This is a genomic window from Clostridium mediterraneense, assembly GCF_900091705.1.
GTDB classification, from domain to species: Bacteria; Bacillota; Clostridia; order Clostridiales; family Clostridiaceae; genus Sarcina; species Sarcina mediterraneense.
The window spans coordinates 1,991,501-2,049,171 of the sequence record NZ_LT594785.1 but is presented as its reverse complement, the minus strand read 5'-3'; the positions used below and the strand labels follow the sequence as shown (position 1 = coordinate 2,049,171).

The following is a 57,671-nucleotide window of genomic DNA, read 5'->3' as shown; positions in this document are numbered from 1 at the left end:
TTATGATATAAGGAATTTAGTTATGAAACAATATTTAGAAATCGTTGACGTTAAAGGAAGACAAGTTTTAGATTCAAGAAGTTTCCCAACAGTAGAAGTTGAAATCTACTTAGAAGATGGGACAATGGAAAGAGCTATAGTACCATCAGGTGCATCAACAGGTATATTCGAAGCTGTTGAATTAAGAGATGGGGATAAGAGTAAATTCAATGGTAAAGGTGTTTCTAAGGCAGTTGGATTCGTTAATACAGTTATAGCAGACGCTCTTGTAGGAATGAATGTATACAACCAACCAGAAATCGATAAAAAGCTTATTGAATTAGATGGTACACCAAACAAAGGTAACTTTGGAGCAAATGCTATCTTAGGAGTTTCATTAGCAGTAGCTAGAGCAGCTGCAAGCTCATTAGATATGCCATTATACCAATACATTGGAGGAGTTAATGCTAAGGTATTACCAGTTCCAATGATGAACATAATCAATGGAGGAAGCCACGCTGATAACTCAGTTGATTTACAAGAATTCATGGTTATGCCAGCAGGTATGACAGATTTCATGGAAGCTATAAGAGCATGTTCAGAAGTTTACCATGCATTAAAAGCTATCCTTAATGAAAAAGGATATTCAACAGGTGTCGGTGACGAAGGTGGATTTGCACCAAACCTTAAGTCAAACGAAGAAGCTATCGAAGTTATCTTAGAAGCTATCGCTAAAGCTGGATACAAAGCAGGAGAAGAAATGTTTATCGCTCTTGACCCAGCTTCATCAGAATTCTATGATGAAAAGACAGGTAAGTATGTATTAGAACATGAAGGTAAAACATTATCAGCAGAAGAAATGGTTGCATTCTATGAAGATTGGGTAAACAAATATCCAATTATCTCAATCGAAGACGGTATGGCTGAAGAAGATTGGGAAGGATGGAAGATCATTACTGAAAGACTTGGAAACAAGATTCAATTAGTTGGTGATGATTTATTCGTTACAAATACAGAAAGATTAGAAAGAGGAATCAACAAGGGTGTTGCTAACTCAATCTTAATCAAGTTAAACCAAATCGGAACATTAACAGAAACTCTTAATGCTATCGAAATGGCTAACAGAGCTGGTTACACAGCAGTTATCTCACACAGATCAGGAGAAACAGAAGATACAACAATCGCTGATTTAGTTGTAGCTGTTAATGCTGGTCAAATTAAGACAGGAGCACCTGCTAGAAGTGAAAGAGTTGCTAAGTACAACCAATTAATCAGAATTAATGAAGAATTAGGTGAAATTGCAGAATACAGAGGAAAGAAATCATTCTTCAACATTAAGTAATTTCTATCAAATATTATATTGAAGGGGTGTCTCAATATTGAGGCATCCTTTTAATTTAGATGTATAATCTTATAAAATATTGTAAATAAATAGGCTATATGATATTATTAGTTTATAAATTAAATAGGAAAAAAATTTGGAGGTGCTGTAATGAGAACAGCTCTTATAGTAATAGAACTCATACTTGCTATTATTATAGTTGGTTCAATTTTACTTCAACCAAGTAAAGCGGATGCTTTAAGTGGATTAATACAAGGTAAAAGTGAGACTTTCTATTCAAAAAATAAAGGTAAAACAAAAGATGCGATGCTTATTAAGATTACAGTTGTATCAATTATTTTATTTGCTATAACAACTATAGTTTTAAATATGATCAAATAAATTTAGAGCATTGTAAATAAGGAGGTGTCTCAAAATATCTTGAGATACCTCCTTATTTATAATATCTAGAATAATTAAGATAAATATTATAGAAAATTAATATTTATATATAGATATTTTGTTTCCAGAAATAGATATTAAAGACTACATTAATTAAAAGATTTTTACATAAAATATACTGTAAAATAAATTGATTAAAAATTGTGACTATATATAAATATAGATAAATGTGGTAGTATATAAGTAGTATTTAACGAGAAAATTATGTAAATAATTATAAATAAACTAGACTGAAAATTGGAGGAGTAACATGGGATTAAAACAAATTATCTTAAAGTTTATGGAAGATGATTCCTATAAGCCAATGGATATACAAAAATTAGCTGAAGTTTTTGATATAAGTAAACAAGAATATAAGACATTTAAAAAAGCAATAAATACAATGATTAAAGAAGGCATTATTACAAGGGATGAGAAAGAAAGACTTGCAGTAACTGCAAAGATGGGTCTTGTTGTTGGAAAATTACAATTACATCAAAAGGGATATGGATTTGTTCTTCCTGAAGAAGAAGGAAGAAAGGATGTATTTATTCCTAAAAACTATATGGGAACAGCTATGAACGGAGATAGAGTAGTTGCTAAGATAGTTAAAGAAGATGTTGAAGGAAAAAAATGTGAAGGTGAAATAGTACAAATTTTAGAAAGAGCTATCAATGTTATTATCGGAGAATATGAAGATAGTAGAAATTTCGGATTTGTTGTACCAGATGATAAGAGAATGCTTCAAGATATATTTATTTCTAAGAAAGATAGACATAAAGCTAAAACAGGAGATATTGTTAAGGTAGAAATCACAAAATGGCCTGATGGAAAGAAAAAGCCAGAAGGTAAAATTGTCGAAATTCTAGGACAAAAGGGTGATATAGGAATTGATATACTTTCTGTAATTAAGAGATATGCACTTCCTGAAGAATTCCCAGATGAAGTACTTTCATTTGCAAATCAAATAGAAGAAGAAATTCCAAGTAAAGAAATAAAGAGAAGAACAGACTATAGAGATTTAAGAATGGTAACAATAGATGGAGAAGATGCAAAGGATCTAGATGATGCTGTTTCTATTGAAAGATTAGAAGGTGGATTATATAGATTAGGAGTTCATATAGCAGATGTAACTCATTATGTAAGAGAAAATAATCCTTTAGACAAAGAAGCATTAAAGAGAGCTACATCAGTTTATTTAGTTGATAGAGTTATACCAATGCTTCCTAAGAAATTATCTAATGGTATCTGTTCATTAAATCCACAAGTAGATAGACTTGCTTTAAGTTGTTTAATGACAATCAATTCTAAAGGTAAAGTTATAGAACATGAAATTCATGAAAGTGTTATAAAAACAAATGAAAGAATGACATATACAGATGTAACTAAAATATTAGAAGGTGATGAAGAATTAAGTGCTAAGTATGATTATCTTCTAGATGATTTTAAAGCTATGGAAGAACTTTGTAGAATTTTAAATAATGCAAGAATGAAAAGAGGAGCTATAGACTTTGAATTTGCAGAAAGTAAGATAATACTTGATGAAAAAGGTAAGCCTATAGATATTAAGCCTTATGAAAGAGCTATAGCAAACAGAATTATAGAAGAATTTATGCTTATTTGTAATGAAACTATATCAGAACATTTCTACTGGGTAGGAGTTCCATTTATATATAGAATACATGAAGAGCCTGATTCAGAGAAATTAGAAAAGTTTAAAGAATTTATATTTAATCTAGGATATCAAATAAATTGGGGAAAAGAAATAAATCCTAAGAGTCTTGCATCAGTTATAGAGCTTGTTAAAGGTAAAGATGAAGAAACTGTTGTAAATACACTTCTTTTAAGAAGTATGATGCAAGCTAAATACTCAGCAGAACATGAAGGACATTTTGGACTTGCAGCTGAATATTATAGTCATTTTACTTCACCAATTAGAAGATACCCTGATTTACAAATTCATAGAATAATTAAAGAAGTTTTAAATGGAAAAGTTGATGAAAAGAGAGCTAAGAAACTTTCTAAGATTGTTGCAGAGGCAGCAAAACAATCATCAGAAATGGAAAGAGTAGCACAAGAGGCTGAAAGAGAAGTTGATGATTTAAAGAAAGCTGAATATATGAAGGATAGAATAGGTCAAGAATTTGAAGGAATAATTGGCTCAGTTACTTCATTTGGTGCTTTTGTTGAGCTTCCAAACACTGTTGAAGGACTTATTCATATAACAGATTTTAAGGATGATTATTATGTATTTGATGAAGTTAGATTAAATCTTGTTGGAGAAAGAACTAAAAAGGTTTATAAGCTTGGAGATAGAATAAAAGTAGTATGTTCTAAAGTAGATATGGACAATAGAGAAGTTTATTTTGAAATTCTTGAAGATAAATATATGAAAGAAGAAAGAGAAAGAAAAGAAGCTTTAGAAAATGAAGAAATTTTACAAAATGAAGAAGCATTAATAAATAATGCTAACTCAGTAAATAAAGAAGCTTTAGAAAATCAGGAATAGTATTAGTAGGTGAGTATATGGGAAGAGTAAAATCAGATAAAACATTAGCTGAAAATAGAAAAGCTAGACATGATTATTTTGTTGAAGAATCACTTGAAGCAGGAATAGAGCTTGTTGGAACAGAAGTTAAATCAATAAGAGGAGGCAGAGCTAATTTAAAAGAAGCTTATGCTGATATAGATAATGAAGAAGTTTTTATAAGAGGAATGCATGTAAGCCCATATGAGCAAGGTAATATATTTAATGTTGATCCTTTAAGAGCTAGAAGACTTTTACTTCATAAATCTGAAATAAGAAGACTTATAGGGGTTATTCAGCAACAGGGTCTAACATTAATACCTCTAAAACTTTATTTAAAAGAAGGTAGAGTTAAAGTACAACTTGGTGTATGTAGAGGTAAAAAGAATTATGATAAGAGAGATTCAATGTTAGAAAAGGCAGCTAAAAGAGATATAGCAAGACAACTTAAAGAAAGAAATAGATATTAATTTATATTAGAAAAAGAGGTGTTTATAGAAATATAAACGCTTTTTTTTATAAAATAAAATTACAAATTGGTAAGATTAGAGATAAAAATTTAAAAATGTTGTAAACTAAGTTAAGGGATAAAAAATTATATTAACATTAGTGAAAAAATTTAGAGAGGGGAGAATCATATGAAGTTAAAGATAAATAAAAAGGTACAGATGATTTTAAAAATAATATTTGTATCGATAGTAATAACTTTTGTCATAAAAGAATTTGCCCATGTATTAAAAGGCGTAAAATTAAAATATCTTTTAATGTATAAAGATAGCTTAACAGTGCGTAATATAGCCTTGATTGCTTTAATGGGAATAGTCTCTTTCGCTCCACTTTCTCTTTATGATTTTATTTTAAAGAAGAAAGTAGGAATAAAACTAAAAAATAGAGAAGTGTATAAATACTCTTGGATTGCGAGTTCTATCTCAAGTCTTTTAGGATTTGGAGGAGCTACTTCCCTTGGGATTAAACAACATTTTTATGGGGATTATGTAGAAGATAAAAAATTACTTTTAAAAGAAATTAGTAAAATAGTAGCCTTAAATCTTACAGGATTATCAGCTGTTTGTTTATTTTATTTAGCAGTACATACTAAAAGCTTTTTAAATCAAGGCTGGCTTGTAATACCTATGTTTATTATTGCAATGTATGTACCAGTTTTAATTTTATATTTTATTTATAGATACATAAGAAATAAAGATAGTAAAGATTTTTTTAGTAGTTTATTAATAATACTTATATCATCATTAGAATGGGCAACAACAGTAGCATTAATGTATTTAATTTTAGTACTTCTAGGAGTGAAGTTAGGATTTTATAAATTCTTACCAGTTTATATTGCATCAGCTGTAATAGGAATTTTAAGTATGATTCCTGGTGGAGTTGGTACATTTGACCTTACATTTATAACAGGACTTGAAGGACTTGGAGTACCAGTAACACAATCACTTATTATAATTTTACTTTATAGAATAAGTTATTATATAGTTCCAGCAGCTATAGGAATACTTTTATATATGCGTGATTTTGGTAAGAAAGTTAATTCTAAATATAATAATCTACCAGATCAAATTATTTCAAATATAGCATATCAATTCTTAAAACTTATTGTATTATTTACAGGTATAACAATGATGTTAACAAGTATAGACTCAAATCTTTTACTTAAGATTAGAGTTGTTGAGAAGCTATTTGGAAGCACAACACTTGGTTTTTCTAATGATTTAAATATATTAGTTGGATTTTTACTTATAATAGCATCATGTATGCTTAGATATAGAACTAAAACAATTTATAAGGCAACTATAATACTTATTTTAGTTGGAACAGCAGTTTTACTTTATATAGGATTATATATTGGTGAAGTACTTGTAGCTTTAATTGCTATATATACTTTATATAAGAGTAGAAAGATATTTTATAGAAAAAGTTTTATTATTACATGGAAAAATACATTAAGAGATATTGCTATACTTAGCTTATCATTTATAGGTTACCATGTAGTTTTACATTTCTATGTAAGATATACAAAAGATCATTTAGAAAGAATGTTATTTAGGGAACTTGGAAGAACAGCACTATTTATGTTTTTAATTGCTGTTGTTGTATATATAGTTATATTCTTTATAAATAAAGAAAAGAATTTCCCAACAAAGTCTTTTTATGATTATGAAGAGGATATAAATAGAATAGTTAATGAATATAAAGGAAGTTCACTTACTCACCTTGTTTATTTAAGAGATAAATTTATCTATATGAATGAAGATAAGGATGTTATGTTCCAATATCAAATTTATGCAGATAAAATATTTGTTCTTGGAAATCCTATAGGTAATAAGGAAAAAATATTTGATGAGATTGAGAATTTCTATAGTTTTGCAGATTTATATGGATATACTTTAGTATTCTATCAAATAGAAGAGGATATGATAACTTATCTTCATTCTCATGGATATGATTTTATGAAGATAGGTGAAGAAGCTATGATAGATGTTGCTAGCTTTGAAGTTGTGGGAAATAAGATGAAGAGCCTTAAAAAATCAAGAAATAGAATGATTAAAGAAGGATATACTTTCGATATGATATTCCCTCCATATTCTAAAGAAACTATAGAAAGATTAAGAGAAATCTCAGATAATTGGCTAGGTGGTAGAAAAGAAAAAGGATATTCAGTTGGATTCTTTGATGAATATTATTTATCAAAAGAAGCGATTGGAGTAATAAAAGATGCTGAAGGTGAAATAAAAGGTTTTGCTAATATAATGAATATGTATGATAATGGAAGAAGCTTCTCAGTAGATCTTATGAGATTCGAAGGAGATTCAGCAGCAGGACTTATGGACTTTATGTTTATAAACCTTATAGAAAAAGGAAAAGAGCAAGGTTATGAAAGATTTAATATGGGAATGGCTCCACTTGCTAATGTTGGTACTTCAAAGTATGCTTTCTTAAATGAAAAAGTTGCTCTTCAAATATATGAATACGGACAAATTTTCTATTCATTTAAGGGATTAAGAAGATTTAAGAATAAGTATACAAATAACTGGGAGTCTAGATATGTTGCCTACAGAAGAGAATCATCATTAATATTTACTATGATTCAAGCAGCCTTATTAGTAAGAAATAGAGGTGGAGAACCTGAAAGTATATTAGATAGAATTAAAAATATCTATTCTAATGATTAATCGTAATAATTTAGCTTATTATTTATTAAAAGTATAAATAAATCTTTTTTTCTAGGCAAAAGAAAGAATCTGTTATAAAATTAGTATAGAAAAAGATATAGTTAGAAAGGACTGAGCTATATGGAATTATTAAAACAAAAAATAAGAGAAGAAGGAAGAATCACAGAAGATAACATATTAATGGTTGATTCATTCTTAAATCATCAAATGGATGTTGATTTTATAGAAAAGATAGGTAAAGAGTTTAAAAATATATTTAAAGAAGAAAAAATAGATAAGATTCTAACTGTAGAATCAACAGGTATAGCAATAGGAGCTTTTGTTGCAAGAGAGTTTGGTAACTTACCTTTAGTATTTGGTAAAAAGGTAGAAAGACTTTCAAGAGAAAAGGCAGATAAGGTTTTCCATTCAGAAATTTACTCATTTACAAAGCAAACAGTTTATAATGTTGTTGTAGATAAAAAATTCATAAAACCTGGTGAAAAAATTCTTATAGTTGATGATTTCCTTGCAAATGCTTGTGGAATATTTGGTCTTTTAGATGTAGTAAAACAAGCTGGAGCTGAAGTTGTAGGTGCAGGAATTGTTATAGAAAAAGGATTCCAAGATGGTAGAAAGCACTTAGAAAATAAGGGAATAAGAGTAGAATCATTAGCTATTATCGATAAAATAGAGAATAATGAAGTAATCTTTAGATAAACCTTATAAAAATTAAGGATTTATAAAGAAAAGAGCGATTTTAATGACAAATCGCTCTTTTTATTATATAATTTAATTAAAAATAATAATAAGGGGGAAATTGATGAAAGTTCTTAGTAAATATGAACTACAACAAATAGAGGCAATAGAAGCATGGAAACATGAGGGGATTGACTTTTTTGATAAAACAATGGCAACGATTACAATGCCTTTAGGAAAAGTTATAGAAAAAGTTGCTACTGAAAAAATAGTAAGGGGACTTTTAAAATTTACTTGGAATATAGCTGACAATTCTTTAGATTATAGAAGAATTGAAAAAGAGGCAAAAATAGAATCAATAAATCAATTAAAATTTGTAGAGCTTGAATTTTGTGATAAACTTGCAAAAGATGCTAAAAAGAAAGCAATAGGAATTGCTACAGCTCAAGGAGTAGCTGTAGGAAGTGTTGGTATAGTAGGACTAGCTGTTGATATACCTTTTATACTTTCAATTGCTCTTAGAACAATAATGAGAATAGGAGCAGCATATGGATATAAATTAGATAATGTTTATGAAAAAGAATTTGCTCTAGCAGTTCTTGGAGCTGGTTCTGTAAGGACTTTAAAACAAAGGGAAGAGGCACTTTCAATATTAAATAAGATTGAACATGTTATTGATGAAAAGTCTATAAAAAAGCTTGCAAATAAAATGGTTAATAAAACAGTTTCAAAAGAATTGAGTATAATAAGTGTTCATGCAGTAGAGCAAGAACTTGAGATAGAAATATCAAGAGAAATACAAATACTTTTATTTCAGGATAGAATATTTGATTATTTACCTATAGTTGGAGGGGCAATAGGAGCTGCTATTAATGCTAAATATATAAATCATGTTTCTAAGGCAGCAATTAGGCTTTATCAACATAGGTGGTTACTTGATAATGGGAGATTAGATCTTATAGATGGGAGAGGTTCATTAGTATCTGATATAGAAGCTGAGGTAATGATAACATCTATAGAAGATGATTTGGATATGTATGAAGAAGCAGAATAAATATTAGTTGCTTATAAGATAAAGAAGTAAGAAAAGACTTTATAAATTATGATAAAAGATTATTTAATAGATTAATATTTTAAACTTTAAGAGTGTCTCATAATAATATTATTTGATATTATGGGGCACTTATTTTAGTTTAAATGATTTTTAAATCATTAAATGTTAAGTTATTTCTAGTTTAAGATACTCTGAGGGTTGAAAGGTATAAAACTTAGATTTATTTTACTCCTTAAAAAACAAATGTAAAATAAAGTTAATAATTAAGGGGGAGATATAGTTTAGAATAGTATATATGGTTTAAAAGAAGCGAAGAAAAGAAAATTTTATAGATAGTGAATTGTTGATAATATTTGATTCATTTATAGTAAAAAAAGTTTTTAATATAAGTAACTAATAATGGTACTTGTATTAAATTTAGATTGATTAGAATAATGTTTAAAATTAACAATATTACACTATTTTAAATGAATAATTAAATATAATAAGATTAATAATAGTAGATACAGTTAAATATGAAAATATACTTCACAAAAGAGTGGAGATAGTATATAATTAATTTCTGTAATAAATAAATATTTCGAAAAGTTTTCATTGGGTTAAGTCCGTTCCAATCTTCTTATTAACAAACATATACATAGCTGGAAACAGCAATAAACTTGACTTAACCCATAAATATTTATATAATTATAATATAATTAAAATTTAATAGAGTAATTGATTAGCGTTTAAATCTAATTACCAATCGTGGGGATGTTTTGGCTTCGACGGGGGTAAGATGGGTTTGATAAGCGAGTAGAGTGAAGCATGGAAACTCTTAAATCGACTATGCATTAAATATAAACGCAGAAGATAATTTTGCATTAGCAGCTTAATTTAGCGCTGCTCATCTGACCTAGGCTGCCCACGGTTTAGGACCCAGGTGTCATTTAAAGTGGGGAACCGAGCTTAGCAAAGCTTTGAGTTAAGAACGGAAGATATGAAGCTACCGAGAAAGAAGTTTGTCACTGGACGTCTTTTTAGGGAATTTTAAATCAGATGACTACACTCGTAGAAAGTCTTACTGGTCTGCTTTCGGACACGGGTTCGACACCCGTCATCTCCACCAGATAAAATAGAGTAATGGCAAGTACTTTTAAATAAGTACTTGTCATTATTTTTTTATATAGATAATTAATTTTAAAATATTAAAAAGGAGTTTATTTTAAGTTAATAATTAGAAGATATAATAGTAAAAATAATTGAGATTATATTTTTAGTGTTTAGAGTAATATAGCTTTTTAGGGGGAAAGTGAAAAATGATAAATATATTAGTAGTTGAGGATGATAAGAATGCAAGAAGGTTATTAGAAGCAGTATTAAAGAGAGAAAAGTACTTAGTTTTTACTGCTGAAGATGGGATAAAGGCATTAGAATTATTAGAAAGTCAGCATATAGATTTAATTATATTGGATATAATGATGCCTAATATGGATGGATACGAGTTTGTGAGAGAAATTAGAGCTTCGAATAGTATGATACCTATACTCATGGCTACAGCTAAACATTTGCCAGAAGATAAGAAAAGGGGTTTTATAGTAGGAACTGATGATTATATGACCAAGCCTATTGATACTGAAGAGATGTTACTTAGAATTCGTGCACTTCTTAGGAGAGCACAAATTGTAAATTCTAGAAGGCTTGTTTTAGGAAAAGTAATTCTTGATTATGATACTTTAACTGTAACTCGTGAAGATAATAAACAAACTCTTCCTCAAAAGGAGTTCTATTTATTATATAAGCTTTTATCATATCCAGATCGTATATTTACTAGAATTCAATTAATGGATGAGATATGGGGAATGGAAACTGAAAGTGGTGATACTACGGTTAATGTTCATATAAATAGGCTTAGAAAAAGATTTTCAACATATCCTGAGTTTGAAATAGTAGCTGTTAGAGGGATTGGATATAAGGTGGTTAAAAAACATGAATAAATGGAAAAAGAAAATAGGACTAACCTTATCATATGCTATTTCACTTTTTATCATATTATCAATTACTATGTTTTTAACATCAATATTAGTATATATTTTATTATCGATTGGTATATTAAATAAAAATAATATACAAAAAATTATGGTGCTTCCTGGAGTAACATTAGTAGTATGTTTGATTATTGGAACTATAGTATCATTGATATCAAGTAATATAGTTTTAAAGAATGTTAGAAAATTTGTTGAAGGAATTAATAAACTTGCAAGTGGAGATTTTAATGCGAGACTTGATATAAAACATCCACCAGAGTTTAATTTGCTTTCAGAAAATTTTAATCGTATGGCAGAGGAACTAGGTGGTATTGAAGTTCTACGTACAGATTTTATAAACAATTTTTCTCATGAGTTTAAAACACCTATTATTTCTATAAAGGGTTTTGCTGAGATATTAAAATATGATGATCTTACAAAAGAGGAGAGAGATGAATATTTAGATATTGTTATAGATGAATCAACAAGACTTGCAGCTTTAGCAGAAAATGTTTTAAGTCTTTCAAAAATAGAGACTCAAAGTATATTGAAAGAGGTACAAAGTTTTAATATTAGTGAACAATTAAGATGTTGTATAGCTATTTTAGAATCAAAATTTATAAATAAGAATATTTCCTTAGATGTTGATATTATTGATTTAAATTATATAGGAGATAAGGAAATGTTTAATCAGGTATGGATTAATTTAATTGATAATGCTATTAAGTTTACTGATGAGGGAGGAGTAATAAAGATTACTATTAATAAGGTAGAGGATAATATAGTAATAAATATTAGGGATAGTGGATGTGGAATTATTAAAGAAGCTCTTCCTAAGATATTTGATAAGTTTTATCAGCAAGATATATCCCATACTACAATGGGAAATGGATTAGGTTTAACTATAGTAAAGAAAATAATAAACCTACATAATGGAACAATTATATGTAATAGTGTTTTAAATCAGGGAACAGAATTTAAGATTACTTTACCCATAAAATAATTATTAAATGATGTATATAAGCATATTAGCTTATATACATCATTTTTTGTAGAAAATAATTGAAAATTTTTCTAAAAAGTTTATTTTCAGTTAATCTTTCATTTGTATTATATAAGGTATCTTAATAAAAGAGGGGAGTTTTAGATATGTTAAAGATATTTAAAAATTTTACAGGAAAGGAGTGGGGATTACTTGCTATAAGTCTTATCTTTATAGTTGCACAGGTATGGCTTGATTTAGAATTACCTGATCATATGAGTAAAATTACAATGTTAGTACAAACACCAGGTAGTGAGATGAGTGAAGTTTTATCTTCAGGTGGAGTAATGCTATTGTGTGCGCTTGGTAGTTTAATAGCTTCAGTTATTGTAGCAGCACTTGCAGCTAAGATTGCAGCTAATTTTTCTGCAAGATTAAGAGAAAGAATATTTGATAAAGTTCAATCTTTTTCAATGGAGGAAATCAATAATTTCTCAACTGCTAGTTTAATTACTCGTTCAACTAATGACGTTAACCAAGTGCAAATGTTTATAGTTATTGGATTACAATTAATAATAAAAGCTCCAATACTTGCAGTATGGGCGATATTAAAAATAACAGGAAAAAATTACACTTTTTCTATAGCTACTGCAGTTGCTATTGGTGTTTTAATGATTATGGTTGGAATATGTGTAGTTATAGCTCTTCCAAAGTTTAAGAAGATTCAGCAATTAACAGATAATTTAAATCGTGTTGCAAGAGAGAATCTTTCAGGAATTCCAGTAGTGCGTGCATATAATGCAGAAAAGTATCAAGAAGATAAATTTGAGGATGCTAATACTGAGCTTACAAATGTTAATTTATTTGCTAATCGTGTTATGGCAACTATGATGCCTAGTATAAACTTAATTATGAATGGATTAAATCTTTCAATTTACTGGCTTGGGGCAATATTAATTCAAGGAGCTGGTTTAAGAGAGAGAATGACTTTATTCTCAGAGATGATAGTATTCTCATCATATGCAATGCAAGTAGTAATGGCATTTATGATGTTAGTAATGATATTTATTTTATTACCTCGTGCTACAGTATCAGCTAAGAGAATTAATGAGATATTTGATACAGAATTAAGTATTAAAAAGGGTACTTGTACTGAAGTTCCAATAGGAATTAGTGGAGAGATAGAATTTAAAAATGTTAGCTTTAAATATCCTGATGCAGATGATTATGTAATAAAGGATATTAACTTTAGTGCAAAAAGAGGAGAAACTATTGCTTTTATTGGGGCAACTGGTAGTGGAAAGAGTACATTAATTAATCTTATTCCACGTTTTTATGATGTTACTAAGGGGGAAGTTTTAGTTAATGGATTAAATGTTAAAAAATATGATGAAAAAGTACTTAGAAATAAGTTAGGATATGTATCACAAAAGGCAACTTTATTTGAGGGAACAGTTAATTCAAATATAGCTTTTGGAGATAATGGAAGATCACATATTTCAAAGGATGATGTTGTTTATGGAGTTTATGCAGCTCAAGCTTCTGAGTTTGTTGAAAAATTAGAAGGTGAATATGATTCACATATAGCTCAAGGGGGAATTAATCTTTCTGGGGGACAAAAGCAACGTTTATCTATAGCTAGAGCAATAGCAAGATATCCAGAAGTATTGATTTTTGATGATTCTTTCTCTGCTTTAGATTATAAAACTGATAGTAAGTTACGTAAATTCTTAAAGAAAGAAATTAAAGGAACAACTATTCTTATAGTAGCTCAAAGAATTAGCACAATAAAAGATGCAGATAAAATTATTGTTCTAGATGAAGGGGTTGTAGTAGGTATGGGAACACATAGCGAATTAATGGAATCTTGTGGTGTTTATAAAGATATAGCATACTCACAGCTTTCAAAAGAGGAGCTAGATGAAGAGCAAGAAATAGTTTGTTCAGAAATTTCAGGAGAGGAGCTTGCATAATGAAGGAAAAGAAAAAATCAAAGCAACCAAAGCAATCAAAAGATTCATTAAAGAAATTAGTGAAATATTGTAAGAGTCATATGACAGTAATAATTATAGCTATTATAAGTGCAATTATTGGAACTATTTTAGCATTAATAGGTCCTGATAAACTTTCAGAACTTACAGATATTATTACAGCTGGACTAGCTAGTGATATTGATATAGATGCAATTACTTCAATAGGATTAACTTTAGTATTCATATATATAATAAGTACAGTATTGAATTTATTACAAGGATATATAATGGCATCAGTTACTCAAAGAGTATCTAAAAGTCTAAGACGTGAAATATCTATTAAGATAAATAAGCTACCTATGTCATATTATAATAATACTACAACTGGAGATGTATTATCTCGTATTACTAATGATGTAGATACAATTGGACAAACTCTGAATCAAAGTGTAGGTAACTTGGTAAGTGCTGTTTGTTTATTCCTTGGATCATTAATAATGATGATAAAGACAAATATATTACTTACAATCACAGCAGTAGTAGCAACAATTATTGGATTTGCATTAATGATGCTTATAATGGGAAAATCTCAAAAGTATTTCTCAGCTCAACAAAAATATCTTGGTAAAATTAATGGACATATTGAAGAAGCATTTACAGGTCATACTGTAATCAAGGCATATAATGCAGAAGAACAAATAGAGAATAAATTTGGTGATTTAAATACTAAGCTTAAAAATAGTGCATTCAAAGCACAATTTTTATCAGGGCTTATGATGCCTGTAATGACTTTTATAGGTAATTTAGGTTATGTAGCAGTTTGTGTAGCAGGAGCAATGCTTGCAATTAATGGAACTATTTCATTTGGAGTTATTGTAGCATTTATTATGTATATTCGTTATTTTACACAACCACTTGCACAAATTGCTCAAGCAGCACAAAGTATGCAGTCTGCTTCAGCAGCTAGTGAACGTGTATTTGAATTTTTAGAAGCAGAAGAAATGGAAGATGAAAGTACAAAGCAAACAAGTTTAACTGATACAAAAGGTAAAGTAGAATTTAAAAATGTTAAGTTTGGATATGAAGGTACTGATAGAATTATTATTAATGATTTTTCAGCTAGTGCAAAACCAGGTCAAAAAATTGCTATTGTTGGACCTACTGGTGCAGGAAAATCAACATTAGTTAATCTATTAATGAGATTTAATGAAATAAATGCAGGTGAAATTTTAATTGATGATACTCCTATTAGTAAATTAACTAGAGAGAATATTCATGATTTATTCTGTATGGTGTTACAAGATACTTGGTTATTTGAAGGAACTATTAAAGAAAATTTAGTATACAATCAAAAGGGAGTAAGTGATGATGTGATTATAGAAGCGTGTAAAGCTGTAGGAATACATCATTTTATTCAAACTTTACATGATGGATATAATACAATTTTAAATGATAAATTAAACTTATCAGTAGGACAAAAACAACAATTAACTATTGCACGTGCAATGATTAAAGATGCACCAATGTTAATATTAGATGAAGCCACAAGTTCAGTAGATACAAGAACAGAGATTATTATTCAAAATGCAATGGACAAGCTGATGGAAGGAAGAACTTCATTTGTAATTGCACATAGATTATCAACAATTAAAAATGCTGATGTAATACTTGTATTAAAAGATGGTGATATTTTAGAAAGTGGAAATCATGATGAATTACTTGCTAAAAAAGGTTTCTATGCAGAATTATATAATAGTCAATTTGAGCAAGTATCGTAAGGTAAGTTAAAGGAGATAACATTTTTAATGTTATTTTAATTCTAAAAATAGATATGTATATTTAAATTTATTGAATATATATATATTTTATAGTTTGAGAACTATCATATTAAATAACAGAGCTTTTTTATTTTATAAAGACAGAACAATGAATTTTTGTTTTTTATATCTAATTAATAAAACTTTGTTTAGAGCTAATATGATAGTTTTTTTAGTCAAATAAAAATATTAAAAGAATTTTAAGTTTATAAGAATTAGAGAGAAATAATAGTATTTAATAATGATATTTTAAACTATATAACTTGTAATAAATATTTAGTTAACATAATTATTAGTTAGTTAATATAATATATTATAGAAAAAATTTGAATAATAGGGAGGTAACTCAATATGTCAAGTAGTTGTTGCCCAAGTAATGATCCAAGAGAATTTAGATCATTAGTATTTAATGGTGGAAATATAAATGATGCTGATGAAACTACACCTGATACTATACCACTTGGAGCTGCTAATTCTAGTATTAGACTATTAGGATGGCTTTTACCACAAGGTGATACAGATGAGTATTCATTAACTTTTAGTGTACCAAGAGATGCTCGTAATGGAAGTCAAAGAGCTAAGGTATTTGTGCATTTATTAACTGATAATTCAAATACACCAACTGGTAATAGATTTGCAATCAGACTTTCATCATTATTTGCTAGAGCCAATGGTGTAGTAAATGCAGCTAATATACAAGTTTATAACAGTGGTAATATTCCAATTCAAAACTCACCAGGAAATTTCCAATATAATCATTATGTTTTAGAATTTGACTTGGATGATATTATTAGAGCTGAAGATTTCGCATTATTAAGCGTTGCTCGTATTACACTTGCTAATAATGACTATGCTGGTGCATTATTCTTAAGTAGTATAGAATTTAGATACGAAAGTCGCTAAGCATCTAAGCTAATTTAGAATAAAATCAGTAGAATTAAAAATATTTTAACCGTTACTAATATCACATTTACACTATTTTAAAATACTGATAATTAAAAATATAAGGGCTGTATAGTTAGGATGTATTCTAGAAAATATTTTAGAATTTGTCTTATTATACAGCTTTCAATTTTTATAAAAAATTTAATCATCTATATGAATAGGGATATATGGTAGAAATGCTGAAATGACATTTAAGTTAATATTAATAGTAAGGATAAAAATTAATTTTAAACAAAGTAATTTAATAAAATATTAAAGGCACCAAATAGGTAAAATTATTTATCTGTTTGGTGTTTTTTTATGTGACAAAATAAATATTATTAAGTAAAATTAGAGAGATTTAGTTGTATAGATTTTTAATTATTTCAAAAGATTTGATTTAAATCTAAGTTCTATTTATACTAAAAAATAGAATATTAATTTATAAGCAAAAGAATATAGAGTGGGGGATTATATGTTCAATTATGAGGTTATACAAAGCCTAAATGAGTTAGAATTATCATTGTATAGTTATATAATGAAAAATAGAAATAAAGTAGTTTATATGAGAATAAGAGAACTTGCGGAGGAAGCGCATGTATCTACAACAACTATATTAAGATTTTGTAGAAAATTAAAATGTGAAGGATTTTCTGAATTTAAAGTTAAATTTAAGATGTATATTAGTGAGGAAGATAATAAGAAAGTTAGAGATGATACTTCAGAAATAATTAATTTCTTGAAAAAGATAGATAATAGTGACTTAGATAAAAAATTAGATAAATTATGTGATTTGGCTAAAGTAGCAAGTAATATTATATTTTTAGGAATAGGGTCATCTGGTATATTATGCAAATATGCTGCTAGATATTTTTCATCAATAGGTAAATTTGCTGTTCATATTGACGATCCATTTTTCCCAACTAATTTTAGTTTTTATGATAATTGTTTAATAATTGCTTTATCTGTGTCTGGTGAGACACCAACAACAATAGATAGTATAACTAGATTTAAAAAAGAAGGATGTACTATTGTAAGTATAACTAATAGTGAAGATTGTGCTATTAGTAAAATATCAGATTTAAATTTATCATATTATGTACAGCAAGTAAAAGTTGGAGAAAGTGATATAACAACTCAATTACCAGTATTATATATGATAGAGAGGATAGGTAAAAAATTATATAATCAATATAAAATTTAATAATTAAATTTAAAAATAACACTTAGTTTTTATATGGACAAGCCGTTTTAAAAGCTAGGTGTTTTTTTATAAAAAAAACAATATGTTATATTTTTGTATCAATTAATTAAGAATGTAACATGTTTTTTTAGCTTGTGAAACTGATTACAAAGTAAATGATTGAAGCTATAATAAAAGCATAAGAATGAAGGGGGATGACAATTTGATATATAAGGATTTAGATAATTTTAGAGATGATTTTTTATGGGGGTCAGCATCAGCTGCATATCAAGTAGAAGGGGCTTGGGATAAAGATGGAAAGGGGCCAAGTATATGGGATATATATACTAAGGAGCCAGGAAAAACTTATAAAAATACAAATGGAGATATAGCTGTAGATCATTACAATAGATATAAAGAAGATGTAGCCTTAATGGCTGAGATGGGGCTAAAGGCTTATAGATTTTCAATAGCTTGGAGTCGTATTTATCCAATGGGTAGAGGAGAGGTAAATGAAAAAGGTTTAGAATTCTATGATAATTTAATAGATGAATTATTAAGAAATAATATAAAACCAATAATAACAATTTATCATTGGGATTTACCACAACACTTACAAGATTTATATGGAGGATGGGAGTCTAGAGAAATAATAGACGATTTTAATAATTATTGTATAACTCTTTATAAAAGATATGGAGATAGAGTTAAACATTGGGTAACTTTAAATGAGCAAAATGTATTTATGGAGTTAGGATATATGTTAGCACTTCATCCACCAGGTGTTAAAGATAGAAAAAGAATGTTAGAAGCTAATCATATAGCTAATTTAGCAAATGCAAAAGCAATTCAATCATTTAGAACTTATGTACCTAATGGAATGATTGGGCCAAGCTTTGCCTTAGGACCAACATATGCATATAGTTGTAAGCCGGAAGATGTACTAGCTTATGAAAATGCAGAAGATATTAATTGTAATTGGTGGCTTGATATTTATTGTAAAGGAACATATCCATCATTTGCATTTAAATATTATGAAAAATTAGGAATAGCTCCAGTTATTGAAGATGCTGATCTTGAGTTATTAGAAAAAGGAAAGCCTGATTTTATAGGAATTAATTATTATAGAACATCAACTGTAGAAGCAAATCAATTAGATGGTGTTGGTATATCTGATTCTATGAATAATAGTGGGAAAAAAGGAACAGCAAAAGAAAGTGGAATTCCTGGAGTTTATAAAACTATTAAGAATCCTAATTTAAAATCTACTAATTGGGATTGGGAAATAGATCCTACAGGTTTAAGAGTAGGAATGAGAAGAATTACAAGTAGATATGGATTACCTATACTAATAACTGAAAATGGTCTTGGAGAATTTGATAATTTAGAAGCTGAAGATATAGTAAATGATGATTATAGAATAGAGTATTTAAAGAGTCATATACAAGCTTGTCGTGAGGCAGTGACAGATGGAGTAGAGCTTCTAGGATATTGTACATGGTCATTTACTGATTTATTAAGTTGGTTAAATGGATATCAAAAACGTTATGGATTCGTATATGTAGATAGAGATGAAAATGATATTAAGACTTTAAAGAGAATTAAGAAGAAAAGTTTTTATTGGTATAAAGAAGTTATAAAAAATAATGGACAAAACTTATAAAAATTAATAGAGCTTTAAGTTTATAAAATACTTTATTTAGAAGTTATTTAAATAAAAAATTAGTGTATTAGCAATATAGTAATGTATCTAATAAGTAATAAGAATGAGTTAGAGTGAATGATAAAGGTATAGAAGTTTTTATAAAACATCTTCTGTATTAGAGTATTCAAGTGTTAATAAATAGATAAACTGAATGTTTATATGATTAGATTTTAAATAAAAAGATTGTAATGGCTAGAAAATCTAATGAAGATAATTTATATAATCATATGAAGTAATGGATAAAAACTAATAGTTAGAAGAGGTTTTATATAATTTAATTTTTGTTATAAGGAGGAACTATTAATGAATTTTATGGATAAATTTCAGAGTAGTATAGAAAGACTTCTAGTACCAGTGGCAGAAAAGTTAAATGCACAAAGACATATTTGTGCAGTAAGAGATGCATTCATTCTAACATTTCCATTAACTATGGCAGGATTATTAATGCTATTATTAAATTTTGTTCTACTATCACCAGATGGATTTATCGCTAGGATATTTAAGTTAGGTAAGATATTTCCAAACCTTGCAGATTATCAACAAATATTTAGTCCAGTACTAAAAGGTTGAACAGATATATTAGCTATATTAATAGTCTTTATAGTAGCGAGAAATCTAGCTAGAACACTTAAGAGTGATGATTTATTAACAGGTTTAATTGGCATTCAAAAAAAGATTCGTGAAGAGCTTGGTAAAGAAGCGGGGGATATTATTAGTGTAACAATACAAGAAAGAGAAAAATAAAAATTTACTTAGATAGTCTGATTAAAAATCAGGCTATTTTTATTTGAATTATTTATATAAGTTTTGTGAATTTTTTATCTTTTCACCTTAATTTAGAAAAGGGTAAATTATAATATAATTTATTGAAATTAATTTAAATAATAAATTTCAATATTAGTAGAAATAGATTTTAATTAAATAAGTTAATTAGCTTTAATTTAAGAAATAAATAAGTGGGGGATTTGAGTGAAAACTAATATATTAATTGTAGAAGATGAAGAAATTATAAGAGAAGGTGTTAGTGAATATTTATCCGAAGTTGGTTATAATATCTTAAATGCAAGGGATGGACAAGAAGGTTTAGATTTATTTTTAAATAATAAAGTAGATTTAGTTATATTAGATGTAATGTTACCTAAAGTAAATGGATTTGTTGTATTAAATAGAATAAGAGAAGTAAGTGATGTACCTGTAATTATGTTAACTGCTATGAGTGATATAAATGCTCAGGTTATGAGTTTTGATGAGAAGGCAGATGATTATATTACAAAACCTTTTTCAGTGCTGATTCTTCATAAGAGAATAGAGGCATTACTTAGAAGAAGGATACAAGATACTAGGGTTAATAAGTGGAACTATAATGATGTTGAGGTTGATTTTTTAGGTTTTTCAGCAAAGAAGCAAGGGGAGCTTATAGATTTAAAGCCTAAAGAAATAAAGTTATTAGAGTTATTATTAAAATATAAGAATCAAGTTTTAACTAGAGATCAAATACTAGATATATTATGGAGCATAGATGAAGCACCTAATAATAGGGTTATTGATGTGTATATAAAAAATATTCGTAAAAAATTAGAATTAAACTGTATAGTAACTGTTAAAGGGATTGGTTATAAATTTGAGGAGATAGTATGAGAAAGTTAAAATTATTTACTAAGACATATTTATTTACTATGATTTTAATAAGTATAATAATTTTAATTTGTCATATTTTGATTTATATGTTATTACCAATATCTTATACTAATAGAAAACAAGCTGAAGTAAAGGAGATTAGCGAAGCTTTAGTTGCAGAAATAAGTGGTAAAGATGAGGAAGAGATTAATAACATAATAAAAGATTATGTTCATGTATATAGAGTATATATATATATGAATATAAGAGGAGAAAATAAGTTATTTCAGGGGATGGATTCAGTAGATATTGATATACATTCAGATAAATTTAATGATGATATGATATCTATTTCAGATATATGTATAGATAATAGTATAGACTCAGAGATTATAATGGAAACCGATGTAGACTCGTATATTAATATTAATATTAAGAATCCTACTATTATTAGGAAAGAGCAATTTAATACTTTAGATGGTGATGTTGTAAATTTAAAATTAGTTATGGATTTAGAATCGCTTAAAGAAACTAGAGATGTGATATTTATGTTACTTCCGTATACATTGGTAATTAGTTTACTTATTTCATTAATTGTAGTATATATATATGCTAGAAAAATTACTAGCCCTATAAAGAAGATATGTGAAGTTACTAAAGAAATGGAACTTTTAAATAATAAAGCTTTTTGTGAAATAGAAACTGATGATGAAATAGGAGAGTTAGCAGGAAATATTAATAGTTTATATGAAAGACTTTTAAGTACTATCCATTCCTTAGAGAAAGAAATTGAGAATGTAGGTAAATCAGAAAAAATGAAGGGGGATTTCTTAAGGGGAGCATCTCATGAACTTAAAACTCCTTTAATGAGTATACATATAATGATAGAAAATATGTTATTTGATATAGGAAAATATAAAAACCATTATGTATATTTAGAAAAGTGTAAAGATGTAGTTGAGGATTTAAGTAATATGGTTCAAGAAATATTAGATACATCGAGATTTAATAATTTAAGTGATAAAAAGGAAGAAGAGGTAGATTTATCAGAAATATTAGAAGAGACTATAAAATCATATAAGCTTATAGCAAAATCAAAGAATATAGATATGACGGTTGATACTGAGAATTCATTTATTTTTAAGCTTAATAAAACTTTATTTACTAAGGCTTTATCTAATATTATTTCTAATGCTATAAAATATACTGATGAATATAAAAAAATAAGAATTTATTTTAAAGATAAATCACTTGTTATAGAGAATGAGTGTATACCAATTCCTAAAGAACATTTGGAAAATATTTTTAAAGCTTTTTATAGAGCAGAATTTGATAGAAATAAAAATAGTGGTGGAAATGGATTAGGATTATATATTGTCCGTCAAATACTATTAACTCATAAATTGCCATTTTCTTTTGAGGCTATACAAGATGGAATGAGATTTACAATATTCTTTGAAACATGAGGCTTATATTTTAAAAAAATATCTAAAGTACAACTTATTTTAGATGGTTTTTAAATTTTAATTATAAATTTTCTTAATAAGAATAAAAAATAACATCATAAATAAGTAATATATTACCTGTTATACAAAAATTATGATTATATTTTATATTAATTTCATATTAGAGTGATATTATCTATTCTGAGCTATTAATAATAACTAAATATATTAAAAAAGTTAGTTATTATAGAGTGAGGGGGGAGTATAATATTGAACTTTAAAACAGATAATTAGAAGAAAGTTTAAATTATTTTTATAGGAGATTTATTAATGAAAAATAGTACTTTAAAAAATAAAGATTTAATAACGAGTGTTTTATATGCGTTATCAATAATTATTTGTATATATAGTTTAGTTACAATATACAAATCATATACATATATATCAGACTTTATATATAAAAATAATTTAGTAGTAAAACACCAATTATTTAATGTAATTTCATATTATATGAATGAATCCATGCCATATATATTTTATGCAATAGTTATTTGGGGAATTGCTTACATAATAAATAAATTAAATTATATAAACTTAAATAAAGGGTATATTGATAAAGAGCTTAATGAAAATGTAAAAATATCAAAGGAAAATTTAGAATATAAGGAAGAAGAGTTAGATTTATTTGCTAGTAAATTAGATTGGGATAAAGATAAGGGGTTGTTAGATTAAAAGTCTATGATACTTATAGAGTTTTTAATTAATAATTTATAAAGTTAACAGCAGCATAAAATAGTAATTATAGATTGTTTTTATGAGTAATAGGGGGCTAAGTTTTATTATATAGAATGTATTTAGATCCATATACTCAAATATTTCTAATAATTCGTCTGCCAAGTTTTATTATATAGAATGTATTTGAAAAATAAGAAATAGTATATTGGGGTATAAAAAAAGCTCTACAATAAGTAAAAAATATTGTAGAGCTTTTTGTAATACTTACAAAACTGTAAGTGTTGTTGAAAGAGTTTTGAAAGTCCTAAATTTTATACTTAAGCTAAAGAAGTAAATTTATCTTAGAATTAATGAATTTAGGGGGATTGTATGAAAAACATATTAGAGACTATTAATTTAAATAAATACTATGGTGAGGGTAAAAATCTTGTAAAGGCAATTGATAACACTAATATAGAAATTAAAGAAGGAGAGTTTGTTGCTATAGTTGGTAAATCAGGTTCGGGTAAAAGTACATTATTACACATGCTTGGAGCACTTGATAGACCAAGTTCAGGTAAGATTTTAATAGATGGAAAAGATATTTCAGATATGAAAGAAGAAAAGCTTGCTATATTTAGAAGAAGACAAATAGGATTTGTATTTCAATATTATAATTTAATACCATCAATTAATGTTTGGGAGAATATAATTCTGCCAATAGGTTTAGATTCTAGGAAGGTTGATATAGAGTTTATTAATGATATATTGAAAACTTTAGGGCTTGAAGATAAAAAGAATAGTATGCCTAATACTTTATCAGGAGGGCAACAACAAAGAGTTGCAATAGCAAGAGCTTTGGCATCTAAGCCATCAATAATATTAGCAGATGAGCCAACAGGAAATTTAGATTCTAAAACTGAAGAAGAAGTTTTGACTTTATTAAAAGCAAGTGCAAGAAGATATAGTCAAACAATTGTTATGATAACTCATGATGAGGGAATTTCTCAAATGGCAGATAGAACTATAAATATTGAAGATGGTAAGGTGGTGAGTTAATGAATACTTTATCTACCTTAGCTAAAGGAAGTCTTAAAAGTAATAAGTCTAAAAGTATATTAATAATTTTAACTATTTTATTAACTACAACACTTTTAACATCAGTTAGTCTTACTTGTCTAAATTGGTTTAATGCAAATAAGCAAGTGACTATTGAAAGATCAGGATCATTTCATGGAATATATAAAAGAGTTGATGTAAATAAAGTAAATATACTAAAGAATAATATAGATATTGAAAGTATAGGAGTTTTTAAAACAGTAGGATATTCAAGCTTTAAAGAAAATAATTTATCTATTGTATATGCTGATAATAATACAAATGATATGGGGAATGTAAAGTTTATTAAAGGAAATATACCCACTAAGAAAAATGAAATAGCTATTCAAGAAGGATATTTAAACTTACTTGGTATTAATTCAAATCTTGGAGAAAAAGTAAGTTTAGAATATGAGTCAAGAGAAGATGGTAAGATAAAAAAATATAATTTTATATTATCAGGAATAATTAAGAACTCAGAAATTAATAAGGCAAATAAACATTATACAGCAATAGTATCAGAGAATTTTTTTAAAAATGAAGAATCATCAAAAGATATGGAATTTAATGCTTATATAAGAGTTCTTGGAGAAAATAAATTATCAGGGGATGAAATTAAAGAAAAGTTAAAGTCCGTAGCTAATGATGTTGGGATAAATAAATATAATGTTAAAGTTAATGATGATTATATAAATACAACTAATCCAGATCCAACAGTAATAGGTTTTGGAGTAGTTATAACATTAATTATAATATTTTCAAGCATAATAGTTATTTATAGTATCTTCTATATATCAGTAGTAAATAAGGTACAAGAGTATGGAAAACTTAGAGCAGTTGGAGTAACTAAAAAGCAAATAAGAAAAATTATATTAAAAGAAGGACTTACTTTAGCTACTATTTCAATTCCAGTAGGAATAATAGTTGGATATTTAATTAGTAATCTAATAATAGTAAAAATTATAGGTTTAGATAGGTATGGAGTTTTAGGAATTAATATACCAGTAATAATAGGAATTTTAATTATAAGTTATATAACTGTATTTGTTTCGTTAATTAAGCCCATGAATATAGCAGCAAAAGTTTCTCCAGTTGAAGCTATGAGATATAGTGGAGATTATAATAATAAAAAACAAAGAAAAGGATATGAAACAATAAATCTTAAGAGATTAGCATATGCAAATATATTAAGAAATAAAAAAAGAACATTAATAACTTTGGCTTCACTTTCATTAAGTGGAATACTTTTTATAACAATTTCAACTGTAATGAGTAGTATTAATGCTAAAGATATGGCAACTCAACATAGTTCAGGTGATTTTACTTTATCTTTAACTAATTATAGTTTGGATAAAAATTCAGGAACTACACTTGGAATGCTTCAAGAAAAAAATACTTTAGGAAAAGAACTACAAGATAAAATTAGCAAGATTGATGGAGTAAAGGAAATAGATATATCTAGAAGTACTAGTGCTAAATATATTTTGCCATCAGGAGAGGAAAGTTCAGTATCTTTTGGTGGATATGAAGAAAGTATGTTTAAAGAATTAGAAGAAAATTTAGTTGAAGGTGAAATAAATAGAGAGAGCTTATTATCTGGAAAGGGGATAGTATACACATATCCAGATTTTGCAGAAGAATATGGAATAAAGGTTGGAGATAAAGTTAAACTTTCAATTTATGATGGAAGTAGAGTAATTAACAAAGAATTTAATGTAGATGCGATTAGTGCTGTTTATGGGAATGAATTTATAGTACCCAATAAGATATTAAATAAAATAATAAAAACTGATCTTACTACTTCAGTTGGAGTAACAGTAAGTAAAAGTAAGATTGAATCTGTAAAAGAAGAAATGAAATCAATAGCTGATAGTAATGGATTTATTGAAATGACTACCTTAGAAGATACTATAAAACAATATGAACAGGCTATTGAAATGACTAAAATACTTGGATATTCCTTAGTAATAATTATAGGAGTTATAGGATTTATCAATCTTATAAATACAATGATAACAAGTATAATTACAAGAAAAAAAGAACTTGGTATATTACAAGCTATAGGTTTATCAGATAAGCAGCTTATAAGAATGTTACAAATTGAGGGAGCTTTTTATACTACCGTTACTTTAGGAATAACTTTAACAATAGGAAATGTTATAGGTTATGGAGCATTTTTAACATTTAAGAATTCAGCAGCTTCTTATGCATCATATAATTATCCATTAAATCAAACTATTATAATGATAATTTCGGTAGTATTAGTTCAAATTTTAATAACTTATTTAGTTACTAATAATTTTAAAAAGGATTCTTTAATAGATAGAATTAGGTATAGTGAATAATTTTATATTGATAAAAGAAAATATATTATTGTTTTTCAATAAATTTTTATTGTTTTTGGTTTTGAGATGTGATATTATACAATTATCAAATATTAAAAATTTAAGGGAGATTTACAAATGAAAAAAGTTATTTATAGTTTACCTTTCATATTAGGAATTTGCTGTTTTATAGCTTTTAATATGATAGGTTCAAAAGTAGAAGCAGATGGAACACTTGTTGAACCATTCTTTTTAATACCTATGGCTTATCTATTCTTCTTTAGTGGAATACTTTTATTAATAGTAAGAGGAGGATGGAATTTATATAGAAAGTATGTAAGAGCTTAAATTTAGTCTCTTATTAAAATAATTGAAGAACTAAAGATAAATATTTTTTATAAAAATTTTCATTGCTAAAATAAAATATTATTTAATAAAAAAGAGATATTGGATTTGTTTACAATATCTCTTTTTATTATTTAGATTTAGTATAGATTAAACAAAATATTTATATGCTATAATTATTTTGTTATAGAAATTATTGGAGGGTGTAATGGGGAGAATATTATTAGTCGAAGATGATGAATCTTTATGTAGAGGAATAAGTTTTAAGCTTAAAAAAGAAGGATATGAAGTTTTAACAACATCTAAAGTTAATGAGGCTTTAGAGATTTTTAATAGTAATAAAATAGACTTAGTTATTAGTGATATTAGTTTAGAAGATGGTGATGGTTTTTATCTTTGTGAGGAAATAAGGAAAAATAGTGATGTACTTTTAATTTTTTTAACAGCGCTTGATCAAGAGGTAGATATAGTTACAGGATATGATTTAGGAGCAGATGATTATATTACTAAACCTTTTAGTCTTATGGTTTTGATTTCAAAGGTAAATGCTTTAATGAGAAGAATAATGAATTCTGAAAGTGATAAAAGAGCAATATCTTCTGATAATTTAACTTTATATATTGATGAAATGAAATTAATAAGAGATGGTGTAGAGATTACTTTAAGTAAAAATGAGTACAAGCTTTTAAATTGTCTAATAAGTAATTCAATGAAGATAATTACTAAAGAACAGCTTTTAGAAGTATTATGGGATAAAGATGGAGTATTTGTTGATGAAAATACTGTTGCAGTTAACATAAGAAGACTTAGAGAAAAAATAGAGAGTAATCCATCAAAGCCTATATTTATAAAAAATATTAGGGGGATAGGATATAGATGGGATAGAGAGTGTAAAAACATATGAATATAAAGATGAAGTTTGATCCAATATTTAAAAAGATATTTATTTTTTTAGTTCTGATTATAACAGCTATATATTCGTTATTTCTATTTTGGGAATATAAGCAATTAGATAAAGTACATAAAGAGCAGATAAAAGCATATCAAAGAGTAGTAGGAAGCTTGGTTAAGGAATATCCAGAAAAAGAATCTGAAATAGTTAGTAACTTAATAGGAACTAAAAAAGAAGATGAGAGTTATGGAGATAAGATTCTAAGAAAATATGGATATACATTAGAAATGGATTCTAGTAAGGATTCAATATTTAAGAAGTACCAAAGTGGATACATAAGAAATACTGCAATTGTATTACTTGTTATAATAGCTTTAAATATTATGATAGTTTATCTTATAGGAAGATATATATTTAAAAATTTAGAGAAAATATCAAATATCTTAGAGAAATTTATAAAAGGTGATTATACATATGATGGTGATTTTACAGAAGAGGGAATAATTAGTGTAATAGCTTCACAACTAAATCAACTTGGTAAAAATATTAGTTTTAATTATACTAAGCTTGAAAATGAAAAGGAAAGTTCAAAAGCTTTAGTAACTGATATATCTCATCAACTTAAAACACCATTAGCATCTTTAAGTATGTGTAATTCAATATTAGAAGATGATGAGCTTAGTGAGGAAGAAAGAAAAGAATTTTTAGAAATGAGTAATAAAAATATAAATAAGCTTCATGCTTTAATAAATTCATTAGTTAATATATCTAGATTAGAAGTTGCAATGATAAAACTAAAACCTAAAGAAAATAATCTGAAAGATACTATATTAAGGGCTTATAACAGTGCTTATATTAAAGCTAGAAATAAAGATATAAATATTAATATAGCTGAAATAAAAGATTATATTATAAAACATGATAGTAAATGGACAGAAGAAGCTATATTTAATGTGTTAGATAATGCTATAAAATACACTGAAAAAGATGGAGAAATAAATATATACCTTGAAGAGACTAATAACTATATAAAGATAAATATAAGTGATACTGGGATTGGTATAAATAAAAAGGAGTTTAATAATATCTTTAAAAGGTTCTATAGATGCAAAGAAAATGAGAAAAATAATATTGAAGGTTCAGGTGTAGGCTTATATTTAACTAGAAAAATATTAGAAGATCAAGGTGGAAGTATTATTGTTAAGTCAAAAGAAGGAGAAGGTAGTAAATTTATTTTATTTTTGAGGAAATAAAAATTTTAAGAATATATTATTTAGATTGAGGATGATTTAAAGGGGGATTTATTAAATATGCATACCATAATGATAATTGATGATAATAAGCAATTACAAAATGAAATAGGAAAACTATTAATAAATAATGGGCATTCTATCATTAAACCCAATGAATTTAATAATATTCCGTATTTAGTAAAGGAGAGTAATCCAAGTCTTATATTATTAGATATAAATTTACCAGGAAATGATGGGTTTAAAATTTGTACAGAGATACGAAGTTTTTCACAAATTCCAATTATATTTATAACTAGTAGAAATACTAATATAGATGAACTTATGGGTATAACACTTGGTGGAGATGATTTTATAACAAAGCCATATAATACTCAAATTTTACTAGCTAGGATAAGTTCTCTTTTAAAAAGAGCATATCCTGACAAAGGTATGAATGATGTAATTGAGCATAATGGAGTTAAGATAAATATTTTAGCAAGCACTGTGGAGTGTAATGGGAGGATTAATGAGCTTACTAAAAATGAACTTAAAATATTATATTATCTATTAAATAATAGAGGAAAAATAGTATCTAGGGTAGAGATTATGGAATATCTTTGGGATAGCTCAATGTTTGTAAATGATAATACTCTTACAGTGAATATTGGAAGAATAAGAAATAAGATTGGGGAGCTTGGAGTAAAAGATTATATAAAGACTAAAAGGGGACAAGGATATTTAGTATGAGTTTAGGTGATTTCTTAAAAAGTAGATTTACAATAATATTCTTAAACTGTATTGTGCTAATAACTTTATTGGTTTTTCTCTTTAGTGTGGGAAATACTACAGATACTTTAAAGATAATAATATTTGCATGGATTAGTATATTAGCATTATATTTATTTTTTCAATATAGGAATAGAAAAGAATTTTTTCAACAGCTTTCAAATAGCATAGACAATTTAGATAAAAAATATCTAATAAGTGAAGTTATTGATTTACCAGTTTATTTAGAAGCTAAACCTTATTATTATTTACTAAAGAAAGCTAGTAAATCTATGAGAGAAGAAATAAATTTTATTAAAGATGAGAGAAGGGAGTATAAAGAATATATTGAACAGTGGATACATGAAGTGAAAATACCAATAGCAGCTATTAAGCTAATAGAAGAAAACAATAAGACAGATATATCAAGAGTTGTATTGCAGGAGCTTGAAAGTTTAGATAGGTATGTGGAACAAGCTTTATTTTATGCAAGAAGTGAAGAGGTAGAAAAAGATTATTTAATAAAGGAAGTATCCTTAAAAGAATGTATAAATAAAGTCATAATAAAAAATAAGTATATATTTATTTTGAATAATATAGATATCGAAATAGAAGATATAGGGCAAAGTATTTATTGTGATAGTAAGTGGCTTGAGTTTATCATAAATCAGATTATAGTCAATGCTATAAAATATAGAAGTTTAAAATATTCAAAAGTTAAAATATATACTAATAATATAAAGAATGGAGTTCAATTAATAATAGAGGATAATGGCATTGGAATATCAGAAGAAGAAATAAATAGAGTTTTTGAAAAAGGTTTTACTGGCAAAAAAGGAAGGTTAAATAATAAATCTACAGGGATAGGACTGTATTTGTGTAAAAAATTATGTTGTAAGTTAGGATTATTAATACATATAGAGTCAAAAGAAAATTTATATACGAAAGTTATAATAACATTTCCAAAAGGGAGCTTTGTAATGAAATAGGACAAGCTTAATATAAGAATAAAATTATCTTCTAGATAATAGAAGTTTATAAATTAGTGCATAGATTTTAGTATGTGACAACATTGTAACATCAAAGTAATATTAAATCGAATTAGATAGGAGGTAAATAATGTATAATCTTATTGGGGTGAGATAAATGGAAAAGATATTAAGTTTAAAAGGTGTAGAAAAATATTATGGGAATAAAGGAAATATAGTTAAAGCTATAGATAATATCAGTTTTGATGTATATAAAGGTGAATTTGTAGGAGTTATGGGACCATCTGGATCAGGTAAGACTACATTATTAAATACTATAGCAACTATAGATGAAGTTAGTTCAGGTCAGATTTTTATTGGCGATAAAGATTTAACTGAAATAAATCAAAAAGATATAGCTAAGTTTAGAAGGGAAAACTTAGGGTTTATTTTTCAGGATTTTAATTTATTAGATACATTAACTATTCATGAGAATATAGCATTAGCATTAACTATAAATAAAACTAAGAAAAGTGAAATAGATGGAAGAGTTAAAAAAATTGCATATGATTTAGGAATTGAAGATTTGCTTTTAAAATATCCATATGAAGTATCAGGGGGACAAAAACAGAGAACTGCTTGTGCAAGAGCTTTAATTACAAATCCTAAGTTAATATTAGCAGATGAACCTACAGGTGCATTAGATTCAAGATCAGCTCAGATGTTAATTGAGATGATATCAGATTTAAATAGAGAGTTTGGAGCTACTATTTTAATGGTAACTCATGATTCTTTTACTGCAAGCTACTGTGAAAGAATATTATTTATTAAGGATGGTAAGATATTCACAGAATTGGTAAAAGGTGATAAGAGTCGTAAACAATTCTTTAATCAAATCTTAGATGTAGTTGCATTGTTAGGTGGTGATGTAAGGAATGTACGTTAAGTTAGCTATAACAAATGCAAAAAAATCAATTAAGGATTATTTAATATATTTTATAACAATAACTTTATGTGTAAGCTTATTTTATGCTTTTATATCATTATCAAGCTCAAATTACGAGTTAATTACAGAAGAATCATATAATTTTGAGATGCTACAAAATATATTAAAATATTCAACTTATGTAATTACAACTGTATTAGTTGTTCTTATAGGCTATGTAAATAAGTATATGATGAAAAGAAGGCAGAGAGAATTTGCTACATATATTTTATTAGGAACAGAACAGAAGAACGTAGCATTAATGTTTTTTATTGAAACATTAATAATAGGAATACTAGCTATAATTTTAGGAATTGTTGTAGGGACGCTATTTTCACAAGTAGTTACAGCATTGGTGCTTTTAACTGCAAAGCAAGATATTATATTTAATTTTAGATTATATATGGATACGGTAGTTATAACTTTTGTATTCTTTTTATCGATGTTTTGTATTATAGGATTATATAATGTGAAGGTATTAAAAAAATTAAAGCTTATTAATATGATGTATGCTGAAAAGAAATCAGAATTTCAGTTTAAAAGAAATGAAAAAGTATATGGATTTATATTTATAGTTTCAATAGTACTATATAGTATTTGTGGCTATTGTACATATACTCTTATACAAGCTGTAGGTAATGATTCAAAGGTAGCAGGAAGTAAGCCTGTATTTATTATGTTAGCATTAGTGAGCTTTATTATAGCAACTTACTCTTTATTTTATTCCTTAGCCTTTATAATTATATATATTAAAGAAAAATGGATTAACTTTAAATATGAAGGTAGTAATTTATTTTTAATGGGATCAATAGTATCTAAAATTAAAACAGCACCTATTTTAATGGCTACAATTTCTATAACTTTCTTAGGAGCAGCAATAAGTTTTATAGTAACTCTTATTATATCTCAGTGGAGTTTGGGTTATTTAGATTATAGAATTCCATTTGATATTAGTATTTCAAATGAATATAATGTTCCAAGATATTTTAATATAACAGATATAAATGATATTCCTAATATAAATTATGGAGAAGTAGTTAATTATTTAAAAGGAAATGATAATAATATTAAAGAATATTGTATTCTTGAAAAGTATTTTATAAATAGAGATGATTTTTATATAAAAGAAAAAGAAGATAGGCCTATTTTAGCTATTAGTTTAAGTGATTTTAATAAATTAAGACGGATGTTAGGGTATGAGGAAGTACAACTTAATGATAATGAATTTACTACTCAATGGCAAAGGACAAGTTCGAAAGAAATAGTTGATAAGTTTATTAGTTTAAATTCAATTCTTAAAATTGAGGGTAAAGAGTTTAAAATAAGTGATGTACCTTTTTATATAGAATCAATTGGAGAGAGTAGTTATAACTTATATACAGATGCTCTTATAGTTTTACCTGATAAAATATGTAATGAGTTAATATTAGCAGGTACAGATTTTTATGCAAATATTAAAAAGCAAATGAGCCATGATAAAGCTGTAATATTTGAGAATGAGTATATTCAAACTTGGATTAATAAAAATTATAAGAATTTAATAAATAAATATAATATAGATAAGGATGACAATAGTTCTTATTTTATTTATACAAATATAAAAGCCTTAGAAGAAAGTGAGATATTAAATATCACTTTAGCAATGAGAATATTAGGAATATATTTAGGCGTAGTTTTACTTATGATTAGTTTAACAGTATTAGCGCTCCAACAATTAGTAGATTCTATAGAACATAAGAAACGATTTAATGTACTCAGAAAATTAGGAGTTGATGAAAGAGATATAAGTAAAATAGTATTAAAGCAAATATCTATATATTTTATTATACCTATATCAATAGCTATGATAGGAGTTATAGTATTTATTTATAATTTCCTTAGTTTATATTCAGTAGAAATAATATCGTATATAGGAAATAAAGCAGCTATATTTAATATTATAGTAGCTATTATTTTAATAATAAGTATTTATATATGTTATTTTATAGCAACATATTATACTTTTAAAATAAATATAAAAGAGCAGTAATTTAATAATTGGTATCTATTAGTATTACATTGTTTTCAAAAGCGGATAATATTAATAGCTTAAATAAAGTATAGTTATTCTAATATTCTATAATCAATATTGGAATAACTATTTTTTTGTTAGATATTTACTATGAAAGTTTTATGTAACTATTATTTTTACAAACTTAATTTAAATTAGTTATTGACTTTAGCTTTGAAATATAGTACTGTTTTAGTATAGTACTTATTTAGTACTATACTAAAACAGTACTATATCGTTTGGTTAATAATTTGGAAAGAGAGTAGATTATGCATAAACATAGTGAAAAGCAAGTAAATGATTTAAGTTTATTATTTCATGAAATTTTATTTGTAAAAAATAATATAAACTTAGGGAAAGATTTTGGAGACTTACATAAGTTTAGTGAGAATGAAATATCTATAATTAATATATTAGGACATAATGATAATATTACTTTAAAGGATATAATCAATATTATTAAAGTGCCTAAAAGTACCTTAACCGGATTAATTAATAAACTTGAAAAGAATAATTATGTAAAGAGAACTATTAATGAAATAGATAAAAGGTCTTATAAATTAGAACTAACAGAAGACGGTATGAGAGTTAGCAAAGAACATGATGACTTTGATAAAACTGTTTCAGCAAAAGTTCTATCTGCTTTAGATGATTCTAAAGAAAGAGAATTATTTATAGAATTATTCGGAAAAATCATTAATAACCTAAAAAGCGAAATAAAGGAGAAGAAATAATATGTTAGTAGATTTAAGTTTAAGAGTAACAAAAGAACATATGAAAATAGCTATGGACTATGGAAAGATGGAACATTTAGGTCATTTAGGAACACATTTTGATGTTATGGATAAGGAATTTCCTTTAGAATATACATCTAGAGAGGCTATAGTTTTTGATGTTAGTAATATAGAAGATAGAGATATTGAAATTTCCGATATAGATATAAATAAAGTTAAAGAAGGAATGTTTGTAGCTTTTTATACAGATATAATTAATAAATTAGAATATGCAACTAAAGAATATTTTGAAGGAAATAGAAATTTATCAAAAGATTTAATAAAAGAATTAGTAAAAAGAGGAGTATCAATTATAGCTATTGATTGCTGTGGTATTAGAGCTGGAAAAGAACATGATTTAGCAGATCAATATTGTGCAGATCATAATACTTTTGTAGTAGAAAATTTATGTAATTTAGAAAAAGTATTAAATGGAGAAAAAGATAAATTATTTAAGGTTAATACTTATCCTATAAAATTTGTTGATATTACAGGCTTACCATGTAGAGTAATAGCTGAATTATAAAATAAATAAAAGACTGTGTATTTACTAAAATTAGATACATTTATTATATCTAATTTTAATATTACACAGTTTTTTTATTATTAAACTATTAGTGTAAGAGAGGTAGAAACTTTTTTAGCAAGTTTTTTAGTATTATATTTTAATAATAAAAATAAGTTTAAGTAGATATTTTATTATTATTGAAGTAGTTTTTAAATATTAGAATTTTTAATTTAAGGTATTTATATTTAGCTTGGAACAAGACGAATTATTCTATCATCAGATGGATTAGGATTTCCTCGACCATCTCTATTACTTGTTGTAATATAAATAGAGCCATCTTTTGCTTGAACTACATCACGTAAGCGTCCATATTCATTTTTTAATAATGATTCTATATCGCTTACTACTGTACCATTATTATTTAATGAAATTGAAAGTAATTGTTGTCCTCTAAGTGTAGCAACAAGTAAATTATCTTTAAAAGAAGCTGAATTTATAAAGGCCATACCTGATGGAGCCCATGTAATTTCGTTGCTATGAACTAAAGGTTTTTGAACTGTTATTTCTGTAGAAGTTTCATCTCCTTGAACTAAAGGCCAACCATAGTTAGCTCCTGGAATTATTATATTTATTTCATCATGTGCTGTTTGACCATGTTCTGATGAGTATAGTATATTTCTAGGACTCCATGTTAAACCTTGTGGATTCCTATGACCTAGGCTGTAAATAGGTGAATTAGGAAATGGGTTATCTCTAGGGATATTTCCATTAAGTTCTATTCTAAGTATTTTTCCTGCAAGACTAGACATATCTTGTGCTAATGATGGATTTTGTGCATCTCCTGTTGTTATATATAATTTTTTATCTGGTCCTATCTTTAGTCTGCCACCATTATGAACTTGATTACCAGGAATCTTATCTATAAGAATTTTATCTATAGTTGCTATATTGTTGCTTTCAACTAATCTTACAACTCGATTATATATTCTATTATTTTCTCTATATGAATGCATAACATATATATAATGATTTTGTGAAAAATTAGGATCAAGTGCAATACCCATTAAGCCTCCTTCACCTTGACTTATAAATGGAGAAGGGAATGTAATTAGTGGTCTTGGATTAAGTATTCCATTTTCAATAACTCTAACTGAGCCAGGTCTTTCTGTAAAATATATTTTTCCGTCATTACTTATATCTAGTGCCCAAGGAACAGTTAAATTTTCAGCAATAACTTCTATATTATAAGGAAATTGTCGTAATTTTATATTTCTGAGTGGTGATATTATTCTAGTAAGAGATTTAAAGATAGCTTTTTTCATATTTTATATCCTCCAAATCATATATCCTTATAATATTATTCTTTTAATATATTAATGTTGATATAATTTTATAAGTTTAATTGCTTAAGAAGTATTAAATAAGAGTATTTTTTTATGGATAGAATTAATGTGAATATATATGATAAACTTATCATTGATACTGAATGGAAAATATTGACAATTCGAAGTGTTTAAGTTAGTATATAACTATAATGATTAGAGAGAAAATAAAAGTATAAACATAAGGGGTAAAAGATTATGAAAAAATTATTTAAATGTACTGTTTGTGGATATGTAGCTGAAGGAGTTGAAGCACCAGATGTTTGTCCAAAGTGTGGTGTTGGAAAAGAAAAATTTGTTGAACTTAGTAAAGAAGATGCTGATAAAATTTATTCTTCAGATAGAACTAACAGTATCCATGCTGAAATCATTTTATTAGCAGAACAAATTGCTAAACTTTCAGAAGAAGGTATAGTATTAAAACTAGATCCAAAATGTGTATCTGCTTTTGAAAAAGCAAAAGATGAAGCTTGGGTTATAAAACAAAGATGTAAAGCAGAGCTTGCAGGACATATGGCTAACGGTAAGTGGTAAATTTATAAAAGGATTGTATATTGTAATGGTACAATATACAATCCTTTTTTATTTATGCTTGAGTAAGCTTTAATATTTTAAAATTAATATGTTAATGGTAGTCTAGTTATTCTAAAAGTAAATAAGGTAAACTGAAAAATTTATGTTATTTTAAGAGCTTAGGTAATAATTATAATACTAAATTTAGATTGTTAAGGAAGAATATATTTATTGTAAAGATGATAGAAGATTTTTTTATATAGTGATGATAAAGAAATAAAAATATCTTTTTATTAAAAAAATATATAATATTAAGCTGGATTTTTATTTGTAAATAAATATAATTAGTTGACAATTACTATTAATTAGATTAAACTATTAAATATAACGATTAGAAATAAATACATTTGATATATAGTAATTAGAGATAGATATATAAGTAGAGGAGGAAATGACTATGAAAAAGTTATTTAAATGTACTGTTTGTGGATATGTAGCTGAAGGAGTTGAAGCACCAGAAGTTTGTCCAAAATGTAATGTAGGAAAGGACAAGTTTGTTGAACTTAGCAAAGAAGATGCAGATAAAATTTATGCTTCAGATAGAACTAACAGCATCCATGCTGAAATCATTCTATTAGCAGAAAAGATTGCTAAACTTTCAGAAGAAGGTATAGTATTAAATCTTGATCCAAAATGTGTAGCTGCTTTCGAAAGAGCAAAGGACGAAGCGTGGGTTATAAAACAAAGATGTAAAGCAGAACTTGCAGGACATATGGCTAACGGTAAGTGGTAATATTTATATAGTAAGATTGTATATTGTGATTCACAATATACAATCTTTTTTTATTTATAATTAAGTGAAATTAAATATATTGGTGTTAAATAAATTTTAGAATTAGGGGTAGGAAGTTTATTATTTTAGTTTTCTTCAATTCTCTAGGTATTCTGTACTTTTTGAAAATATAAGCTCATCTTACATATATAAGTTCAAAAATGAAATACTAAAGATGAGGTGATTTTATGAAATCAGTATGGAGCGAAAGTTGTAATTTTGAAAAGAAAGAAGCTTTAAATAAAGATATAGAAGTAGATACTTTAGTAATTGGAGCTGGAATAGCAGGAATATTAACAGCATATATGTTAAAGCAAAGTGGTAAAGAGGTAGTTTTAATTGATGCAGCTGAAACTGTGAGTGGAAATACAAAAAATACTACTGCAAAGATAACATCTCAACATAATTTAATTTATCATAAATTAATATCAGAATTTGGTGAAGAAAAAGCTAGGCAATATGCAAAAGCAAATGAACTTGCTATAAAGAGATATAAAGAAATTATTAAAGAAAGAAAAATAGAGTGTGATTTTGAAGAAAAGCCAGCATATGTTTATTCTTTAAATAAGGTAGATGAGATTAAAGAAGAAGTAGAGGCAGCTAGTAAACTAGGGATTAATGCAGAATTTGTAGAAGAAGTTAATCTACCTTTTAATATTAGTGGAGCTGTTAAGTTTAATAATCAGGCTCAATTTAATCCTCTTAAATTTTTAAAAGATATTTCAAAGGATTTAACTATTTATGAAAATACTAGAGCTTTAGATATTAAAGAAAATTTAGTAACTACAGATAAAGCTAAGATAACAGCAAATAATATAGTTGTAGCAACACATTATCCAATAATGAATGCGCCAGGGTATTATTTTTTAAGAATGCATCAAGAGAGGTCGTATGTTATAGCTTTAGAGAATACAGATAAGATTGATGGTATGTATATAGATCTTGATGAAAAGGGGTACTCCTTTAGAACTTATAAAGACTTATTATTATTAGGTGGCATAAAGCAAAGAACAGGAGAAAATGAAACTGGTGGAAGTTACGATAAGTTAAGAAGTGCTGCTAAAGAATTATATCCTGAATCAAAGGAAAAATATCATTGGTCAGCTCAAGATTGTATGACTATAGATGGAATACCTTACATAGGAAAATACTCTGATGAAACACCAAATATATATGTTGCTACAGGATTTAATAAATGGGGAATGACAAGTTCTATGGTATCAGCAATGATAATATCAGATATGATACTTGGAAAAGAAAATGATTTTTCAGAAATATTTTCTCCAAAGAGATTTGACTTATCATTATCAATAAATAATGTTGCTAAAGATATGGTTGAAACAGCTAAAAACTTTATTGCACAAAAAATATATATTCCAAGCAGTAATATAGAACATATTGAAAATGGTCATGGTGGAATTGTAGAATATGAAGGACAAAAAGTTGGAGTATATAAAGATAAGGAAGGAAAAACATTTATTGTACCAACTAAATGTACCCATTTAGGATGCCAACTTCATTGGAATGCAGATGAATTAACATGGGATTGCCCATGTCATGGATCAAGATTTAGTTATAAGGGAAAAGTAATAGGAGGTCCTGCAACTAAAGACCTTGTAGAGGATTAAAATTATAGAAATAATATTAGAATAAACAAATCCTATCTTCTCAAAACTAGGCTTTGTTTTAGAAAGTGATATTTTATAGTAAAGTTACTTTGTATATGTAAAGAAAATATAGAGAGTTTTAGATAATCTTATGTTAGCTAAATATAAAGAACTATCTTTAAAGAGGAAGGGTGTTCCACTTTAAAGATAGTCCTTTTTTAATTATAGAATAAGTTATTATCTTATTTATTAAATATAAAGACCATATCATACCAGGTACTTCCACCATGACAAGACTCAGAAACACCTCTATTTTCAAAGCCAAATCTTTCATAATAGTGAATTAGTTCTTTTTTACAAGTTAATACTGCACCTTCTAAATCATTAGATATAGCATTTTTTAATAGTGAATTCATTAGAGAAGCAGCAATTCCTCGATGCTGAAATTTATCTGATACAGCTAAACTCATAATAGCTAAGTACTTACCCATTACTTTATGATTATAATTTTCTTCATATAAATCATCAGTAATAAATTCATTATTTGTAGTAGTGGCATTAACAAAGCCCACAGCCTCATCATTAACAGTATAAACTAAAAAGAAATCGCTAGGTAAAGTTTCAATACGTCTAAGTATAACATTTCTAGGAGCTGCTTCACTTGAAGGGAAACAGTCATTTTCAATTCTATATACATTATCTAGATTATTAATATTTACTGATCTAATCATAAAAATCACCTCATATAATACGTAATTTAAACGGTATTGTAACACTTAGGTGTATCTATGTCAATTTGACTTATTTAGTATTAATATTTTATCTTTCTTATTTTTTAGATTTAGCTTATTAAGTTTTTAAAAGCTTTAGTATATAAAAGAATCTAATCAGTATAAAATTTGTTATTTTGGAAGGATATGATAAAATGTTATAGACAAAATTAATTAGACATAAAAAAATGGGGGATATATAAGTGAGGATTAGTAGTTTTTTAAAATTAGTAGAGATTCAAACTATAGTAGCAAGTCTGATACCTTATACATTAGGTACAATGTTTGCATTATATAAGTTTGATAACTTTAATATGAAAGAGGGGATATTATTCTTTCTAAGTATGGTGTTTTTTGATATGACAACTACAGCTATTAATAATTATGTTGATTACACTAAAGCCATTAAAAAAGAGGGATTTGGATATGAGCAGCATAATGCAATAGGAAGAGATAATTTAAATCTTAAGATAGTTAAATATGTCATTATTACAATGTTATCTATATCAATAGCTTTAGGTTTAGTATTATTTTTTGAAACAGATATAACAGTGTTTATAATAGGAGTTATATGTTTTTCAATCGGAATTTTCTATTCATATGGACCTATTCCTATATCAAGAACTCCTTTTGGAGAAATTTTTTCAGGGCTTACACAAGGATTTTTACTTACATTTTTAGTTGTTTATATTCATACATATGATCAAGGTATAATTAATCTAGAAATGTCTAATGAAATAGTTAAATTACTAGTAAATATGAAATTAATTATAGGTATTTTTATAATTAGTATGCCAGTTGTAACAGGAATATCCAACATAATGTTAGCTAATAATGTTTGTGATATGGAAGATGATTTAGAAAATAAAAGATATACTTTACCAATATATATAGGCAAAGAGAAAGCATTACAAGTTTTTAAATTCACATATTACATTGGATTTATTTCAATAGTTATAGGAGTAGTAACAGGATTATTACCTTTAGTATCATTATTTGCATTAATAGCCTTTAAACCTATAAATAATAATATGAAAGAATTTTTTAAATTACAATCTAAGAAAGATACATTTGTGCTATCAATAAAGAATTTTGTAATAAGTAATGTAATATATATAGGAACTTTAGTATTTGGTACTGTATTTATGTAGAATTAACTATAAATAAAATTATAATTTTGATATAATAATTTCACCTTTATGAGCAGATTTATTATTTATATAAAATGATAATTGCTTAAATTAAGATATTATAATAAAAGACTTTTTTGAAGAATATAGTTATTAAAAAATATAATAAAATTTGAAGGGGATTAGTATTATGAAGAAAGAAATAGAAGTATTTGATTATACTAATGAAATTATTAAAGCTGTTAAAACAGGTGTTTTAGTAACAACTAAGGTAGATGATAAAGTTAACTCTATGACTGTTTCATGGGGAACTATTGGAATTGAATGGGGAAAGTCTATTTTCACAATTTTTATAAGAGAGAATCGTTTTACAAAACATCAACTTGATAAAAATCCTGAATTTACTGTAAATATACCAATTGGTGTATTTGATAAAAAAATATTAGGGGTATGTGGAATAAAATCAGGTCATAATACTGATAAAATTAGTGAACTTAATTTATCACTTGAAGAACCTAAAAGTATTTCAGTTCCAGGTATAAAAGAATTACCATTAACACTTGAATGTAAGGTTATATATAAACAAAAACAAGATAAGAATGAGATTAAAGAAGAAATTTTAAAAGATTGTTATCCACAAGATGTAGATAGTTCATTCCATGGAGCAAATAGAGATTTCCATACTGCCTACTATGGTGAAATTGTGAGTGCTTATATTATAGAATAATACTTTTTAATTTTAATATATTATTATATTAATTATAATTAATATAATAATTAAAAACTTTTCTATTAAAGGATAGATTTAAATAATAAAAGCGTGGCTTAGGCCACGCTTTTATTTACCTAAACATAAGCAGGAGTATCACTTAATATAATGCTATCTTGATATTTTCCTTCAGTTTCAAAAATAACTATTTTATTTTTCTATTTTCTTATAAAGATTTATATATTTTTATTTTCCCAAAGAACTGATGCTGGTATTTCTTCAAGCATTGAATTTAGTGTATTTATAACAGTATCTTTTTTTATTGATGATGAAGATAGTAATTGTCTATAAACTTTACTTCCTCTTTGGCCTTGGAATAGACTTTGAAGAGGCGCAATTAAAGTATGTACGCTAGTTCCCTTTTCTAATTCATTAATAATATAAGGCATATAAGCTTTAATTAATTCACCTCTTGAAGGAATATTATTATCCCCAATTTTGTTATTAAGATTATCTAAATGAGCTAAAAGGTAGCAATTTTCATATGCAACTCTTCCTAGCATTACACCATCTACTTTTGTAAGTGCATCTTTAATTGAGTCCAATGTTTTAAAGCCACCATTAATTTCTATATTTAAATAATCAAAATCTTTTTTTAGTTTATAAACCATATCATAATCAAGTGGTGGAATTTCTCTATTATCTTTTGGACTTAAACCTTTTAATATAGCAGAACGGGCATGAATAGTGTATCTATCAGGTTTAGCTTTAGATACTGTATCTAAAAATTCTAATAAGTCCTCATAACCTTCCATAATTATTTTACTATTAATATCTTCTATTACCCCAGTTCCATCTATACCAATTCTATGCTTAATAGTTATAGGTTTATTTGTAGCTTCCTTCATTGCAGATAGTATTTCATAAACTAATTCTTTAGAAGACATTAAAGCTGCTCCCATTAAGTTACCTGAAACTCTATCAGATGGACATCCACAATTTAAGTTAATTTCACTATAATTATAATCTTCAGCTAGTTTAACTGCTTTGTAAGCATCTTCAGGATTAGAAGCTGCAATTTGAAGTGCAACATTACCTTCTTCCTTATTAAAGTATAATATTTTATCTCTATCACCATTAATTATAGCTTGGGCTGTAACCATTTCTGTGTAAAGAAGAGCATCTTTAGTCATAAGTCTAGTAAAATATCTAAAATGCCTATCAGTTTTATCAACCATTGGGGCAATACTTATTTTAGGGGTAGCTATATTTGAAATATATTTTTCCATCATTATATCCTTTCTTTTGTTGTAAGCTTTTTAGTTATACATTTTTTATTATTATAGCATAGGAAGAAAAGATGATAGTATTGAAATTTATATTATTTTTAGGTAACTCTACCTAGTTTTAATAATTATTTAATATAAAAAGAATTTTATTTTAAAATATGTAAAAATATGGTAAAATTATGTTAACAATAAAATTATTAATTTAAAGGAGAATAGATGGAAACTTTTTTTATAATTAAACTTACTTTTTTTGTTGTTTCAATATTAGTGATATTCAAATATGGATTTAAAGAAATAATAGAGTTTAAACATGACTACGATAATAATAATAAACTAAAATGGAATGAAGATCTTTTAGATGAGTATAATATGGATGATAAATATCAAGTAAAAGTTAGTAAAGATGAATCCTTATTATATAGGATTTTTAAATATGAAAATAAAAAAAATAAAGAAAATTAATTAAAAATTTTTTAAAAATATTAGAGAGATATACTTTATAGTATATCTCTTTTTTTAATAAATAGAATTTTTTAGTTAGGACTTTGGTCATAACGATTTTATTATATAATATTTTTTATTAATATAAATTAATAATATCAATTTATTAGTTAATATTTTTAATTTATATATGTATATTAAATAATAAAATTAATTTTAAAATTAATTTTATTATACAAAGCTATTTACAATTTATAAAAAAGCTAGTAAAGTATTATTAGAGATTGGAGGTAATTTATGTATAAGATATTAAGTCATTGTCCAGTATGCTCTGATAAATTAAAAGCAACAAAATTAAAATGTAATAGTTGTAATACTGTTATAGATAATGAATTTGAATTATCTAAATTTGATTATTTAAATAATGAGCAATTATATTTTATAGAAACTTTTATAAGATGTAGGGGAAGTATAAAAGAAGTTGAAAGAGAAATGGGTATTTCATATCCAACAGTTAGAGCAAAATTAGATGAGGTTATTGAAAGCTTAGGTTATTCAGTCAAAGAAACTAAGGCTAAACAAGATAGTAGAGATATTTTAGAGGCTTTAGAAAATGGAGATATTTCAGTTGATGAAGCAATTAGTAAATTAAAAGAATAAAATTAGGAGGGATTATTATGAATGAAGAAATTATGAGAGTATTAAAAATGGTTGAGGAAAGCAAGATTTCTGCTGATAAGGCAAAGGATTTAATTGATGCTTTAGGAGATACATCAAAAAATACTGAAGTTACTATATCTAAAAAATATGAAGATAAATTTTTAAGAGTTAAAGTTTTAGGACATGATGGAGACAAGGTTAATGTGCAACTACCAATTAAGGTAATTAAAGAAATAATAAGTGTTGGAGGAAAGTTACCAATATCTACATTTATTAAAGGAATGGATGAAGTTGATATGAGTGAACTAATGAATACTTTAGCATCTTGTTTAGAGAATGAAGCTATAGGAGAAATAGTAGATATTTGTTCTAGTGAAGGTGATATAGTTAAAGTAACTATAGAATAGAGGTCCTTAAATGATAGTTTCAATAAAAAGTAAAGATTTTAATTTAATTTTACCAGTACCATTATTTATGGGGAGTATAGCAATAAGGTGTATTCCTAAAAAGCAGCTTAATGAGCAGCAAAAAAAGATAGCTTTACAAGTTTTTAAAACAGTAAAAGGTAGCTTGAAAGGTTATAAGGGATTAAAAGTAGTAGAAGTTATATCACAAAATGATGAGCATATTACTGTTACAATATAGATGTATAGAAATTCAGACAATGTCAGGCTACTTAAATATAAAAAGACTATCTCCAAAGATGGGTATTCCCTTTGAGATAGTCTTTTTCATTGATATTATTTATATATTTTAGTCTCTATATTATAGAAACTAATTATGTGTTAATTTTTCTAGTGTTTCTTCAAAGAGTGATAAAGTTTCTTTATCAATACCTTTACTTAAAATTAAATACCAATCTTCAAGGATTTCATTAATTATTGTTATATAAGATTTTCCTTTCTCAGTTAGATAAACATTAAAATTTCTTTTATCATTTTCGTTTCTAATTCTCTTTATTATATCCTTTTTTTCTAAAGATTGAGCTATTCGAGTGGTAGCAGCTTTATCTACACAGGTATTTTTAACAATAATATCATGAAGAGCACCATCATTATTTACTAATTGTTTTAAGTATGAAAACTCAGAGCTTGTGATTTCTAGATTAGCAACACGTTCATTAACAAAGTTATGATATTGCTTTCTAAAAAGAGCCATGTTATTTATTAAAGTTAAAGCCTTATTATTCAATATAAATCACCTTCTTAAATTTTATATAGTTAAGTATTCCCTTAAATCAGTATATAGAATAAATTAATTGGATTGCAATTATTGCAGTAGCATAGAATACTGCAAGTACTAAAAATACTAAGAATGAATATTTAAATACTAATTTATTTAGTTTAATTTCCTTTGTTTGATTGATGATAAATCAACTAAATAAAACATAACATTTAAAGGTTGATATGTCAACTATAAGGTTTGGATTTTATACCATATGATATTAAGTATTAGATTTATAGTTATTTGAGATGGTTAATAAAAAATAATTAAGTAGATATGTTAAATTTAGTCCATCTTATATTTCATCCACCATATATTAATAGTAGTAAATAGATTTACTATAAATAAAAATATATTACAAAGGATGAGGATTATGGAACTATTTAAGGATTTATGTTTTAATGGTGAAATTGTAACACCTAATGATGCCGATTATCAGGAAGATAGACAAATGTGGAATAGATCTATACAAAAATGTCCGATAGCTATATTATATTGCACTGATAAGAAAGATGTTATATGTGCATTAAAGTTTTGTGTTACAAAAAATATTGATTTTAGAATTAGATCTGGTGGACACAATTATGAAGGTTATTCAACTGGTAATGATCTTATAGTAATTGATGTTAGTAGAATGAAAAAGATAAGTATAAATGAATTTAATAATACAGTTAAAATAGAAGCAGGAGTGCAAAATAGTGAGATTTATGAATATTTAGGAGAGAGGGGATACCCATTTCCTGGTGGAACTTGCCCCACTGTTGCAGTAGTTGGATATACTTTAGGTGGAGGCTGGGGTATGTCTTCTAGGATATTTGGTTTAGGTATAGATAGTGTAGTAGAATTTGAAATGGTAGATTATAAAGGAAAAGTAATTATTGCAAATAGAGATTGTAATAGTGATTTATTTTGGGCATTAAGAGGATCAGGTGGAGGAAACTTTGGAATAATTACTTCATTAACTTTTAGATTACCTCCAAAATTAAATAAGGCTACTTTTTTTACAATATACTATCCTGATACTACAACTATAGAACAAGCAAAGATTATGGATATATTTCAAAAGTTATATCAAACTTTAGATAGAAGAGTAAATATGAGAGCAAGCTTTTATAATGCTGAAAGTGAAGGCTTAGCAGTATTTTTTATAGGACTATTTTATGGAGAAGTAGAAGAATTAAGAGAAATATTAAAACCTTTATTAGTAATACCAAATGCTGAAGTAGAGTTTGAATATACTACATTTTTAAATGCTATAAAGATAATTGGCTCTATATATTCAAATGGTGAAAAATTTAAAACTGAAGGTAAATTTGAAGATAGGATATACTCAAAGTCTGAGTTAGTAAAATTAGCAGCATCTATAAAAGAAAAGCCAGCAGGTTCAGTTTATGCAGCAGTTACTTTCTATGGTTTAGGTGGTGCAGTAAAAGATAAAGGAAAACATGAGACAGCTTTTTATTATAGAGATTCTAATTATATTATAAGTATACAATCAGTATGGGAAGACTCAGTTTATGCTAAAGAAAATAAAAAATGGGTAGCTAGTAGATTAAATTACCTAGAAAAGATTACTAAAGGTTCATATGTTAATTTCCCATACAGTCCATTAAAGAATTACGAAGAAAAATATTATGGTGGAAATTTGGATAGATTAAAGCGTGTGAAAGAAAAATATGATCCATTTGATGTATTTAATTATCTACAGTCAATAAAGATAGAGGCTAATTCTAAGAGTAAATTTGAATATTAAAAGTAAATTAAGTGAAATTATAATTTATTTAAAGCTATGTGGGATAAAGAGCTACATGGCTTTTTTATATAAAAATATATAGCAGTGATTAAATAATCTAAAAGTAATGTATAGTGGATATTAATAACTGAAAATTGTAATATTAGTATATAGAGTTTAATTGTGTTAAGAGAAAAATGTTTAGATTTAACTGATAGATAAATTGTAATTTGACAAGGAGAAATTTTATGACACTAGAACAAAAAGTTATTTTATCTGGAGATAAATCAGAAAGAATTAGACAAGCCATGGAGTATGCGGGATGGTTCCCAGGAAGAAATGTTGATATTACAGAAGTTGAAAAATATTATTTAGATAATGGAATTACACTTTTTCCAAAAGCATTAGATTTTTTTAGAGAATTCTATGGTATAGAACCAATATGGTATATTGATAAAATAGGATTTGATTTTAATTTCTATTTATTTCCAAGATGTGGTCTCTGTGATATAAAAGATTATATGTTTGGGGGCAAAGAATGTACTATACCTTCAGAAGATTATATGTATGTACAAGATATTGCTAATGAAAAGATTATTTTGCTGGGGGAAATAGGATATTACTATCCAGCAATAGTTTGGATTGGTGAAAGTGGATCTTTATATGTAGATCATGATTATGATACTGAGATTCGTGTTTTTGATGATATTTTTAATTTTATAGAATCTGAATTAGAAGGTAAAGAAATGCAAGTGGTTTATATGGAAAAGAGAAGAATTCCTAATAAAGATGAGAAGACTAAAAGTTCCATATTACAAAAGATTTGGTGGAAAGAAGTAGTGGCTCTTATAATCATAGCAATAATATGCATATTATTAAGTTCTTTTTAGAGAATAAGCCTAATTAAATAAGTAAATAATTTAGTGATAAATAAAAGGAGTTTAAGTTATGGACAGAGTTAGATTTAAATATCATCCTAATGTATGGGAGCAAGAAGTTTTCTCAAAAGAAGAGGGGGGCTTATTTAGAATATGTCAGTGTTGTGGGAAAGAGACAGAGTATTTTTTAAGTATAATATATACGAAAGAAGATGTTGATTGTATTTGTCCTGAATGTGTAGCGAGTGGAAAAGCAGCAGAAAAATTTGATGGACAATTTATTCAAGATGCAGAATCTGATAAAGTGGACGATAAAAATAAAATAGATGAGTTATTTAAGAGAACTCCAGGATATATTAGCTGGCAAGGTGAATATTGGCTGGCTTGTTGTAATGATTTTTGTGCATATATAGGTGAAGTTGGTACAAAGGAATTAGAAAAAATGGGGATTGCTGATGAAGTGTTTAAGGAATATGATGCTAAAGATGAGTATAAAGATGTAAGAAATTATCTTGTAAAAAGTGGTTCTTTATGTGGTTATCTTTTTAAGTGTTTACATTGTGGAAAATATCATTTAGGTGTAGATGCTGATTAAGTGATAAAGGATAAAAACATATTATAAAAGAAATAAAATTTTTATTTTAATTTAATATTAATATAGTAAATTGAAGATATGTTAATAATTGGTGTATAATTAAAGAGAAGTTGATAATATAGGGAGAAGTTAGTATGGGGTTATATAAAATCGAGAAAGGTGAATTACAAGATTAAAAGAAACACCTTTTAAAAATTAATATTTAGCAAATACAATAATAGATTATAACTTTGTTAATATGATTTTAAAAAGAAAATAAGAGAGGTTATATATGGAGATATCTATAGAAATAGTAAGAAAATTAATAAAAGAGCAATTTCCTGAGTTAAGTAATTTAGAGATTAGATGGGTAGAAGAGAACGGGCATGATAATAGAACATTTTATTTAGGAGATAATATGTCAGTTAGGTTACCAAGTGGAGAGGAATATGCATCACAGATAAAAAAAGAAATGATATGGTTACCTAGATTGAAACAATATATTTCTTGTGAGATACAATCACCAATAGCTAATGGAAAACCTAGTGATATCTATCCTTTTCCATGGTCAGTAAATAAATGGATTGAGGGAGAAGTATTAAGTTATGATAATATAAATAATTTGGAGGATATGGCAATAGATTTAGCTAAATTTTTAAAAGAATTACAAGCTATTGATGCTAGTGATGGTCCAGTAGCAGGTGCTCATAATTTTTATAGGGGTGGATTATTAAAAGTTTATGATGATGAAACTATTAATGCATTAAATAAATTAAAGGATATATTTCCAACTAAAGAATTAAAAAAGATTTGGGAAAAAGCTTTAGAAAGTAAGTGGGATAAAGAACCAGTATGGATACATGGAGATGTAGCTGTAGGAAATATTATAGTTAGGAATGGTAAATTAGCAGCAGTTATTGATTTTGGAATATTAGGTACAGGAGATCCAGCTTGCGATTATGTTATGGCTTGGACATTTTTTGATAAGAGAATTAGAGAAATATTTAAGCAAGAATTAATGTGTGATGATGAAACATGGAATAGAGCTAAAGGATGGGCATTATGGAAAGCTTTAATTTCATATGATATAAATAATGAAAATTCAGATATAACATTAAAATCTAAAAAGATAATTTATGAGATATTAAATGATTAAATACAGATAATTTTTTATTATATTAATTTGATAAATTTTGTAGATATTATCTCTTGAGTTGGAGTTAACTCTAACTGATATAATAACTTATAGTTTAAATATAAACTAAGAGAAATAGTTATTAATTAAGGGGGATATTATGAGTAAAGAGTTATTAGATAAGATAAAGGCTAGAGAGTTTATTTTAAATGAGGATCTAATATTTGCTGAAATTAATGAGGTGCTTGAAAATACTTTAAAGTTAACAAGTGAATTAAATACAGGATATAAGACACCTGAAGAAATAAGAGGTATTTTATCAAAAATTACTGGTACTGAAATTAGCAGTTCTGTACAAGTATTAACACCATTTAATACAGATTTTGGAGCTAATATTAGATTAGGTAATGGAGTGTTTATTAATAAATCTTGTATGTTTGTGGACTTAGGTGGTATTGACATAGAAGATAACGTACTTATTGGACCTGAAGTAAAAATATTATCAGTTAATCATCCACTAGATCCTATAAATAGAAGAGGGGTTATTCTAAAGAGTGTAAAAATTAAACGTAATGCATGGCTTGGTGCAGGAGTAACTATTTGTCCAGGTGTAACAATTGGAGAAAATTCTGTTATTGGTGCAGGCTCAGTTGTTACTAAAGATGTGCCTAGTAATACTGTATATGCTGGTGTTCCAGCTAAGTTTATCAAAAATATATAAGGTGAATGAAATTTTTATTCATAGAATATAAAAAGTATAATAAGAAAAAGCACAACTATTTTTGCTATTTGCTTAGATAGGGTGCTTTTTATTTTTATATACCTGATATATGAATTGTGAAAGAAAATAAGATAAAGTTAATAAAAAATTTTAAGAGCAAATTCTTATAAAATGGAAAATTTTAAAAAATATATTGTTTTTAATTTTAAAGCAATATATGATTGTTTTAGACATCGATGTACTAAAAAAATAGGAGAATAGCTGATGGTAATAGATAAAGAGCAATATAAAATGATTTTTAAAAGAAAGTCATTTAGGAGATTTAATCAAGAACTTAAACTATCTGTTAGTGAATTAAGTGATATTAATGAAAAAATAAAAACTTTAATACCACTTATAGATAACATAGATGTTAAATATAGAATTGTAAAAAGAGAAGAAACTACTTGTAAACGTGGAGAGTATTGTTTACTTATTTATAGTGAAGAAAAAGATAGTTTTTTATTAAATATTGGATATATGTTTGAACAGTTAGATTTATATCTTGCCTCTAAAGATATTGGTGTATGCTGGTATGGAATGGGAAAAACTCAAGAATCAGAATATAAAAATCTAAAATTTGTGATTATGATGGCTATAGGTAAAAGTGAAGCTAAAGATTTTAGAAAAGATTATAAAAAATGTAGGAGAAAAGATATAAATGAGATTTGGACAGATGTTTCAGGATTAGAGGGTATAGCAGAGATTGTAAAATATGCTCCAAGTGCTTGTAATACACAACCTTGGAGAGTTGTTTGTGAAGAGAATAAATTGAAAATATATAGAACAACTAATATTAAATCTATTATGCCTAAAGATAAAGTACCATTTTATAATTCAATTGATATGGGAATATTTTTATATTTTTTAGAATTAACTTTTATATATAATAATATTTCTTTTGAAAGATATCTAACTAAGGAAGAAGAAAAATCAGATTTAATACTAGTTGCAACATACAATCTACTTAATAATAATTAATGATAAAAACAAAGTTATATAATAAGATTGGAGTGAAGAAGTTGAAGAATTATAAATGCATAATATTTGATTTAGACGGAACAATGCTAGATACAGAAAAGATGAATTTAATACCATTACAAAGACTTATAAAAGAAGAACTTGGAAAATTTATAGAATATGAAGATTTATTAAAATATAGAGCCTATACAGGAAAGAAAACTTTAGAATTGCTAGGATTTAAGGATATTGAAGCTAGTTATCCTAAATGGGTAAGGTATGTTAATGAATATGAAGAAGGAGCAAAGCTATATGAAGGATTTCATCAAGTTATTAGGGTATTAGATGAAAATAATGTATTATGTGCAATCTCTAGTTCAAAAATGAAAAAGCAATATGAAATAGACTTCTTAAAAACAGGATTACAAAATTATATGAAGGCTGTAGTACTTGCAGAAGATACACAAAATCATAAACCACATCCTGAACCATTATTGAAAGTAGCTGAAATTTTAGGAGTTAAGCCTAAAGAAGCTATCTATATAGGAGATACCTATTCAGATTATAAAGCAACTAAAGCAGCAGGCATGGATTTTGGATTAGCAGTATGGGGAGCAGCAGATATAGAGGGTATAGAAGCAAACTATATTTTTTATGAGCCAAAAGATATTTTAAAATTAATAGAAGAATAAATTAACTTAAGTTTAAAAATAAGCCAGTAATATTTTTCTATGTCAACGTAATTTAAGAAAAGATATATATTAAGAAGTTTTAATAATATATTGAGAAGATAATTTAAAATAGATATAATTATTAACTAATAAACATTAAAGGAGAAAGAATTATGAGTATACAAATGATACATCATATATGCATACAAACAGAGAAATATAAAGAATCATTAGATTTCTATACAAGAATCCTAGGTTTTGAAATAGTTAGTGAAACTGCTAATTTCCACGGAAGAGATTTTAACACATGGTTAAAGCTTGGTGATTTTATGATAGAACTTCAAACACCTAAAAAAGGTGATAAATTTAATAAATGGAGTTCTTTAAATGCTGGACCTGTTCATATGGCATTTATGGTTGATAATGTGAAAGAAGAGTATGAGAGAATTAAATCTTTAGGATATAATGATTTTAAATTAAAAAATGGTCAAGTTGTTTATGAAGTACTTGGAGAAAGTTTATTTAAGATAAAAGCTCCAGAGGGAACTGAAATAGAGATGAGAGATACTGATATTAAATAGAATTAATAGTAAGATTTTAATTTTAGTGAGGTGATAGTATGCCAAAGCATGAGTTTGGAATTATGCAAAAAGAACCTATGAGTAAAGAATGGTTTAATACATATGAACCCAAGAAATACAATTGTATTGTAATTGATGATATTTTTATTAAATCAATTTTAATAGATTTACAAAGCATAGAGTGCTATTGGCATACATTGCAAAAGCCAGCTAAAGGTCTTGCATATCATGGGATTACATTAATACCTTCTAAATCAATTGATAAGTTTATAAATATTTTATTACTTCAAGATAAAGTGGAATATACTCATCTAATTTCTTTATTTAACAAAGCTAAAGAAAATAATAAATATATAATTCATTTTGGAATATAAATTTTAATTTATCTAATATGAATATATCAGTTCTTATTATCTATATAAATTTAGATTTAGTATAAGAAGGATTCAAGTTTTATTAAGTAGATAAGTTTAAATAGTAATATTAAAAAGTTTCAAATATGTTACTATTTGAGCAAAAAAAGAAATACCTATAGAATTTAATTTTAAAAATTCTATAGGTATTTTTTTATTTTAACTATAATAGTTAGTTTATATTAATAGATTAGTTCTATATTTAACTTAATTTAAATACTTTTTTTGAAAAAATAGTATAATTTTAATAAAAGTTGTTGAAAACTGGATGAAATAATGATAAAATCCTAAATATAATATAATAGGCAAATTTAGGGAAACTTAAAGACGCAAAGCTATAGGGACTAAGGTTTAAAACTATGTCAGCCAGTTGCCAAAGAGTACATTATACTTTTTGTTTTTTAACTTAATTAGTATTGATGCATTTATTTGTTGTGCAAAAATCTATTTTTAAGGATACTACAAAGCTACTCTTTTGGAGTAGCTTTTTTTAATGTGCTTCTGAGGGTATTAATAATCAGGGGGGTAAAAATGAAAACAAGAAAAATTGTTGCCTTAATGGTAACAGCACTAATTACTAATTTCACATCACCAGCGATAAAGGGTTTAGCTGATGAAACATCAAAAAATATAAGTTCAAAGGTGGAGGCTACGTCTACTAAAGCAAGTATAAGCAAATTTGATTTGTTAGGTAATAGCAATATGAGTGTTTATAATGAGATATTCAAAATGGATAACTCAAATATTGAATCAATAACTAACAATGGTGGTAAGTATTTTAGTTCAACTATTGATAAATCTATAGATGGAGATTTCAGTACACATTGGGAAACAGGAAAACCCAATAATTCTGAATTTACAAATGAAGTAATAGTTAAGTTTAAAAAAGAAACGACTTTAAATAGGGTTATATATGCTGCGAGACAATCATCAGCTAAGGGGAAAGGTTTTGCTAAAGAGGTTGAAATATATGCCTCACTTACAGATAACGATGATGATTTTAGATTAGTTGGAAGTGGTGAATATACAGGTTCTACTGGTGATATAGTAGAAATTAAATTTAATAATACCAAGTTTAAAAGAATAAAATTTAAGTTCAAAAAAGCTGATCAGGATTGGGCTTCAACATCAGAATTTATGTTTTATAAAGAAGATAAATTAAGAGATAAGATGGAGACTTTATTTACTGATAGTACAAAAAGTAAAGTTAGTGAAGAATTTAATAGTCAAGAAAAGATAAATGCTTTAGAGGAAGAAGTAAAAAGTCATCCTTTATATAGAGATTTTAAAGAAGATATAGATAATGCAAGATTAATAGTTGAAAATAAAGAAGTTGTATATACTGATGCTAAGGTATCTAAATTTAGAGGTATGAGTAATGAAGTACTTAAGGAATATGATTCTATTTATAAAGTACCAATGAGCAATTTAAAATCAATAACTACAAATGGTGGACAATATGCAAGTGAAGCTATAACTAAGGCTATGGATGGAGATATAAATACAAAGTGGCATTCAGGAAAGCAAAATAGTTCAAGCTTTACTAATGAAGTAGTAATAGAATTAAATAAATTAACAACTTTAAATAGAATAGTATATACTGCACCTCGTGGAACTAATAGAGGATTTGCAGAGCAATTTGATATATATGCATCAAGAACTACTAAAGGTGATACTTTTGAATTAGTATCAAGTGGATCATCAAAAACAACTCAAGATTCTGTAGAAATTAGATTTAACCCTACAGAATTTAAGAGAGTTAAATTTGTATTTAAAAAGGGATATGAAAATTGGGCCTGTGCAGCAGAGTTTGAATTATATACTCAAGATAAAACAGCAGAAAAGATTGATAGATTATTTAAAGATAATACTATGAGTGTTGTTAGTGAAGAGTTTAATACTATTGAAAAAATAAAGCTATTAGAAGATGAAGTTAAAAAGCATCCATTAGAAAATGAATTTATGACTATAATAAATTTAGCTAAAGATATTATAAATGAGCCAGGAAAAGCAGAATCTTCTGTTATAGAGTTAGAGAGTAGGGGAAATTCTATTAAAGAATCTCAAAAAAGAAAGGTATGGAATTTTCAAGACTGGCAACCAACAGGTTATGCTGCAAAATCTGGAGAAATAATAAATGTTTATGTTGATGTAGAAGATGGAAAACCAACACCACAATTAATATTTAAGCAAATGGATAGTCAACATAATGGACAAGTAGTTATAAATCTAAGTAAGGGTAAAAATGTAATAAAGGTTCCTGAAGTATCAAGTTCAGAACTAAGACCAGGAACTTCAAAGGCTGGAGTATTTTATACGAGCAATCCATATACAGTTGAAGAACAAGGAAGAAAACCTAAAATTAGAATAGAGGGAGCTATAAAATATCCTCATTATATAAAAGGGGTTCATACAGATGAAGAGGTTATGAAAAATCTTGAAGACTATGTAAAGTTATTAGAGCAAGATTCTAATTTACCAGATGTATTTGATGTATTTAGTGATAAAACATTAGTTAATGTAAAGGCAACGTATGCTTTAGATTGGTTTAAGAGTAATAATAAACTACCAAGTGAAACTGCAAAAAAAAGTGATGAAGTAATTAAAGAAACTATGAGATTTTGGGGCTTTGATAATTCAAGTGAAGTTAATTCAGATTTTAATTTTAGATATATAACTATGGTTAAATGGCTAGATAATGGAGGCTTTATGAATGCTGGAAATGGAATAACAGGATTTAATAAAGCAGAACAAGGTGGAGCATTAGATGTAAATACAGGTTGGGGCTTTATGCATGAGATGGGACATAATTTTGATACTAATAATAGAACTATAGGAGAAGTAACAAATAATATACTTCCTCTTCACTTTGAAAAATTAAAAGGTCAAGCATCTAAAATAACTAAGCAAAACTTATGGGAAAAAAATATATTACCAAAGGTGGCTTTAGAAGATTATTCTAATAATGAATATTATCCTGAAAATGATAAAAGTTTACTATCTCATATAGCTCCATTATGGCAATTACAATTATATGATGAAACATTTTGGCCAAGATTTGAACAAGAATTTAGAAGTAGAAATATAGGTGGAGGAAGTTGGGAAAATAAACATAATGCATGGGTTATGGTAGCATCAGATGTATTTAAATTAGATTTAGCTGAACATTTTGAAAGACATGGAATGAATGTATTAGATGAAACTAAAACTTATACAGCTAAATATTCTAAACCATCTAAGAAATTATGGTATGCAAATGATAAGATGTATTTAAATAAAGGTGGAGTATTTACAGATGATGTTAAGTATGAAGCAAGTGCTAAAATATCAAATAATAATGAAGTAGTACTTAATTTTTCAATAGATAAAGTAAATAAAAATAATATTATAGGATATGAAGTATTTAGGGATGGTAAGGCAATAGGATTTACATCAATAAATAGCTTTACAGATAAAACAGCTGTTATAGGAGAAAATCATAAGTATACTGTAGTAGCTTATGATAATGAATTAAATGCTGCTGAGCCTTATAATTTTAATTTATATGCTCCAACTCTTAGTGTAGAAGAGCTTGTTGTTTTAAGACTTAATGAAAAATTTAATCCTCTAGACTATGTAAAAGCTTATAAATATGAAGGAACTGATATAAGTAATAAAATCAAAGTGCTTAAAAACAATGTTGATACATCTAAAAAGGGTTTATATGAAATAGTTTATCAAATAACTGATGAGGGTGATACAAGAGAAGAAAATCTTAAAGTTGAGGTTGTAAGTGATTATGATTATCTATCAGATTTTGAATGGGAGTCTGCTGAAACACAATGGGGAACTCCAAGAAAAAATACTAATATTAAAGGAAAAGTTAATGGAGCTATTAAAGACTTTGATAAAGGTTTAGGTATACATGCTAACGGTA

Annotated in this window: 52 protein-coding genes, 1 other RNA gene and 1 riboswitch (1 of these 54 cut by a window edge); of the genes, 49 read left to right on the top strand and 4 right to left on the bottom strand. The window is 26.5% G+C overall.

The genetic code is table 11. The annotated features are described in order from the left end of the window. The first annotated feature begins 22 nt into the window (after positions 1–22). The 30 genes from eno to BN8917_RS11370 all read left to right on the top strand — a co-directional run bounded on the left by eno (position 23) and on the right by BN8917_RS11370 (position 35,512). Positions 23–1,321 carry a phosphopyruvate hydratase gene (gene eno / locus BN8917_RS11515; RefSeq protein WP_066874552.1) on the top strand — a complete coding sequence of 433 codons (1,299 nt, stop codon included), beginning with the start codon at positions 23–25 and terminating at the stop codon, positions 1,319–1,321. A 150-nt stretch (positions 1,322–1,471) separates the two neighbouring features. Beyond that, positions 1,472–1,702, top strand: a complete 231-nt coding sequence (gene secG / locus BN8917_RS11510) for a preprotein translocase subunit SecG (RefSeq protein WP_066874550.1) — start codon at positions 1,472–1,474, stop codon at positions 1,700–1,702. A gap of 310 nt (positions 1,703–2,012) precedes the next feature. After that, positions 2,013–4,250, top strand: coding sequence for a ribonuclease R (gene rnr, locus BN8917_RS11505; protein ID WP_066874548.1), 2,238 nt, complete (start codon positions 2,013–2,015; stop codon positions 4,248–4,250). A gap of 17 nt (positions 4,251–4,267) precedes the next feature. Further along, entirely contained in the window at positions 4,268–4,738 is a 471-nt protein-coding gene (gene smpB / locus BN8917_RS11500) for an SsrA-binding protein SmpB (protein ID WP_066874546.1), read from the top strand. A gap of 168 nt (positions 4,739–4,906) precedes the next feature. Continuing rightward, positions 4,907–7,456, top strand: a complete 2,550-nt coding sequence (gene mprF / locus BN8917_RS11495; RefSeq protein WP_066874544.1) for a bifunctional lysylphosphatidylglycerol flippase/synthetase MprF — start codon at positions 4,907–4,909, stop codon at positions 7,454–7,456. 120 nt (positions 7,457–7,576) lie between these two features. Further along, entirely contained in the window at positions 7,577–8,155 is a 579-nt protein-coding gene (locus tag BN8917_RS11490; protein ID WP_066874542.1) for a xanthine phosphoribosyltransferase, read from the top strand. Positions 8,156–8,258: 103 nt separating this feature from the next. Then, complete coding sequence (locus tag BN8917_RS11485) at positions 8,259–9,188, top strand: EcsC family protein (protein WP_066874540.1); 930 nt, start codon at positions 8,259–8,261, stop codon at positions 9,186–9,188. Positions 9,189–9,937: 749 nt separating this feature from the next. After that, positions 9,938–10,296, top strand: a transfer-messenger RNA (tmRNA) gene (gene ssrA, locus BN8917_RS11480). Between the two features lie 190 nt (positions 10,297–10,486). Continuing rightward, positions 10,487–11,164 (top strand): response regulator transcription factor, encoded by a 678-nt coding sequence (locus BN8917_RS11475; protein WP_066874538.1) that lies wholly within the window; start codon positions 10,487–10,489, stop codon positions 11,162–11,164. Beyond that, complete coding sequence (locus BN8917_RS11470) at positions 11,157–12,197, top strand: sensor histidine kinase (protein WP_066874536.1); 1,041 nt, start codon at positions 11,157–11,159, stop codon at positions 12,195–12,197. Before BN8917_RS11475 ends, BN8917_RS11470 begins: the two co-directional genes overlap by 8 nt. A gap of 146 nt (positions 12,198–12,343) precedes the next feature. Next, on the top strand, positions 12,344–14,149 hold the full coding sequence (locus tag BN8917_RS11465) for an ABC transporter ATP-binding protein (RefSeq protein ID WP_066874534.1): 1,806 nt from the start codon (positions 12,344–12,346) through the stop codon (positions 14,147–14,149). Next, positions 14,149–15,927: an ABC transporter ATP-binding protein gene (locus BN8917_RS11460; protein WP_066874532.1), complete on the top strand. Its 1,779-nt coding sequence runs from the start codon at positions 14,149–14,151 to the stop codon at positions 15,925–15,927. The genes BN8917_RS11465 and BN8917_RS11460 overlap by 1 nt, the downstream gene beginning before the upstream one ends. Positions 15,928–16,317: 390 nt before the next feature. Then, positions 16,318–16,869: a hypothetical protein gene (locus BN8917_RS11455; protein ID WP_066874530.1), complete on the top strand. Its 552-nt coding sequence runs from the start codon at positions 16,318–16,320 to the stop codon at positions 16,867–16,869. 496 nt (positions 16,870–17,365) lie between these two features. Then, on the top strand, positions 17,366–18,094 hold the full coding sequence (locus tag BN8917_RS11450; RefSeq protein WP_066874528.1) for a MurR/RpiR family transcriptional regulator: 729 nt from the start codon (positions 17,366–17,368) through the stop codon (positions 18,092–18,094). A gap of 202 nt (positions 18,095–18,296) precedes the next feature. Beyond that, positions 18,297–19,736, top strand: a complete 1,440-nt coding sequence (locus tag BN8917_RS11445) for a glycoside hydrolase family 1 protein (RefSeq protein ID WP_066874526.1) — start codon at positions 18,297–18,299, stop codon at positions 19,734–19,736. Between the two features lie 345 nt (positions 19,737–20,081). Then, positions 20,082–20,348: a hypothetical protein gene (locus BN8917_RS11440; protein WP_066874524.1), complete on the top strand. Its 267-nt coding sequence runs from the start codon at positions 20,082–20,084 to the stop codon at positions 20,346–20,348. A 399-nt stretch (positions 20,349–20,747) separates the two neighbouring features. Then, positions 20,748–21,416 carry a response regulator transcription factor gene (locus tag BN8917_RS11435; RefSeq protein ID WP_066874522.1) on the top strand — a complete coding sequence of 223 codons (669 nt, stop codon included), beginning with the start codon at positions 20,748–20,750 and terminating at the stop codon, positions 21,414–21,416. Next, entirely contained in the window at positions 21,413–22,861 is a 1,449-nt protein-coding gene (locus BN8917_RS11430; protein WP_066874520.1) for a sensor histidine kinase, read from the top strand. Before BN8917_RS11435 ends, BN8917_RS11430 begins: the two co-directional genes overlap by 4 nt. A 309-nt stretch (positions 22,862–23,170) precedes the next feature. Continuing rightward, entirely contained in the window at positions 23,171–23,572 is a 402-nt protein-coding gene (locus BN8917_RS11425) for a hypothetical protein (protein ID WP_066874518.1), read from the top strand. Positions 23,573–23,944: 372 nt separating this feature from the next. Then, a complete protein-coding gene (locus BN8917_RS11420; protein WP_066874516.1) occupies positions 23,945–24,613 on the top strand; it encodes an ABC transporter ATP-binding protein in 669 nt (222 codons plus the stop codon). After that, positions 24,613–26,997, top strand: a complete 2,385-nt coding sequence (locus BN8917_RS11415; protein WP_066874514.1) for an ABC transporter permease — start codon at positions 24,613–24,615, stop codon at positions 26,995–26,997. Before BN8917_RS11420 ends, BN8917_RS11415 begins: the two co-directional genes overlap by 1 nt. A 117-nt stretch (positions 26,998–27,114) precedes the next feature. Beyond that, a complete protein-coding gene (locus BN8917_RS11410; RefSeq protein ID WP_066874512.1) occupies positions 27,115–27,324 on the top strand; it encodes a DUF3955 domain-containing protein in 210 nt (69 codons plus the stop codon). A gap of 205 nt (positions 27,325–27,529) precedes the next feature. Then, complete coding sequence (locus BN8917_RS11405; RefSeq protein WP_066874510.1) at positions 27,530–28,225, top strand: response regulator transcription factor; 696 nt, start codon at positions 27,530–27,532, stop codon at positions 28,223–28,225. After that, positions 28,222–29,466, top strand: a complete 1,245-nt coding sequence (locus BN8917_RS11400) for a sensor histidine kinase (RefSeq protein WP_066874508.1) — start codon at positions 28,222–28,224, stop codon at positions 29,464–29,466. The genes BN8917_RS11405 and BN8917_RS11400 overlap by 4 nt, the downstream gene beginning before the upstream one ends. Before the next feature lie 57 nt (positions 29,467–29,523). Further along, complete coding sequence (locus tag BN8917_RS11395) at positions 29,524–30,192, top strand: response regulator transcription factor (RefSeq protein ID WP_066874506.1); 669 nt, start codon at positions 29,524–29,526, stop codon at positions 30,190–30,192. A gap of 86 nt (positions 30,193–30,278) precedes the next feature. Next, a complete protein-coding gene (locus BN8917_RS11390) occupies positions 30,279–31,199 on the top strand; it encodes a sensor histidine kinase (protein ID WP_235830007.1) in 921 nt (306 codons plus the stop codon). 157 nt (positions 31,200–31,356) lie between these two features. Then, entirely contained in the window at positions 31,357–32,124 is a 768-nt protein-coding gene (locus BN8917_RS11385; protein ID WP_066874503.1) for an ABC transporter ATP-binding protein, read from the top strand. Continuing rightward, the gene (locus BN8917_RS11380; protein ID WP_066874501.1) at positions 32,114–34,192 is read left to right on the top strand and encodes an FtsX-like permease family protein; all 2,079 of its coding nucleotides are present in this window, start codon (positions 32,114–32,116) and stop codon (positions 34,190–34,192) included. Before BN8917_RS11385 ends, BN8917_RS11380 begins: the two co-directional genes overlap by 11 nt. 290 nt (positions 34,193–34,482) lie before the next feature. Continuing rightward, positions 34,483–34,947 (top strand): MarR family winged helix-turn-helix transcriptional regulator, encoded by a 465-nt coding sequence (locus BN8917_RS11375; protein WP_066874499.1) that lies wholly within the window; start codon positions 34,483–34,485, stop codon positions 34,945–34,947. 1 nt (position 34,948) lies between these two features. Further along, positions 34,949–35,512 carry a cyclase family protein gene (locus tag BN8917_RS11370; RefSeq protein ID WP_066874497.1) on the top strand — a complete coding sequence of 188 codons (564 nt, stop codon included), beginning with the start codon at positions 34,949–34,951 and terminating at the stop codon, positions 35,510–35,512. Positions 35,513–35,739: 227 nt separating this feature from the next. Here the strand turns inward: BN8917_RS11370 and BN8917_RS11365 are convergent, their stop codons facing one another. After that, the gene (locus BN8917_RS11365) at positions 35,740–36,816 is read right to left on the bottom strand and encodes a PQQ-dependent sugar dehydrogenase (protein WP_066874495.1); all 1,077 of its coding nucleotides are present in this window, start codon (positions 36,814–36,816) and stop codon (positions 35,740–35,742) included. A 258-nt stretch (positions 36,817–37,074) separates the two neighbouring features. On the opposite strand from BN8917_RS11365, the gene BN8917_RS11360 reads away from it, so the two are divergent. The 3 genes from BN8917_RS11360 (at position 37,075) to BN8917_RS11350 (ending at position 39,849) form a co-directional block, all read left to right on the top strand. Next, positions 37,075–37,410, top strand: coding sequence for a rubredoxin-like domain-containing protein (locus BN8917_RS11360; protein WP_066874493.1), 336 nt, complete (start codon positions 37,075–37,077; stop codon positions 37,408–37,410). A 436-nt stretch (positions 37,411–37,846) separates the two neighbouring features. Continuing rightward, positions 37,847–38,182 carry a rubredoxin-like domain-containing protein gene (locus BN8917_RS11355; protein WP_066874492.1) on the top strand — a complete coding sequence of 112 codons (336 nt, stop codon included), beginning with the start codon at positions 37,847–37,849 and terminating at the stop codon, positions 38,180–38,182. A gap of 227 nt (positions 38,183–38,409) precedes the next feature. Further along, positions 38,410–39,849: an FAD-dependent oxidoreductase gene (locus tag BN8917_RS11350; protein ID WP_066874490.1), complete on the top strand. Its 1,440-nt coding sequence runs from the start codon at positions 38,410–38,412 to the stop codon at positions 39,847–39,849. Positions 39,850–40,070: 221 nt separating this feature from the next. Here the strand turns inward: BN8917_RS11350 and BN8917_RS11345 are convergent, their stop codons facing one another. Next, positions 40,071–40,559 carry a GNAT family N-acetyltransferase gene (locus tag BN8917_RS11345; RefSeq protein ID WP_066874488.1) on the bottom strand — a complete coding sequence of 163 codons (489 nt, stop codon included), beginning with the start codon at positions 40,557–40,559 and terminating at the stop codon, positions 40,071–40,073. 242 nt (positions 40,560–40,801) lie between these two features. Here BN8917_RS11345 and menA point away from each other — a divergent pair, with 242 nt between their 5' ends. Then, positions 40,802–41,749 carry a 1,4-dihydroxy-2-naphthoate polyprenyltransferase gene (menA, locus tag BN8917_RS11340; protein ID WP_066874486.1) on the top strand — a complete coding sequence of 316 codons (948 nt, stop codon included), beginning with the start codon at positions 40,802–40,804 and terminating at the stop codon, positions 41,747–41,749. A 169-nt stretch (positions 41,750–41,918) separates the two neighbouring features. Beyond that, entirely contained in the window at positions 41,919–42,455 is a 537-nt protein-coding gene (locus BN8917_RS11335) for a flavin reductase (protein ID WP_066874484.1), read from the top strand. Positions 42,456–42,673: 218 nt separating this feature from the next. Here the strand turns inward: BN8917_RS11335 and dusA are convergent, their stop codons facing one another. Further along, positions 42,674–43,726, bottom strand: a complete 1,053-nt coding sequence (gene dusA / locus BN8917_RS11330; protein WP_235830005.1) for a tRNA dihydrouridine(20/20a) synthase DusA — start codon at positions 43,724–43,726, stop codon at positions 42,674–42,676. 216 nt (positions 43,727–43,942) lie between these two features. Here dusA and BN8917_RS11325 point away from each other — a divergent pair, with 216 nt between their 5' ends. From BN8917_RS11325 to BN8917_RS11310, 4 genes are all read left to right on the top strand, one after another. Next, complete coding sequence (locus BN8917_RS11325; RefSeq protein WP_066874480.1) at positions 43,943–44,188, top strand: hypothetical protein; 246 nt, start codon at positions 43,943–43,945, stop codon at positions 44,186–44,188. A gap of 276 nt (positions 44,189–44,464) precedes the next feature. After that, positions 44,465–44,827, top strand: coding sequence for a DUF2089 domain-containing protein (locus BN8917_RS11320; RefSeq protein WP_066874478.1), 363 nt, complete (start codon positions 44,465–44,467; stop codon positions 44,825–44,827). Positions 44,828–44,844: 17 nt separating this feature from the next. After that, positions 44,845–45,234, top strand: coding sequence for an SHOCT-like domain-containing protein (locus BN8917_RS11315; RefSeq protein WP_066874476.1), 390 nt, complete (start codon positions 44,845–44,847; stop codon positions 45,232–45,234). A 10-nt stretch (positions 45,235–45,244) separates the two neighbouring features. Then, positions 45,245–45,472 (top strand): hypothetical protein, encoded by a 228-nt coding sequence (locus BN8917_RS11310; protein WP_066874474.1) that lies wholly within the window; start codon positions 45,245–45,247, stop codon positions 45,470–45,472. A gap of 129 nt (positions 45,473–45,601) precedes the next feature. Here BN8917_RS11310 and BN8917_RS11305 read toward each other — a convergent pair whose 3' ends face one another. After that, positions 45,602–46,018 carry a MarR family winged helix-turn-helix transcriptional regulator gene (locus BN8917_RS11305; protein WP_066874472.1) on the bottom strand — a complete coding sequence of 139 codons (417 nt, stop codon included), beginning with the start codon at positions 46,016–46,018 and terminating at the stop codon, positions 45,602–45,604. A 406-nt stretch (positions 46,019–46,424) separates the two neighbouring features. Between BN8917_RS11305 and BN8917_RS11300 the strand changes: the two genes are divergently transcribed. From BN8917_RS11300 to BN8917_RS14660, 10 genes are all read left to right on the top strand, one after another. Beyond that, positions 46,425–47,804: an FAD-binding oxidoreductase gene (locus tag BN8917_RS11300; RefSeq protein WP_066874470.1), complete on the top strand. Its 1,380-nt coding sequence runs from the start codon at positions 46,425–46,427 to the stop codon at positions 47,802–47,804. Positions 47,805–48,031: 227 nt separating this feature from the next. After that, complete coding sequence (locus BN8917_RS11295; RefSeq protein ID WP_066874468.1) at positions 48,032–48,673, top strand: SUKH-3 domain-containing protein; 642 nt, start codon at positions 48,032–48,034, stop codon at positions 48,671–48,673. A gap of 58 nt (positions 48,674–48,731) precedes the next feature. Beyond that, positions 48,732–49,256: a CbrC family protein gene (locus BN8917_RS11290; protein ID WP_066874466.1), complete on the top strand. Its 525-nt coding sequence runs from the start codon at positions 48,732–48,734 to the stop codon at positions 49,254–49,256. Positions 49,257–49,527: 271 nt separating this feature from the next. Beyond that, positions 49,528–50,391 (top strand): aminoglycoside phosphotransferase family protein, encoded by an 864-nt coding sequence (locus BN8917_RS11285; RefSeq protein ID WP_066874465.1) that lies wholly within the window; start codon positions 49,528–49,530, stop codon positions 50,389–50,391. Between the two features lie 139 nt (positions 50,392–50,530). Next, the gene (locus BN8917_RS11280) at positions 50,531–51,091 is read left to right on the top strand and encodes a sugar O-acetyltransferase (RefSeq protein ID WP_066874463.1); all 561 of its coding nucleotides are present in this window, start codon (positions 50,531–50,533) and stop codon (positions 51,089–51,091) included. A gap of 264 nt (positions 51,092–51,355) precedes the next feature. Further along, positions 51,356–52,111, top strand: a complete 756-nt coding sequence (locus tag BN8917_RS11275) for a nitroreductase family protein (protein WP_066874462.1) — start codon at positions 51,356–51,358, stop codon at positions 52,109–52,111. Next, positions 52,111–52,782 carry an HAD family hydrolase gene (locus BN8917_RS11270; RefSeq protein WP_187117195.1) on the top strand — a complete coding sequence of 224 codons (672 nt, stop codon included), beginning with the start codon at positions 52,111–52,113 and terminating at the stop codon, positions 52,780–52,782. The genes BN8917_RS11275 and BN8917_RS11270 overlap by 1 nt, the downstream gene beginning before the upstream one ends. A gap of 152 nt (positions 52,783–52,934) precedes the next feature. Beyond that, positions 52,935–53,342 carry a VOC family protein gene (locus tag BN8917_RS11265; RefSeq protein ID WP_066874460.1) on the top strand — a complete coding sequence of 136 codons (408 nt, stop codon included), beginning with the start codon at positions 52,935–52,937 and terminating at the stop codon, positions 53,340–53,342. A 38-nt stretch (positions 53,343–53,380) separates the two neighbouring features. After that, positions 53,381–53,716 carry a hypothetical protein gene (locus tag BN8917_RS11260; protein ID WP_066874458.1) on the top strand — a complete coding sequence of 112 codons (336 nt, stop codon included), beginning with the start codon at positions 53,381–53,383 and terminating at the stop codon, positions 53,714–53,716. Positions 53,717–54,049: 333 nt separating this feature from the next. Then, positions 54,050–54,133: riboswitch (cyclic di-GMP riboswitch) on the top strand. 153 nt (positions 54,134–54,286) lie between these two features. Beyond that, positions 54,287–57,671: the 5' portion of an NPCBM/NEW2 domain-containing protein gene (locus BN8917_RS14660; RefSeq protein WP_066874456.1), read on the top strand. Its footprint extends 2,606 nt past the window's final position; the window shows 3,385 of its 5,991 coding nt (coding positions 1–3,385); it begins with the start codon at positions 54,287–54,289; the stop codon falls past the right edge of the window.

Excerpts from the sequence above, each read along its gene's own strand:
- BN8917_RS11470 (WP_066874536.1), top strand. The coding sequence starts at position 11,157 with ATGAATAAATGGAAAAAGAAAATAGGACTAACCTTATCATATGCTATT.
- BN8917_RS11315 (WP_066874476.1), top strand. The coding sequence starts at position 44,845 with ATGAATGAAGAAATTATGAGAGTATTAAAAATGGTTGAGGAAAGCAAG.
- BN8917_RS11280 (WP_066874463.1), top strand. The coding sequence starts at position 50,531 with ATGAGTAAAGAGTTATTAGATAAGATAAAGGCTAGAGAGTTTATTTTA.
- BN8917_RS11395 (WP_066874506.1), top strand. The coding sequence starts at position 29,524 with ATGCATACCATAATGATAATTGATGATAATAAGCAATTACAAAATGAA.
- BN8917_RS11490 (WP_066874542.1), top strand. The coding sequence starts at position 7,577 with ATGGAATTATTAAAACAAAAAATAAGAGAAGAAGGAAGAATCACAGAA.
- BN8917_RS11285 (WP_066874465.1), top strand. The coding sequence starts at position 49,528 with ATGGAGATATCTATAGAAATAGTAAGAAAATTAATAAAAGAGCAATTT.
- BN8917_RS11415 (WP_066874514.1), top strand. The coding sequence starts at position 24,613 with ATGAATACTTTATCTACCTTAGCTAAAGGAAGTCTTAAAAGTAATAAG.
- BN8917_RS11290 (WP_066874466.1), top strand. The coding sequence starts at position 48,732 with ATGGACAGAGTTAGATTTAAATATCATCCTAATGTATGGGAGCAAGAA.
- BN8917_RS11335 (WP_066874484.1), top strand. The coding sequence starts at position 41,919 with ATGAAGAAAGAAATAGAAGTATTTGATTATACTAATGAAATTATTAAA.
- BN8917_RS11420 (WP_066874516.1), top strand. The coding sequence starts at position 23,945 with ATGAAAAACATATTAGAGACTATTAATTTAAATAAATACTATGGTGAG.
- BN8917_RS11275 (WP_066874462.1), top strand. The coding sequence starts at position 51,356 with ATGGTAATAGATAAAGAGCAATATAAAATGATTTTTAAAAGAAAGTCA.
- BN8917_RS11310 (WP_066874474.1), top strand. The coding sequence starts at position 45,245 with ATGATAGTTTCAATAAAAAGTAAAGATTTTAATTTAATTTTACCAGTA.
- BN8917_RS11430 (WP_066874520.1), top strand. The coding sequence starts at position 21,413 with ATGAGAAAGTTAAAATTATTTACTAAGACATATTTATTTACTATGATT.
- BN8917_RS11360 (WP_066874493.1), top strand. The coding sequence starts at position 37,075 with ATGAAAAAATTATTTAAATGTACTGTTTGTGGATATGTAGCTGAAGGA.
- mprF (WP_066874544.1), top strand. The coding sequence starts at position 4,907 with ATGAAGTTAAAGATAAATAAAAAGGTACAGATGATTTTAAAAATAATA.
- BN8917_RS11270 (WP_187117195.1), top strand. The coding sequence starts at position 52,111 with ATGATAAAAACAAAGTTATATAATAAGATTGGAGTGAAGAAGTTGAAG.
- BN8917_RS11440 (WP_066874524.1), top strand. The coding sequence starts at position 20,082 with ATGAATTTTATGGATAAATTTCAGAGTAGTATAGAAAGACTTCTAGTA.
- BN8917_RS11265 (WP_066874460.1), top strand. The coding sequence starts at position 52,935 with ATGAGTATACAAATGATACATCATATATGCATACAAACAGAGAAATAT.
- rnr (WP_066874548.1), top strand. The coding sequence starts at position 2,013 with ATGGGATTAAAACAAATTATCTTAAAGTTTATGGAAGATGATTCCTAT.
- BN8917_RS11370 (WP_066874497.1), top strand. The coding sequence starts at position 34,949 with ATGTTAGTAGATTTAAGTTTAAGAGTAACAAAAGAACATATGAAAATA.
- BN8917_RS11260 (WP_066874458.1), top strand. The coding sequence starts at position 53,381 with ATGCCAAAGCATGAGTTTGGAATTATGCAAAAAGAACCTATGAGTAAA.
- BN8917_RS11450 (WP_066874528.1), top strand. The coding sequence starts at position 17,366 with ATGTTCAATTATGAGGTTATACAAAGCCTAAATGAGTTAGAATTATCA.
- BN8917_RS11405 (WP_066874510.1), top strand. The coding sequence starts at position 27,530 with ATGGGGAGAATATTATTAGTCGAAGATGATGAATCTTTATGTAGAGGA.
- BN8917_RS11320 (WP_066874478.1), top strand. The coding sequence starts at position 44,465 with ATGTATAAGATATTAAGTCATTGTCCAGTATGCTCTGATAAATTAAAA.
- BN8917_RS11460 (WP_066874532.1), top strand. The coding sequence starts at position 14,149 with ATGAAGGAAAAGAAAAAATCAAAGCAACCAAAGCAATCAAAAGATTCA.
- BN8917_RS11375 (WP_066874499.1), top strand. The coding sequence starts at position 34,483 with ATGCATAAACATAGTGAAAAGCAAGTAAATGATTTAAGTTTATTATTT.
- BN8917_RS11475 (WP_066874538.1), top strand. The coding sequence starts at position 10,487 with ATGATAAATATATTAGTAGTTGAGGATGATAAGAATGCAAGAAGGTTA.
- BN8917_RS11365 (WP_066874495.1), bottom strand. The coding sequence starts at position 36,816 with ATGAAAAAAGCTATCTTTAAATCTCTTACTAGAATAATATCACCACTC.
- BN8917_RS11355 (WP_066874492.1), top strand. The coding sequence starts at position 37,847 with ATGAAAAAGTTATTTAAATGTACTGTTTGTGGATATGTAGCTGAAGGA.
- BN8917_RS11485 (WP_066874540.1), top strand. The coding sequence starts at position 8,259 with ATGAAAGTTCTTAGTAAATATGAACTACAACAAATAGAGGCAATAGAA.
- BN8917_RS11350 (WP_066874490.1), top strand. The coding sequence starts at position 38,410 with ATGAAATCAGTATGGAGCGAAAGTTGTAATTTTGAAAAGAAAGAAGCT.
- dusA (WP_235830005.1), bottom strand. The coding sequence starts at position 43,726 with ATGGAAAAATATATTTCAAATATAGCTACCCCTAAAATAAGTATTGCC.
- BN8917_RS11325 (WP_066874480.1), top strand. The coding sequence starts at position 43,943 with ATGGAAACTTTTTTTATAATTAAACTTACTTTTTTTGTTGTTTCAATA.
- BN8917_RS11400 (WP_066874508.1), top strand. The coding sequence starts at position 28,222 with ATGAATATAAAGATGAAGTTTGATCCAATATTTAAAAAGATATTTATT.
- BN8917_RS11295 (WP_066874468.1), top strand. The coding sequence starts at position 48,032 with ATGACACTAGAACAAAAAGTTATTTTATCTGGAGATAAATCAGAAAGA.
- BN8917_RS11345 (WP_066874488.1), bottom strand. The coding sequence starts at position 40,559 with ATGATTAGATCAGTAAATATTAATAATCTAGATAATGTATATAGAATT.
- eno (WP_066874552.1), top strand. The coding sequence starts at position 23 with ATGAAACAATATTTAGAAATCGTTGACGTTAAAGGAAGACAAGTTTTA.
- secG (WP_066874550.1), top strand. The coding sequence starts at position 1,472 with ATGAGAACAGCTCTTATAGTAATAGAACTCATACTTGCTATTATTATA.
- BN8917_RS11410 (WP_066874512.1), top strand. The coding sequence starts at position 27,115 with ATGAAAAAAGTTATTTATAGTTTACCTTTCATATTAGGAATTTGCTGT.
- BN8917_RS11455 (WP_066874530.1), top strand. The coding sequence starts at position 16,318 with ATGTCAAGTAGTTGTTGCCCAAGTAATGATCCAAGAGAATTTAGATCA.
- BN8917_RS11300 (WP_066874470.1), top strand. The coding sequence starts at position 46,425 with ATGGAACTATTTAAGGATTTATGTTTTAATGGTGAAATTGTAACACCT.
- BN8917_RS11465 (WP_066874534.1), top strand. The coding sequence starts at position 12,344 with ATGTTAAAGATATTTAAAAATTTTACAGGAAAGGAGTGGGGATTACTT.
- BN8917_RS11385 (WP_066874503.1), top strand. The coding sequence starts at position 31,357 with ATGGAAAAGATATTAAGTTTAAAAGGTGTAGAAAAATATTATGGGAAT.
- BN8917_RS11380 (WP_066874501.1), top strand. The coding sequence starts at position 32,114 with ATGTACGTTAAGTTAGCTATAACAAATGCAAAAAAATCAATTAAGGAT.
- smpB (WP_066874546.1), top strand. The coding sequence starts at position 4,268 with ATGGGAAGAGTAAAATCAGATAAAACATTAGCTGAAAATAGAAAAGCT.
- BN8917_RS11425 (WP_066874518.1), top strand. The coding sequence starts at position 23,171 with ATGAAAAATAGTACTTTAAAAAATAAAGATTTAATAACGAGTGTTTTA.